This is a genomic window from Streptomyces sp. ISL-98 (genome assembly GCF_018614055.1).
Classification (GTDB): Bacteria; Actinomycetota; Actinomycetes; order Streptomycetales; family Streptomycetaceae; genus Streptomyces; species Streptomyces spiramyceticus.
In genome coordinates this window covers 1-55031 of sequence record NZ_JAGGPB010000028.1, presented here as the reverse complement: position 1 = coordinate 55031, position 55031 = coordinate 1, and the positions used below count along the sequence as shown (strand labels likewise).

Here is a 55031-nt window from a genome sequence, read left to right as displayed (position 1 = left end):
GACGTACGCCTAGACCACCGGCTTGCCCGACAGCTCCACGCCCGCCTCGCGCATCTCCTCCAGCGCCGCCGCCGTCGTCTCCGCCGAGACTCCGGCCGTCAGGTCGAGCAGCACATGCGTGGCGAAGCCCTCCCGTACCGCGTCCAGCGCGGTCGCCCGCACGCAGTGGTCCGTCGCGATGCCGACCACGTCGACCTCGGTGACGCCGCGCTCGCGCAGCCAGTCGGCGAGCGGGACGCCGTTCTCGTTGGTGCCCTCGAAGCCGCTGTACGCCGCGGTGTACGCGCCCTTGTCGAAGACGGCGGCGATGGCGCCCGAGGCCACGGCCGGCGCGAAGTTCGGGTGGAAGCCCACGCCCTCCGTACCGGCGACGCAGTGCACCGGCCAGGAGCGGACGTAGTCGGGGGTGGCCGAGAAGTGGTCGCCCGGGTCGACATGGTGGTCGCGGGTGGCGACGACGTGGCGGTAGCCGGCTGGGGCCTCGCCGATCAGGTCGGTCACGCCGGCGGCGACATCGGCACCGCCCGCCACCGCGAGGCTGCCGCCCTCACAGAAGTCGTTCTGAACGTCGACGACGATCAAGGCGCGGTGCATGGCGGGGGCCCTTCGGTGGGGGAGCGGCGGGGACGGGGTCGAGAGTGTTGAGGGTAGAGACTCCAACGGCCTTGTGGGAGGGGGCGATTGACTGATAGGGGTTCGGCCGGCCCCCTCATACGTACTCTGTCGGGATCACCGGCTCTCCCCTCGACAGCTGCACCGCGGACATGGGCAGCCCGCCGCGCGCGGCGATGTGCCGGTCGCGCACCTCGTCCAGCGGCTCCCTGGCGACCACCTCGCCGCCCTTGATCAGCTCGACCAGCAGCTGCCGGTCGGCCAGCTCCGCCGGGACCGGCCCGGTGCCGACGACCTCCGCCTCCGCGACGCCGTACGCGTCCGTCCTGCGCGCGGCCCACTTGCGGCCGCCGAGCGAGAACTTGCCGCCCAGGGACTTCTTCGCGACCGACTGGAGCGGCGCCTTCGGGTCCGCCGAGCGCGCCCTGGCGACCAGCTTGTAGACCATGGAGCAGGTGGGGTGCCCGCTGCCGGTGACCAGCTGGGTGCCCACGCCGTACGCGTCCACGGGAGCCGCCGCCAGCGAGGCGATCGCGTACTCGTCGAGGTCGCTCGTCACCACGATCTTGGTCCCGGTGGCGCCGAGTTCGTCCAGCTGCTGCCGCACCCGGTGCGCGACCAGCAGCAGGTCTCCGGAGTCGATACGGACCGCGCCGAGCTCGGTCCCCGCCACCTCGACAGCCGTACGGACCGCCGCCGCCACGTCGTACGTGTCGACCAGCAGCGTCGTACCGCTGCCGAGCGAGGCGACCTGTGCCTGGAAGGCGTCGCGCTCCTTGTCGTGCAGCAGGGTGAAGGCGTGGGCGCTGGTGCCGACGGTGGGGATGCCGTACCGGAAGCCGGCCGCCAGGTCCGAGGTCGAGGTGAACCCGCCGACGTACGCGGCGCGCGCCGAGGCGACGGCGGACAGCTCGTGCGTACGCCGGGCGCCCATCTCGATGAGCGGGCGCTCGCCGGCCGCGGCGGCCATCCGGGACGCGGCGGCAGCGATGGCCGAGTCGTGGTTCAGGATTGAAAGGATCACGGTCTCAAGCAGCACGCACTCGGCGAAGGTGCCCTCGACCCGCAGGATCGGGGAGCCCGGGAAGTAGACCTCGCCCTCCGGGTAGCCCCAGATGTCGCCCGTGAAGCGGTACGAGGCGAGCCATTCCAGGGTCGGTTCGTCGACGATGCCCTGCTCGCGCAGGAAGCCCAGCACGCCCGCGTCGAACCGGAAGTTCTCCACGGCGTCCAGCACCCGCCCCGTGCCCGCCACGACGCCGTAACGGCGCCCGTCCGGCAGCCTGCGGGTGAAGACCTCGAAGACCGAGCGCCGGTCGGCGGTGCCCGCCTTGAGCGCGGCCTGCAGCATCGTGAACTCGTACTGGTCGGTGAAGAGCGCTGTCGACGGCACATCCACCGGCAGCCCAAGGTCCGCAGTGTTCATACGGGGATGCTACCCCCAATCTCGTCAGAGTGACGATTTCTCCCGGGTCGTTTGTGCGATGGCCCCTGTGGAGTGGCAGCATGGGACGGGTGAGTGTCGCCCCCGTAGAGATCGAACGCCCAGAGTCGGCCGAGGAAACCTTCGCCGTCCCCGAACCCGACGTTCCTTGGGTGACCCTGGTCCACAACGACCCCGTCAATCTCATGAGCTACGTCGAATACGTCTTCCAGTCCTACTTCGGTTACCCCAAGGACAAGGCACACAAGCTGATGCTCGACGTCCATCACAAGGGCCGCGCGGTCGTCTCCAGCGGCAGCCGCGAGGAGATGGAGCGCGACGTGCAGGCGATGCACGGATACGGGCTCTGGGCGACCCTCACGAAGGACCGCGGCTGATGGCCGGGTACTTCGAGGAGGTCCCGGGCGGTGGCGTGGCCGTCGCCCTTGACGAGGTCGAGATCTCGATCCTGCGCAGTCTGGCCGTACAGCTCCTTGAGCTGGTCGGCCCCGGCGACCAGCCCGCCGAGGGCGAGGACCCGCTCGCCGCGCTGTTCGCGGAGGGCCCGAGTGAGGCGCCCTCCGACCCGGCGCTGGCCCGCCTCTTCCCCGACGCCTACGGCGACCCGCACGCGGATCCGGCGGAATCCGGGGTGTCCGAGGACGAGATGCACGCCCGTTCGGCCGAATTCAGGCGGTTTACGGAGAACGATCTGCGGGCCCGCAAGCGCGAGGACGCCCTCGCGGTCGTGCGCAGCCTGGACTCGATGGCCGCGTCCGGCGGGGAGGTCGGCGTACTGAAGCTGTCGGCCGACGACTGCCCGCGCTGGCTCGGCACGCTCAACGATCTGCGGCTGACCATCGGCACCCGCCTGGAGGTCACCGAAGAGGACGAGAGCGGTGAGCTCTACCGGCTGCCGGACTCCGATCCGCGCAAGCCGATGGTGATGGCGTATCTGTGGCTCGGTGCGCTCCAGGAGAGCCTCGTCGAAACGCTTATGCCCTGACCTGTCGGGACATGTCGAGCATGGTGTTCGCTCAACGGACGCTCAAATCCGGATAACGATCGCATTACCACCGCCTGTTCGTTTGCCGCCTCAGGGGCTTTTTGTCCGCTTTTTCCAGTGGTGTGTGCCACAGGAGGCGCCGCGGATCCGTGTGGATCAATGGTGCAGCCGTGATAAATCTTCTCGACCGCCCGGTGGACGCCACCCCTGTCCGCCGGGTGCGCTGTGGCCGGCCGACCGCCGGAAGCACTCCATCCACATCCGGGGGATTCCCCCAAAGGATCGTCACAGTCGATCCGAGCCCCCACGGCCGGATCGTCATGGAGAAAGGCGCGACCATGACCTCCTCTGCACAGGTCGACACGCACAAAAAAGACAACGAAGCCCCCGGCGGCCCGCCTGAAGAAGGCGGCGGCGAGGGTTATCAGCGCGGACTCGGCGCCCGCCAGATCCAGATGATCGCGATCGGCGGCGCCATCGGCACCGGGCTCTTCCTCGGTGCGGGCAAGGGCATCTCCATCGCGGGCCCCAGCCTGATCCTGGCGTACGCCATGGCCGGCCTGGTCATCTTCTTCATCATGCGGGCGCTCGGCGAGCTCCTCATGTACCGCCCGGTCTCCGGCTCCTTCTCGGAGTACGCCCGCGAGTTCGTCGGCCCCTTCGCGGGCTTCGTGACCGGCTGGACGTACTGGCTCTTCTGGGTCGTCACCGGCATCACCGAGGTGACCGCGGCGTCCGAGTACATGCAGTACTGGACCAAGAACGCGGACGGCTGGCTCAATCAGCCGCAATGGGTCTTCGCCCTGATCTTCACGGTCGTCCTCTTCCTCGCGAACCTGATCTCCGTCAAGCTCTTCGGCGAGCTCGAGTTCTGGTTCTCCATGGTCAAGGTCACCGCGATCGTCGGCATGATCCTGATCTGCGCCGGCATCCTCACCATCGGCTTCTCCGACGCCGGCGACACCGCATCGGTGACCATGCTCTGGGACCAGGGCGGCTTCTTCCCCAACGGCATCGGCCAGACCCTGATGACCCTCCAGCTGGTCATGTTCGCCTTCCTCGCCGTCGAGCTGGTCGGCGTCACCGCGGGCGAGGCCAAGGACCCGAAGACCGTCCTGCCCAAGGCCATCAACACCGTCCCGTGGCGCATCGCCGTCTTCTACGTCGGCGCGCTGATCATGATCCTGTCGGTCGTCCCGTGGACCCACTTCCAGCCGGGCGTCTCGCCGTTCGTGGCGGCCTTCGAGAAGATGGGCCTCGGCGTCGGCGCGGCCATCGTCAACTTCGTGGTTCTCACTGCCGCCCTGTCCTCCTGCAACTCGGGCATGTACTCCACCGGCCGCATGCTGCGCGACCTCGCGCTCAACGGCCAGGGCCCGAAGTTCTTCACCAAGCTGACCAAGAACGGCCTGCCCCTCGCGGGCACGTCCTTCTCCGCCGCCCTGATGCTGGTCGGCGTGTGGATCAACTACCAGTGGCCGGGCGAGGCGTTCAACTACGTCGTCTCCTTCGCGACCATCTCCGGCATGTGGGCCTGGATCATGATCCTTGTGAGCCAGATCCGCTACCGCGCCAAGGCCGACCGCGGCGAGCTGCCGCAGTCTGCCTTCAAGGCCCCCGGAGCGCCGTACACCAGCTGGTTCGCCCTGCTCTTCATCGGCATGGTCATCGTGATGATGGGCATCGACAAGGACGCGCGGATCTCGCTGTACTGCGCGCCGCTGTGGGCGCTGCTGCTCGGCATCGCGTGGCTGGTGCTGAAGAAGCGGAACGCGAGCGTCGCCTCAAAGGCCTGAGCCTGACCGCTGTCCAGCATTCGGTCCCGTCCGTACCATCCTTCGGTACGGGCGGGACCCTTTGCTTATCCTGGGGCCCATGCTGACCCTTTCCCAGGCCCTGTACGACCAGATCGTCGCGCACGCACGCGCCGACCACCCCGACGAGGCCTGCGGTGTGGTCGCGGGCCCGGCGGGCACCGACCGGCCCGAGCGGTTCATCCCGATGCTCAACGCCGCCCGCTCGCCCACGTTCTACGAGTTCGACTCGTCCGACCTGCTCAAGCTCTACCGCGACATGGACGACCGGGACGAAGAGCCCGTGATCATCTACCACTCGCACACGGCGACCGAGGCCTACCCGTCCCGTACGGACATCAGCTACGCAAATGAGCCCGGCGCCCATTACGTCCTGGTCTCCACGGCAGACACCGACGACGCCGGCCCGTTCCAGTTCCGCTCGTTCCGCATTGTGGGCGGCGTGATCACTGAGGAAGACGTCAAGGTCGTACAGGCATACTGAGCACGACCTTTGAGGCGGCAGGACCCAGGAAGCCGGTGCGAATCCGGCACGGTCCCGCCACTGTGACCAGGCAACGCCGACCGAGCGACGCCCGGAAGCCAGGAACTGACCTGCCGCCTTCCGCACCACCGACCAGGGGACGAGGAAATCCCCCGGAGGAGGCACCACCGTGTCCTGGCGACCCCGCTGTGCGTTCGTAGCCGCCCTGCTCTCCCTCACCGCCTGCACCTCAGGTGCGGGCGGTCCGGACAAGGCCGAAACCGCAGCCGAAGCCGCCCCCGGCTTCCCGTACACCGTCACCAACTGCGGTGTGAAGACGACGTACAAGGCGCCCCCCACCCGCGTCGTCACCATGAACCAGCACGTCACCGAAGTCATGCTGGAGCTCGGCCTGGCCAAGCACCTCGCCGGGACGGCGTACCTCGACGACAAGGTGCTCCCCAAGTACGAGAAGGACTACGAGGCCACCCCGGTGCTCGCCGAGGAGTACCCCTCGTACGAGAAGCTGCTCGCCGCCAACCCCGACTTCGTCTACGGCGGTTACGCGTCCGCCTTCGCCGCGGGCGACGGTCGCAGCCGCGAGGCGCTGAAGCAGTCGGGCATCAACTCCCGCCTGAACGTGGAGGGATGCACCCGGGGCAAGACCTCCATGAACGCCGTCTACCAGGAGATCCGCGAGGTCGGCCGCACCTTCGGCGTCGCCGGCCGCGCCGAGAAGTGGATCGGCGAAGCCAAGGCGGGCAACGCCGCGACCAGCAAGAAGCTGGCGGGCGTCGATCCCGTCTCCGTATTCGTCTACGACAGCGGCGACAAGAGCGCGTTCACGGTCGGCGGCGGTGGCATCGGCAATGACATGATCAACCGCGCGGGCGGCAAGAACCTCTTCAGCAACCTGTCCAAGTCCTTCGGCGACGCCTCCTGGGAGAGCGTCGTCGAGCGCAGGCCCGAGACCATCGTCATCCTCGACTACGGCTCCACCACCGTCGCCCAGAAGAAGAAGCGCCTGCTGGAGGACCCGGTCCTCGCCGACGTCCCCGCCATCAGGAACAAGCGCTTCGCCGTCCTCCCGCTCTCCGACATGGTCCTCGGTGTACGGGTCCCCGCCGCCGTCGACTCCCTCGCGGCCCAGCTCCACCCCGAGCTGAAGAAGTAGCGGTGAGCCGCAAGACCTCCGTCGCCCGGGGGCGGCTCCGCCACACCCTCGTCGTCGCCGTGCTCACCGCCCTGCTCGCGGTGGCGGCGGTCGCTGGGCTCGTGCTCGGCTCGGTCCGCATCCCCGTCGGCCAGGTCCTGGAGATCATCACCGGCGGCGCCGGCCCCGGCCCGTACCGCACGATCGTCCTCGACGTACGGCTGCCGCGCGTTCTGCTCGGCGCCGTCGTCGGCGCCGGGCTCGCCGTCATCGGCACCGTCCTCCAGGCCCTCGTACGCAACCGGCTCGCCGACCCCTTCCTCCTCGGCGTCTCCTCCGGGGCCTCGGTCGGCGCGGTCTCCGTCATCGTGCTCGGCATCGGCGCGGGCGTCGCCACCACCGTCACCATCCCGCTCGCCGCCTTCGCGGGCGCGCTCGCCTCGCTGGTCCTGGTGTACGGGCTCGCGCGCGGCGGCGGCGCCATGACCACCGGCCGTCTCATCCTCGCCGGAGTCGCCGTCTCGTACATCCTGTCCGCCCTGACCAGCCTGATCATGGTGACCTCGGCCCGCGCCGACCACCTCCAGGAAGTCCTGTACTGGACGCTCGGCGGCCTCGGCAGTGCCCGCTGGGGCCTGCTCGCACTGCCCGCGACCGTCCTGGCCGTCGGGACGGCCGCCCTCGTCACCCTCGCCCGTCCGCTCGACCTGCTGCTGGTGGGGGAGGAGGGTGCCACCGTCCTCGGGCTCGACACCGCCCGCTTCCGCGCGGCCGTGTTCGTGCTGGCCTCGCTGCTCACCGCCGTACTCGTCGCCTACAGCGGTGCGATCGGCTTCGTCGGCCTGATGGTCCCGCACGCCGCCCGCATGATGGTCGGCGCCGGACACCGCAGGCTGCTGCCCGTCGCCGCGCTCGGCGGGGCCGTCTTCCTGGTCGTGGCGGACCTGGCCGCCCGTACCGTCGCCGCGCCCCAGGACATACCCGTCGGCGTGCTCACCGCCCTGACCGGCGGCCCGTTCTTCCTGTGGATGCTGCGCCGCCGCCCCGAGGGAGCCCCCGCATGACGACCCTCACGGCGGAAGGCCTCTCGTACGGCGTCGAAGGCCGCCACCTCGTCGACGACGTCACCATCACCGCCGCCGACGGCGAGACGGTCGGCCTGGTCGGCCCCAACGGCAGCGGCAAGACGACGCTGCTCCGGTGCGTGTACGGGGCCCTGCGCCCCACCCGCGGCCGTGTCCTCCTGGACGGCGACGACCTGCACGTCATGGGCCCCAAAGCCCGGGCCCGGCGCATCGCGACCGTCCCGCAGGACGGCCAGGCCGGGTTCGAGCTGACCGTCCGCGAGATCGTCGCCATGGGCCGCTCCCCGCACAAACGGTTCTGGGAACAGGACACAGACGCCGACACGGATCTCGTACGAGCCGCCCTCGCCAGGGTCGGCATCACGGACCTCGCGGACCGGAGCTTCCCCTCCCTCTCGGGCGGCGAACGCCAGCGGGCTCTGGTGGCGCGGGCGCTGGTCCAGCGGCCGTCCCTGGTCGTACTCGACGAGCCCACGAACCACCTGGACATCCGCTACCAGCTGGAAATTCTGAGCCTCGTCCGCGACTTGGGCACCACCAACCTGCTCGCCCTGCACGACCTGAACCTCGCGGCGTACTACTGCGACCGGCTATACGTCCTGGACAGCGGCCGAGTGGTCGCCTCGGGCGCCCCGGAGGAAGTGCTCACGGCCGACCTCCTGCGTACCGTCTACGGGGTATCGGCCGAGGTCAGCACGCATCCGACGACCGGCACCCCGACCGTCGTCTACCTCCCCGTGTCCACCTGACGAACGTTTTTCGCCCACTATGTGAGATCACATACCCGGAAGCGGGTCGGGAATCTATACGATGACCGAATGGTTCCCCACGACGTGACTGAGACGACGCCGAGCACAGTGCTGCTTGTCGCGCGCCTGCACGTCGATCTGTGCCGGCTCGCCAGTGCGATCTGTACGCCCTGACTGAGCCGCGGACCCACCCCAGCACACGGCCGCACGCACCACGCAGCACCATGTAGTAGTACGCACCACCTGCACGCCCCTGCGCGGGGGACGAACTGCCGCGCCCTTCACGCACGCCGCCCTCCTGACAGGAGTCGAAAGCCATGGCCATCGAGGTCCGCATCCCGACCATCCTCCGCACCTACACCGACGGCGCCAAGGCCGTCGAGGGCAACGGCGACACGCTCGCCGACCTCTTCAACGACCTGGAAGCGCGCCACCACGGCATCCAGGAGCGACTCATCGACAAGGCGAACGGCGACCAGCTGCGCCGCTTCGTGAACGTCTACCTCAATGACGAGGACGTCCGCTTCCTGGACGGCATCTCCACGAAGCTCGCCGACGGCGACAGCGTCACGATCCTCCCGGCCGTCGCCGGCGGCATGGTCTGATGCGGTACGACTCCCCGCTGGCGGCGGTCGGGAACACCCCGCTCGTCCGCCTCCCGCGGCTGTCCCCCTCGGACGAGGTCCGCATCTGGGCCAAGCTGGAGGACCGCAACCCCACCGGCTCGATCAAGGACCGCCCCGCGCTCCACATGGTCGAACAGGCGGAGAAGGACGGCCGTTTGACGCCCGGCTGCACCATTCTGGAGCCGACCAGCGGCAACACCGGCATCTCGCTCGCGATGGCGGCCCGCCTCAAGGGCTACCGCATCGTGTGCGTCATGCCGGAGAACACTTCCCAGGAGCGCCGCGACCTGCTCACCATGTGGGGCGCGGAGATCATCTCGTCCCCGGCGGCGGGCGGCTCCAACACGGCGGTACGGGTCGCCAAGGAACTCTCGGCCGAGAACCCGTCCTGGGTGATGCTCTACCAGTACGGCAACCCGGACAATGCGGGCGCCCACTACGCCACCACGGGCCCCGAGATCCTCGCCGACCTTCCCTCCATCACGCACTTCGTGGCGGGCCTGGGCACCACCGGCACACTCATGGGCGTAGGCCGCTACCTGCGCGAAAACGTCCCCGACATCAAGATCGTCGCCGCTGAGCCGCGCTACGACGACCTGGTCTACGGCCTGCGCAACCTCGACGAGGGTTTCGTCCCCGAGCTGTACGACGCGTCGGTCCTGACCACGCGCTTCTCGGTCGGCTCGGCCGACGCGGTGACCCGCACCCGCGAACTCCTCCAGCAGGAGGGCATCTTCGCGGGCGTCTCGACGGGCGCGGCGTTGCACGCGGCGATCGGGGTGGGCCGGAAGGCGGTCAAGGCGGGGGAGACGGCGGACATCGTTTTCGTGGTCGCGGACGGCGGCTGGAAGTACCTGTCGACGGGCGTCTACACGGCGGAGACGACGGAGGCGGCCATCGAAACCCTGCAGGGCCAGCTCTGGGCGTAGGTGGGATTTCCCCCACCCCGCCCCTTCTCGGCACTCCAGCCTGTCCGGCGCTTGAGGACACTCCCGCAGACTTCGTCCGGGGGACCCCAACGGCGTCCGGGGGTCTGGGGGCTTGCCCCCAGTTTCGGGAAGGGGCGGGGAGGGGAACAGTCCCGCGCAGCCGCGCACCCGCGCCAGGCCCCGCGCCCCCGCACCGCACCCCACAGCCCACGCACCGCGCCCGCATCACTTCGCCAGGTGCCGCACCCGCCCCCAAAGCGTCGGGTCCGCAAGCCCCACCCGGCGGCGGAACTCCCACACCCCCACCTCCCGCAGCTCATCCGTCTCCAGGAAGCTCGGCCGCGCCCGCGCATCCCCCACCGCCCCCGCCGGCAGCGCGATCACGCCCGGCCGTTCTTCGCGGTGCTTGGTGGTGATCTTCGCGATGAGCGCACTGTCACCCCGTACGGACAGGACCAGGCAGGGCCGGTCCTTCGACCCCGGCCCGTCCTCGTACGGCACATCCGCCCACCAGATCTCACCCGCCCGCGGCACCCGCTCCGGCGGCTTGCGGCGCGGCCCCCGCGGCCCCTGCGGCGCCCTCTGCGCCGGCCTCCGCACCCTCGGCCGCCCCGGCGCACCGGGCGGACGCGTACGCTCCCCGGGCCGCCGCCCCCGCCTCCGCCCGTCGACAACCGCCGCGACCAGCGCGATCATCACGACGCCGACCAGCGCCCACCACCAAGACGTATCCATGCGCCCGACCGTACCGGCGCTCCGCGCTCCTCGCGCGCTCCGCCCGAACCGGTGACAGAGCCGGTGACTTCCCCCACAACGACGGGCCATCGAGGAGCGACCAGGTCTTTCGCGCCTTACGCTCGACGAACCCGCACGAACCCTCCCCGTCCCTGCCACGGAGGTTCACGCTCCATGAAGCTCACCGTCGTCGGCTGCTCAGGGTCGTTCCCGTCCGCGGAATCGGCCTGTTCGAGCTACCTCGTAGAGGCCGACGGCTTCCGGCTGCTTCTCGACATGGGCAATGGCGCCCTGGGCGAGCTGCAGCGCCACGTCGGCCTCTACGACCTCGACGCCGTCTTCCTCAGCCATCTCCACGCGGATCACTGCATCGACATGTGCGGCTACTTCGTGGCGCGCTACTACCGCCACGACGGCGGCCGCCCCCCGGCGATTCCCGTGTACGGCCCGGAGGGCACCGAGCAGCGCCTCACCACGGCGTACGCCGACACCCCCACCGAGAAGTCGATGAGCGAGGTGTTCGACTTCCACACCCTCAAGCCGGGCGCGTTCGAGATCGGCCCCTTCTCGGTCCGTACGGAGAAGGTGGCCCACCCGGTCGAGACGTACGGCATCCGCATCCAGAACGGCGGCCGGACGCTCACGTACTCCGGCGACACGGGGGCCTGCGGCGCCCTGGACGAACTGGCGGAGGGCGCCGACCTGTTGCTGTGCGAGGCGTCGTTCACGTACGGCAAGGAGGACATCCCGGACCTCCACCTCAACGGCCGCGAGGCGGGCGAGCTGGCCGAGCGCGCGGGAGCGGCCCGGCTGATCCTCACGCACATCCCGCCGTGGACGGACGCGCAGGTCAACCTGGCCGATGCGCGTGCGGTGTACGAGGGGCCGACGGAACTGGCTTTCGCGGGCGCCGAGTACGAGATCTGAGCAGCCTGAGCAGTACGAAGAGGGCCCCCGGACCGACAGCGGTCCGGGGGCCCTCTCGTAGGTACAGCCAGCGGCTTACTTCGCCTCGGCCTTCTGCAGCTCGGCGAGCTCGTCGTCGGACTCGCGGCCCGGCGTCGGAAGGTTGAACTTGGTGATCGCGAAGCGGAAGACCACGTAGTAGAGCGCCGCGAAGCAGAGACCGACCAGGGCCAGGCCCCACGGGTTGGACGCGATGCCCAGGTTCAGCAGGAAGTCCACCGCGCCGGCCGAGAAGCCGAAGCCGTCCTTCATGCCGAGAGCCCAGGTCAGCGCCATCGAGACACCGGTCAGCACCGCGTGGACGGCGTACAGCACCGGGGCGATGAACATGAAGGTGAACTCGATCGGCTCGGTCACACCCGTCACGAAAGAGGTGAGGGCGAGCGAGAACATCATGCCGCCGATGACCTTGCGGCGCTCGGGACGGGCACAGTGCACGATCGCGAGGCAGGCCGCCGGGAGGGCGAACATCATGATCGGGAAGAAGCCGGTCATGAACTGTCCGGCGCTCGGGTCGCCCTGGAGGAAGCGGGCGATGTCGCCGCTCTTGCCCTCGTACGTACCGGCCTGGAACCAGGGGAAGGAGTTCAGCAGGTGGTGCATGCCGATCGGGATGAGCGCACGGTTGGCGACACCGAAGATGCCCGCGCCCACGGCGCCGGAGCCGACCAGCCACTCACCGAAGTTGTGCAGACCCGCACCGAGGACCGGCCAGATCAAGCCGAAGACGATGCCGACGAAAAGGCCCGCGAAGGCGGAGAGGATCGGGACGAGACGACGGCCGCCGAAGAAGCCCGCCCAGTCGGGCAGCTTGGTCCGGTAGAACTTCTGGTACAGCAGGGCGACGACGATGCCCATGACCACGCCACCGAGGACACCGGCGTTGACCGGCGCCTCGTTCATGACGATCTTGCCGTCAACGACAGCGGCGACCTTCGGCAGGTTGGCGTCGGTGAAGGTGGCAAGGACGTTCTTGAAGACCAGGTAACCGGCGACGGCCGCGAGAGCGGTCGAGCCGTCCGACTTCTTGGCGAAGCCGATCGCGATGCCGACGGCGAACAGGAGCGCCATGTTGTCGAGCAGCGCACCGCCGCCCGCCGCCATGTAGCCTGCGATCTTGGTGATGAAGGTCGGGAAGGACTCCCGGCCCAGCATGTCGGGCTGGCCGAAACGAACCAGGAGCGCGGCGGCCGGCAGCACGGCGACCGGCAGCATGAGGCTGCGGCCGATGCGCTGCATGACAGCCATCGCGCCTGCGCCCTTCTTCTTGGCAGCCGCGGGGGCGGCGCTGTCCGTGGACATCAATTCCTCCAGGGGGCAAAGGCGCCGCCAGGGGGAAATGGGGGACGGCGGCATCTCCGGGTAACGCGGCGCATTCGCCACGTGGTCTACACCACTCAGTGGTGTAGACCAGTTTTAGCACGGTGAAGGACAGATAAGGAACCCCCGCTTCCATGCTCCCGTCCTATGCCTTCGTGATATCCCGCTCGATCTCCTCCTCCAATTCGTCCGGCTCCCGTCCGGGAGTCGGCAGATTGAACTTGATGATCGCGAACCGGAAGATCACGTAATAGATGACCGCGAAGCCCAGACCGATCGGAATGATCAGCCATGGTCTGGTCGCCAGGCTCCAGTTGATGACGTAGTCGATCAGTCCCGCCGAGAAGCTGAATCCGTCCTTCACGCCAAGTGCCCAGGTCACGGCCATCGAGACACCCGTGAGCACGGCGTGGATCGCGTACAGCACAGGGGCGATGAAGAGGAACGAATACTCGATCGGCTCGGTGATGCCGGTGACGAACGACGTCAGGGCGACCGAAAGCATCAGGCCACCGACCTGCTTGCGCCGCCGCGGCTTCGCGCAGTGCGTGATCGCCAGGGCCGCCGCCGGGAGGGCGAACATCATGATCGGGAAGAAGCCGGTCGTGGACCAGCCCGCGGTGGGGTCACCCGCCAGGAACATGTTGATGTCACCGTGCACCACCGTGCCGTCCGGCTTGGTGTACGTACCGAACTGGAACCAGACGGGCACGTTGAGGAACTGGTGCAGACCGACGACCAGGAGTGCGCGGTTCGCGACGCCGAAGATGCCCGAGCCCCACGCGCCGAGCCCCACCAGCCAGTCGCTGAAGTCCTCCAGGGCGTCACCGATCGGCGGCCAGATCCACAGGCAGAGCGCGGCGAAGGCGATCGCGACGAACGACATGATGATCGGCACGAGTCGGCGTCCGTTGAAGAAGCCGAGCCAGTCGACCAGCTTCACGCGGTGGTAGCGCTGCCAGAACCAGGCGGCGAGCAGGCCCACGACGATGCCGCCGAAGACCCCCGGGTTCTGGTACGTGAACGCGACGACCGCGCCGTCCGCCGTCTGACAGCCGGTCGCGACCGCCTTGGCGCCGCCCTCGCAGCCCTTGGGGAACTGGTGCAGCACGTTGTAGTAGACGAGGAAGCCGGCCACGGCCGCCAGCGCCGTCGAGCCGTCCGACTTCTTCGCCATGCCGATCGCGACACCCACGCAGAACAGCAGGGGCAGGCCGAGGCTTCCGTCGAGCAGCGCGCCACCGGCTCCGGCCATCACCTTGGCCACGTCGTTCCAGCCGAGACCGTCCTCGCCGAACACATCGGGCTGGCCGAGGCGGTTGAGGATGCCGGCCGCCGGGAGTACGGCGATGGGGAGCTGGAGGCTGCGCCCCATCTTCTGAAGCCCCTGGAAAAGCCCGCTCCACCAGCTCTTCTCCGGGGCGGCCGCGCCCGCAGCCCCGCTGGTCGAACTCATCGGCGTCCTCCCGGAGCTAGCGAGGTCTGGCGAGCGTTGCATACTGGTGTAGACCAGTTGCGGTACGGTCCGGAGCTCGGCCGGAAGACGGGGCACCGGTGATCGCCATCATTCGGTACAGGGCAGTTACTCGCCCGTGAAGTTGGGCCAACCGTGAGTTACCGTGGCAAAGCGGCCACGGTGGGCCGGGACTTCGTGCTTTGGACAACAGGGAGAAAGACATGGCCAGCAAGGCTGAGAAGATCGTCGCCGGCCTCGGCGGTATCGAGAACATCGACGAGATCGAAGGCTGCATCACCCGCCTCCGCACCGAGGTCCTCGACCCCAGCAAGGTCGACGAGGCCGCACTGAAGGCCGCAGGCGCCCACGGCGTCGTCAAGATGGGCACCGCGATCCAGGTCGTCATCGGCACCGACGCCGACCCGATCGCCGCCGACATCGAAGACATGATGTGACCCACCCGACCTGCCCCTGACTTACGCCCGACTCACGGCTCAGTCACCGCCGTCTCACCGCAGGGGGCCCGTTCCGACCACCGGAACGGGCCCCTCACGCATGCGCGGCCACCGGCTAGGCTCGACAGCATGTCTCGAATCGACGGCCGCACCCCCGAACAGCTCCGCCCGGTCACCATCGAACGCGGATGGAGCAAGCACGCCGAGGGCTCCGTCCTCATCGCCTTCGGCGACACGAAGGTCTTCTGCACCGCCTCCTTCTCCGAAGGCGTCCCGCGCTGGCGCAAGGGCAGCGGTGAAGGCTGGGTCACCTCCGAGTACTCGATGCTGCCCCGCTCCACCAACACCCGCGGCGACCGCGAATCCGTACGCGGCAAGATCGGCGGCCGTACGCACGAGATCTCGCGCCTCATCGGCCGGTCCCTCCGCGCGGTCATCGACTACAAGGCCCTCGGCGAGAACACGATCGTCCTGGACTGCGACGTGCTCCAGGCCGACGGCGGCACCCGCACCGCCGCGATCACCGGGGCATACGTCGCCCTGGCCGACGCGGTCGCCTGGGGCCAGGCCAAGAAGCTCATCAAGCCCGGCCGCAAGCCGCTCACCGGCACCGTCGCCGCCGTCAGCGTCGGCATCATCGACGGCGAACCGCTCCTCGACCTCTGCTACGAGGAGGACGTACGCGCCGAGACCGACATGAACGTCGTCTGCACCGGCGACGGCCGCTTCGTCGAAGTCCAGGGCACCGCCGAGGCCGAGCCGTTCGACCGCAAGGAACTGAACGCCCTCCTCGACCTCGCCACCGGCGGCTGCGCCGACCTCACCGCACTCCAGACCGAGGCTCTGCAGGGCTGAGCCCGGGCCGAGCAACCGCGTACGCGCCCCACGCGTCGTAACGAATACGGGCGTACGGACAAAACCGTGTGCCCGTCCGCACTGCCACCTCCGGGAGGGACCGTTCCATGGCCTCGCGCCTCCGCACCGCACTCGCCATATCCGCCACCTTGCTCACGCTCACCGCAGCGGTCGGCTGCGGCGCCGTGGACAAGGCGCTGGACTGCGTTCAGACCGCCGACTCCATCGCGAACAGCGTCGACAAGCTGACGGAGGCCGTTTCCAGTGCCGCCGACGACCCGCTGAAGGCGGAAAAGGCTCTCGACGACATCGACAAGGAACTGAACGACCTCGGCGACAAGACCGACAACGCGGATCTCGACAAGGCCGTCGACGACCTCAACAAGGCTGTGGACAACGTCCGCAAGGCCATCGAGGACGGCGACAGCACCCCCGACGTGAGCCCGGTCACCGACGCGGCCAAGGAAATCGGCAACGTCTGCACGTCGTAAATACTGGTGGCATGACGCGCCTGATCCTCGCCACCCGCAACGCCGGGAAAATCACCGAGCTCCACGCGATCCTCGCCGACGCAGGTCTCACCCATGACCTCGTCGGCGCGGACGCGTACCCCGACATCCCCGACGTCAAGGAAACCGGCGTCACCTTCGCCGAAAACGCCCTGCTCAAGGCCCACGCCATGGCACAGGCCACCGGCCTCCCGGCCGTCGCCGACGACTCGGGCCTGTGCGTGGACGTCCTGAACGGCGCCCCTGGCATCTTCTCCGCCCGCTGGTCGGGCACCCACGGCGACGACGCCGCGAACCTCAACCTGCTGCTGGCCCAGCTCGCGGACATCGACGACGCCCACCGTGGCGCCCACTTCGCCTGCGCGGCAGCCCTCGCCCTCCCCGACGGCACGGAACGCGTGGTCGAGGGCCGCCTCATGGGCACCCTGCGCCACACCCCTTCGGGCACGGGCGGCTTCGGCTACGACCCGATCCTCCAGCCGGACAGCGAGACGCGCACCTGCGCGGAGCTGTCGGCGTCCGAGAAGAACGCGATCAGCCACCGGGGCAAGGCCTTCCGTGCCCTTGTCCCGGTGGTGCGTGAACTCCTGGGCCGATAGCCGGAGTCGATGTGTGCGGCCGGAGGGACTCGAACCCTCACGGGAGTTACCCCACTGGGACCTAAACCCAGCGTGACTGCCAATTCCACCACGGCCGCCAGCCGCCCGGCCATCGTACTGGCCGGGCGGTGGTGATCAGATGGCCAGGTCCTTGATGATCTTCGCTACGTGGCCCGTCGCCTTCACGTTGTAGAGCGCGCGCTCGATCTTGCCGTCCTCGTCGACGACGAACGTCGAGCGGATCACGCCCACCACCGTCTTGCCGTACAGCTTCTTCTCGCCGTACGCGCCGTACGCCGTGAGGACTTCCTTCTCCGGGTCGCCGACCAGGGTGACCTTGAGGTCCTCCTTGTCGCGGAACTTCGCGAGCTTCTCCGGCTTGTCGGGCGAGACGCCGATGACGTCGTATCCCGCCCCGGCCAGCAGGTCCAGGTTGTCGGTGAAGTCGCAGGCCTGCTTGGTGCAGCCGGGGGTCAGGGCGGCCGGGTAGAAGTAGACGATGACCTTGCGGCCCTTGTGGGCGGCGAGGGAGATCTCGTTGCCGTCCGCGTCGGGCAGGGTGAAGGCGGGGGCGGGGTCGCCGGGCTGGAGTCGCTCGCTCATCAAGGTCTCCTCGTGCGGTGCGCGATGGGTGCGGGATATGGGAACGAAATTAGGATTACGCCCTTGAGCGTAATGGGGGTGCCGTGGGGTGTGTGACGGCCCGAGCTGACAGACTGTCGACGAAGAACTACCGGATTCGGCCCACGACCACGGAGGCAGCGCAGTGTCGGATGCCAGGACCCCTGCGCAGATCGAGGCGGACATCAAGAGCCGGCGCGACCAGCTGGCCGTCACGCTCGACGAGATCGGCGTGCGGCTGCACCCGAAGACGATCGTCGGCGACGCGAAGGCGAAAGTCGCCTCGACCGTCGACCGGACCGCGGGCCGTGCGCTGGTCGCGGCGAACCGGGCCGTGTCCGACGTCAAGGCGCAGTTCGTGTCCGAGGACGGGGCCCCGCGTCTTGAGCGGCTCGTACCGGTGGCACTGGTGGCCGTGGGGATCGTAGGACTGTTCGCGCTGTCGGCACGCCGCAGGCGGGGCTGACCCAGCGGCGTACGACGGGCCCGTGGGCAGGTAGGTTCGGGGCGTGAGCGAGAACCCCACACACGACAAGCTGCCCATCCGCATGCTGCACGACCGGGTCCTGGTCAGGTCCGACACCCCCGAGGGCGAGCGGCGCTCGGGCGGCGGCATTCTGATTCCGGCGACCGCGGCGGTCGGCAAGCGGCTGGCCTGGGCCGAGGTGGTCGCGGTCGGCCAGAACGTACGGACCGTGGTGCCGGGCGACCGGGTGCTGTACGACCCGGAGGACCGGGCGGAGGTCGAGGTACGCGGCATCGCGTACGTGCTGATGCGCGAGCGCGATTTGCATGCGGTGGCTTCCGAGCGGGTCTCTGATGACTCCACGGGCCTGTATCTGTAGCGGTACGGGATCTGTAGCGGTACGGGGCGGTAAGGGCCGGTGACCAGTGTCACCGGCCCTTACGTCTGCGCCTTGCTACCTTGGAAGCACCCCGACGAGACGCGCCGTACCGGGTTGGAATCGCAAAGACGACGCTCCCCCGTTGAATCCGTTGATTCCGCGTTTCGCTTCGGAGGTGCCGTCCGTCATGGCTTGGGTTCTGCTTGTCGTCGCTGGTCTGCTTGAGGTGGGCTGGTCGATCGGGATGAAGTACACCGACGGTTTTACGAGGCTCTGGCCCAGTGTTTTCACGGGTGCGGGGATCGTCGCGAGCATGCTGCTGCTGTCGCACGCGGCCAAGACACTGCCGATCGGTACGGCGTACGGCGTGTGGGTCGGTATCGGTGCGGCAGGCGCGGCTGTGCTGGGCATGGTGGTGCTGGGTGAGCCGGCCACCGCGGCCCGGATCTTCTTCGTGTGCTTGCTGCTGGTGGCGGTGGTGGGGCTGAAGGCGACGTCCGGGCACTAGAGGATCCGGGCCCTGCCGTTACTCGCGGCCCTGTCCGCCCCCCAGTAGCCCGTCCGTGGGCGACGACCCCGTCGTGCCGCCCATGTCCGTCTCTTCGCCCTCGGTGTCCCCCGTGCCGCCGGTGTCGGTGGTCACCCCGCCCGTGTCTGTCGTGCCTCCGGAGTCCGTCGTACCGCCCGTGTCGGTGGTCACCCCGCCCGTGCCCGTCGTGCCTCCGCTGTCCGCCGTGCCGCCGGTGCCGGTCGTCGCCCCGCCCGTGTCCGTCGCGCCGCCCACCGCCCTGTCGTCCGGGCTGCTCGGTGTCTCGCTCGTCGCGGGCGGGGTCTCCTCCGGCTCACCCGTGCCCGGCTGCTCGGACGACGGGGGAGCCACCGGCTCTTCCGCGCCCTCCGCCACCTCCAGGTCGAAGTCCCGCACCTCCTTGTCCTGGAGGGCGGTGGCCGTGAACTGGCCCCAGATCTCGGCGGGCGCCCCGCCGCCGTTGATGCGGGGCAGGCCGAGCGCTCCGTACAGCGGCTTCTGCACGCCCGTGTCCGGGTCCTGGCCCATCACCGCGACGACCGTCGCCAGGTCGGGCGTGTACCCCGCGAACCACGCCGCCTTGTCCTCCTCGGCGGTGCCCGTCTTGCCCGCGGCGGGACGGCCCGCGGACTGGGCCGCCGTGCCGGTGCCGCCGTCGACGACGCTCCGCAGGATCGCGGTCGTGGTGTCGGCGGACTCGCGGTTCACGGCCGGCTGCGCGCTCTCCATCGGCAGTCCGACGTTCTGCCCGCTCTTGGTGACCTTTTCGACGATCGAGTACGTGCCGTGCTCGCCGTGGTTGGCGAGTGTCGCGTACGCCTCCGTCATGTCGAGGACGCTGGCGGTCGCGACGCCGAGCGCGATGGACGGGTAGGCGTCGAGACTGGGGGTGTTGGAGGGGAGACCGAGGTTGACGGCCGTCTCCTTGACGTTGGACGGGCCGACGTCCTGCGCCATCTGCGCGTACACCGAGTTGACGGACTTGTCGGTGGCGGTGCGGACGGTCACGGGGCCGTACGAGGCCTGGTCCTCGTTCTCGGGGGCGTAACCCGTCGCTCCCTCCGGGCCCTGCACCATCCGCTTGTTCGTGCCGTCGTAGACCGTGTTCGGGGTGATCGGGCTGCCGTCCTGCGTGGTCGAGCCGTTCTCGACGGCCGACGTGAAGACGAACGGCTTGAAAGTGGAGCCGACTTGGTAGTCACGGCGCGTCGCGTTGTTGACGTACTGCTTCGTGTAGTCGATGCCGCCGTACATCGCGACGACCTTGCCGGTCTTCGGGTCGATGGACGCGCCGCCGACGCGCACATTGCGGTCGGCCTTTCGGTCCTTGCTGATCTTCGACATCACATTGTCGTTCACGGCCTCGGCGAAGGCGTCCTGCTTCTCCTTTTCGAGGGTGGTGGTGATGCGGTAGCCGCCGGTGGCGAGCGTGTCCTCGTCGATGATCTTGTTGCTGGTGAGGTAGTCCTCGACGGCCTGCACGATGTAGCCGCGCTGCCCGGACAGGCCGGACGCGGGCTTGGCGACCTGCGGCATGGGGAACTTCATCGCGGCGCGGTCGGCGGGGCTCAGCCACTTCTCCTTGACCATGCCGTCGAGTACGTAGTTCCAGCGAGCCATGGCCTGCGGCTTGTTCTCGGGGTGGGTGGCGACGTCGTACGCGCTGGGGGCGTTGAGGAGCGAGGCCAGGTAGGCGCCCTGCGCGGTGTCGACGTCGTCGATGTCCTTGCCGTAGTACGCCTGGGCGGCGGCCTGGATGCCGTACGCGTTGCGCCCGAAGTAGCTGGTGTTGAGGTAGCCCTCGAAGATGTCGTCCTTGCTCTCCTCGCGGTTGAGCTTGATCGCGATGAAGAACTCCTTCACCTTGCGGCTGACCGTCTGCTCCTGGCCGAGGTAGTAGTTCTTGACGTACTGCTGCGTGATGGTGGAGCCGGACTGCTTGCCCTTGCCGGTGAGAGTGTTCCAGCCTGCGCGGACCATCGCCTTGGGGTCGATGGCGGGCTCGGAGTAGAAGTCCCGGTCCTCGGCGGCGAGCACGGTGTGCTGGACGGGCTTGGGGACGTGGGCGAGGGTGGTGTTCTGGCGGTTGACCTCGCCGTCGCGGGCGAGCTGGGTGCCGTCGGCGTAGAGGTAGACGTTGCTCTGGGCGGTGGCGGCGCTGTTGGCCGGCGGGATCTTGACGAGCGTGTAACCGGCGACGAAGGCACCGCACAGCAGCAGCGCCAGCAGCAGGAGCGTGCCGAGCAGCATCCGCCAGGTGGGGATCAGACGGCGCAGGCCCGTGCGCTGCTGTCTGCCCGGCCTGTCCCTCTTGCTGGATCTGGCGGTCTTGGTGGCCTGACCGGGGACCGGGGCGGAGGGATCCCGGGGTGCCCAGCCCTGGGGCTGCTGCTGTGGGTCGTCGCTCATGTACGTGGAGACTCTCTGGCCGGGGCCAGAGGTTCGCTCTCCGGCGTAACGGTGTCGTATCGGGTGATTCAGGCAGTACCCCCATAGTGCACTCCCGCGCGGGCGACCCCTGTTAACCCCGCCCTTAAATGCCTCGCGGTGGGCGACGCCGGGGACTAGGGTCTTGCGCTTTGGTGCCGGGGCGGGGGGAGGGGGTCGGCGTGCGGTTGTACGTGGTCGTGGCGGCCGGTGGCTTCCGGCGTTATGCGACGTACCGGGTGGCGACGGCGGCGGGGGTGTTCACCAATACCGTCTTCGGTTTCATCATGGCGTACGTCTACACCGCGCTGTGGGACGAGCGCCCGCAACTCGGCGGGTACGACCTGTCGCAGGCGCTCACCTATGTGTGGCTCGGGCAGGCGCTGCTGATGACCGTCGCCATGATGGGCGGCGGCTTCGAGGACGAGCTGATCGAGCGAATCCGTACGGGTGACATCGCGATCGACCTCTACCGGCCCGCCGACCTCCAGCTCTTCTGGCTGGCCGGAGATCTCGGGAGGGCCGGCTTCCACCTGCTTGGGCGCGGCATCGTGCCGATGGCGCTCGGCGCGCTCGCCTTCGACCTCGCGCTGCCCGCCAACCCCCTCGTATGGCTGGCCTTTCTGGCCTCGGCAGCGCTCGGCGTGGTCGTCAGTTTCGCCGTCCGGTTCCTGGTGGCGCTGTCCGCGTTCTGGCTGCTCGACGGCGCGGGCGTCGCGCAGATGACCTGGCTCGCCGGGCTCTTCTTCTCCGGAATGGTGCTGCCGCTCACCCTCTTCCCCGGCGCTCTGGGCGAGCTGGCACGGGCGCTGCCCTGGTCGGCGCTGCTCCAGGTGCCGGCCGACGTCTTCCTCGGGAAGCACACGGGCTGGGGCCTGGTGCGGGTGTACGCCTTCCAGATCGGCTGGGCGGCGGCGCTGCTGACGGCGGGTCGGCTGCTCCAGTCCGTGGCGACGCGCAGGGTGGTGGTCCAGGGTGGCTGACGGACGGGTTGACCGGCCGCTCGACCGACGGGGTGACCGACTGTGGGCGGGCGTAAGGGCGTACGGGCTGATCGCCTCGATGTGGATCCGCTCGACGATGACCTACCGCGCGTCCTTCGCGATGACCACCTTCGGGAACTTCGCGGCGACCGCGCTCGATTTCGTCGCCATCATGCTGATGTTCTCGCACATCGATGCGCTGGGCGGCTACACACTGCCCGAGGTTGCCTTCCTCTACGGCACCGCGGGCGCAGCCTTCGGCCTCGCCGACCTGGTGATGGGCTCGATGGACCGGCTGGGGCGCCGCGTGCGCGACGGCACGCTGGACACCCTGCTCGTACGCCCCGTGCCGGTCCTCGCGCAGGTCGCGGCCGACCGCTTCGCGCTGCGCAGGCTGGGGCGCATCACGCAGGGGCTGCTCGTACTCGCGTACGCGCTGACCGCCCTCGACATCGCGTGGACGCCGCTGAAGGTTCTGATGCTGCCGATGATGCTGCTCAGCGGGGCGGCGATCTTCTCGGCGGTGTTCGTGGCCGGGGCGGGCTTCCAGTTCTGGGCGCAGGACGCCTCCGAGGTGCAGAACTCCTTTACGTACGGCGGCACTACGCTCCTCCAGTACCCGCCGTCGCTTTTCGCGAAGGACCTCGTGCGCGGGGTGACCTTCGTGCTGCCGCTGGCCTTCGTCAACTGGCTGCCCGCGCTGTATGTCCTTGACCGCCCGTACCCGCTGGACCTGCCGGGCTGGCTCGCCTTCATGCCGCCGGTGGTGGCGGCGGTGTGCTGTGTGCTGGCGGGGGCGGCGTGGCGGGCGGGCCTTCGTTCGTACCGGAGCACGGGGAGCTGAGATTTCCTTGACCACGGATTTCATCAAGCTGGAGGGCGTCGAGAAGGTCTTCGACGTACGCAGAAAGAAGGGCCGCCTGCGCCGCGAGAAGACGCAGGTCCGGGCGGTCGACGGGATCAGTTTCTCGGTGCCGCGCGGCGAGATGGTCGGCTACATCGGGCCGAACGGTGCCGGCAAGTCCACCACCATCAAGATGCTCACCGGCATCCTGACACCGAGCGGCGGCCGGCTGCGCGTCGCGGGCATCGACCCCTCCCGGGAGCGGACGCGGCTCGCGCAGCGCATCGGGGTGGTGTTCGGGCAGCGTACGACGCTGTGGTGGGACCTGCCGCTGCGCGACTCGTACCGGCTGATGCACCGCATGTACCGGATCCCGGACGCCCGCTTCAAGGAGAACATGGCGCGGTGCGTCGAACTCCTGGATCTGGGCGCGCTGTTGGACGTACCCGTACGGCAGCTCTCGCTCGGGCAGCGGATGCGCGGCGACATCGCGGCGGCGCTGCTGCACGACCCCGAGGTGCTGTATCTCGACGAGCCGACGATCGGCCTCGACGGGATCTCCAAGGCCAAGGTCCGCGACTTCCTGCGGGACCTGAACGCCGAGCGCGGGACCACGGTCCTGCTGACGACGCACGACCTGACCGACATCGAGCAGCTGTGCAAGCGGGTCATGGTCATCGACCACGGGCGGCTGGTGTACGACGGCGCGCTGGCCGGGCTGCACGAGGTGGGCGAGAGCGAGCGGACCCTCGTCGTCGACCTTGAGCGCGAACTGCCGCCGATCGAGGCGGCGGGCGCGCGGGTGGTCAAGGTGGAGGGGCCCAGGCAGTGGCTGGCCTTCCCGGCCTCGGTGTCGGCGGCGCCGCTGGTGGCGGCGGTCGCGGAGCGGTATCCGCTGGTGGACCTGTCGGTGCGGGAGCCGGACATCGAGGCAGTGATCGCGAAGATGTACGCGGACAGGTCAACTCTGTGACTGCGGACCCGGGTTGACTAGGCTTGCCGAATGACCAGTGGAGTTCCGGAGATGCGCGCCTCCGATGCGGAGCGCGAAAGAGTTGCCGAGGTATTGCGCGATGCGGTCGCCGAGGGGCGGCTGGACATGGAGGAGTTCGACCAGCGACTCGACGCCGTCTACAAGGCGCGTACGCACGGCGAGCTGGAGCCCCTGGTCAGCGACCTGCCGGTGCCGGGGACTGCGGTAGCGCCGGTGGCTTCCGCTGCTGCTTCCCCTGCCATGTCCGGCAAGCCGACGTCCTGGCCCGCCCGGATCGGCGGACCGGCCACGTCGAAGGGGGCCTTCGCCTTCTGGGGCGGCTTCGGCCGCAAGGGCACGTGGACGGTGGCCCGGCGGTTCACGGCGTTCGCAATGATGGGCGGCGGCGAGATCGACCTGCGCGAGGCGCGCTTCGAGGACCGCGAGATCGTGATCCGCTGCTTCGCCTTCATGGGCGGCATCCAGGTCGCCGTACCGCCGGGCCTCAATGTGAACGTCAACGGCTTCGGCTTCATGGGCGGCTTCGGCGACGTGACCGGGGAGTCGGGCGAGCCTCCGGCGCCGGACTCGCCGCGCGTGACGATCACCGGCTTCGCGGTGATGGGCGGGGTGGGCGTGGAGCGCAAGGTGACGCAGGCCGAGAAGCAGCGCCTGAAGGAAGCGCGCAGGCGGGAGAAGCTGGAGAAGAAGGCCGAGCGGAAGAAGCTCGACTGAGTGCCCCTGACGGTTCCCGCACCGCAGGAGGCCGACGACAGCCCGCCCCCTACAGCTCTGCCGCGGCGGTGCTCCTGAGGCTCGCGAGGTCGAAGGCCATGCCCATCCGGCGGTAGCCCGCGTCGCTGGGGTGCAGGTGGTCGCCGGAGTCGTACGCCGGAAGGAGCCGGTCCGGGGCGTACGGGTCGCGCAGCGCCAGGTCGAAGTCCACGACCTCGTCGAAGATGCCGCGCGTACGGATCGCCTCGTTGACGGTGTCGCGCACCGCTTCGAGCTGCGGCGTATGGGCCCGCGTGCCCTCGAACGGCATGATCGTCGCCCCGATCACGCGCAGGCCGCGCGCACGCGCCTGACGGGCCACCTGTTCGAGCCCCGCCGCGATGCGCGTGGCTTCGAGCTCGTGCGGCGGACGCAGGATGTCGTTGATGCCGAGGACGACGACGACGGCCTTGGCGCCGGAGCGTGAGAGGACGTCACGGTCGAAGCGGGAGAGCCCGCTGGGGCCCGTACCGTCGCTGAGGAGGCGGTTTCCGCTGATGCCCTGGTTGAGCACGGCGTACCGGCCGTCGAGGCGCTCGGCGAGCACGTCCGTCCAGCGGCGGTTGGCGCCCGCGGTGGAGGTGACGCCGTCGGTGATCGAGTCGCCGATGACGACGACCGCGCCCTCGGCCTTGCCGGTCAGGACGTCGACGGCGGTGAGGTAGCGCCAGTACGGGGTCTGCTCGGTGTACGGGTCGCCGAGCGTGTCCTCCGTACGGTCGCCCTCCGCGACGTACGACGTCTGGCGGGCCCGCGGGTGGTGCGTGACCGGGCCGCTGGGCGTCGGCGAGTAGGTGGTGACCAGCAGGTCGGTGTCGCGCGGCACTTCGAGGACGGCCGGGTCGCTGACGACCTGTCCGCCGGGCGGGATGACGACCGCGGTCGAGCCGCCGAAGAGGAGCCGGCGCATGGTGCCCTGCGCGGCGGTCGGGGCGCCGGGGGTGGCGGCGACGGCGACCGAGGCATGCGTGATGCGCAGGGGCCGGCCGCCGAAGAGGTTGGAGAGGGTGACGCGGGTGCTGGTGCCGCCGATGCTCGTGTGCACGACGTTACGAATCGAACGGCCGGGGAAGCCCTGCTCTGTGTTCGGCTCGGCGAAGGCGGGCGATGTGGACCAGGTGCCGATCCAGGAGCCGGAAGTGGCGGGCGCCGCCGAACGCACCGGCCTGTGGGGCTGTGCCTGCGTCTTCTCGTCGCGGCCGCCGAGCGTCGCCCCGGCGAATATGGCCCCCGAGATGAGGACCACCACCGCGGCGAGCGCGGCAAGCAGGGCATAACCGTTGCGCTTGGTCATGCTCGGTCGTATCTCCTCGGGCGCAGGGAGCCCCGAGGCTCCATTCGAACTGACTCAATGATGCGCCATTGCACCGTTAGGACAGACGTCGGGAACTCGTAGTGCGTTCCATGAGTAGGTCAGGTAGGGAAAGTGCGTACGGGACGGTGCGTAAGACGGACAGGTGGAGCGGATGAATCGCATGAAACCGGAAACTGACGGCATGTCTGATAATGAGAGGTCTGCCCGCTCAGCGACCGCGCCACCCTCCGTCTCCTCCCCTCTCACCCCCTTCGCGTACAGCGCGGCCGACGAGGAGAAGCGCCAGGGCGTACGCCGCATGAAGGCGACGGCGACCGGCCTGCTGCTCCTGGTCGCGGTCATCTACGTACTGGCCACATGGGCGGAGAACGCGGGGATCGACGGCTGGCCGGCGTACGTCGCGGCGGCCGCCGAGGCGGGGATGGTGGGCGCGCTGGCCGACTGGTTCGCCGTAACGGCCCTCTTCAAACGCCCGATGGGCCTGCCCATCCCGCACACCGCGATCATCCCCACGAAGAAGGACCAGCTGGGCACGACGCTGGGCTCTTTCGTCGGTGAGAACTTTCTCTCATCGGACGTTGTACGCACCCGCCTGCGCGCGATCGGCATCGGCAGACGGGTCGGCGCCTGGCTTTCGGAACCGGACCACGCGGACCGCGTGACGGAGGAACTCTCCACCGCCCTGCGCGGCGCCCTGACGGTCCTTCGCGACTCCGACGTCCAGGCGGTGGTGGGCGAGGCGATCACGCGCCGCGCGGACGCGGCGGAGATCGCCCCGGGCATCGGCCAGGCCCTGGACAAGGTCGTCGCCGACGGTGCACACCGCCGGGCCGTGGACCTGATCTGCTCCCGCGCCCACGACTGGCTGGTGCTGCACGGCGATTCGGTGATGGACGCGGTGCAGGGCGGGGCGCCGGGCTGGACGCCGCGCTTCGTCGACAAGAAGGTCGGCGACCGCGTCTACAAGGAACTCCTGCGCTTCATCACCGAGATGCGCGACATGCCCGGCCACCCGGCGCGCGGCGCGATCGACCGCTTCCTGCGGGACTTCGCCGCCGACCTCCGGTCGGACACGGACACGCGGGCGAAGGTGGAGCGCCTGAAGTCGGAGATCCTGGGCCGGGGCGAGGTCCAGGACGTGATCGCCTCGGCCTGGGCCGCCGTACGCACCATGATCATCTCGGCGGCGGAGGACGAGCAGAGCGAACTGCGCCTGCGGGTGAGGGCCTCGCTGCTCTCCCTGGGCAGCCGGCTGGCGACGGACGGGCGGCTGCAGGGGAAGCTGGAGGGGTGGCTGGAGGATGCGGCGGTGTACGTGGTGACGACGTACCGCAGCGAGATCACTTCGCTGATCAGCGACACGGTGGCGGGCTGGGACGCGGAGCAGACGTCGAGGAAGATCGAGGCGCACATCGGCCGGGACCTGCAGTTCATCAGGATCAACGGCACGGTGGTGGGGGCGCTGGCGGGGCTGCTGATCTACACGGTGTCGCATGTGGTGAGCGGTTAGGCCCTCCCCGCAAAGCGGCTGGGCGCGGGACCGCCTGTCGCCGGTCACGCGCCCAGCCAGTGGGGGAGTTGCTTGCTAGTACGTACGGCCCGCGCCGTATGTTCAGCCGCGCCCGACGGCAGTCGCCCGACCCGTGCCGCCGGCGGGTACGGCCGACCGGGCCAGCGCCCCCAGCGCGAGCACGTAGCAGGCCCCGCCCACCGGCATCAGGTCCAGGTTCGAAGCCATCGCAGCGGTCCCGACGACCACCAGCGCAAGCGCCCACCAGCCCACGGCCCGCGACCCGTGTCCGGCCGACGCGGCGCCACCCGCAGCGGCGGCGGCGACGAGGGCGATGAGGCCGATGAAGAGGAACTGGGGGCCGACGTCGTAGATCGCGGGCATCACACCGGGGTAGTCCTGAATCCGCTCAAAGCTCTCGCTCATCTCAGCCACGTTCGACACCTGGAACCCGACGACGAGGTCGATGACGGCCTGCGTGACGGACGCGGCGAGCCCCACCATCGCGGCACCGAGCCCCACAGCGGCGGTACGCGGCCGCGCCGACCGCACCTGCCGGTACAGCCCCACAAACACCACCCCGAACAGCAACATGCTCCCCAGGAACGCGAGGTGACCGGACGTCCACCCGGCCCCCGGCTCCTTCGAGGTGTCCACGAGCAGCCGGATGGACCCGTACGCCACGAGGAGGGCGGGGGCGGCGACGTACGAGAACCGGGTGAGTGCAGATCGCTGTGTCATGTCCCAACCATGGCCGCTGAGCTGGGACGTTGGAATCGGGGATCACCATGACGCCGCCCCTGACGCCACCCCGAGGGGCGCTGGGGGCGGGTGTCAGGGGTGGCGTCCCTGAATGCGTACGGCTGCGGATCCGGTATCGGCCACGCGGACGATCTCCCGGTTCGCCAACGAGTAGCCGCCGCAGCCTGCGATCGTCCTTCATCCCGCTACCCCGCGCCGAACTCCCCGCGCTGTACGCCCCGGATGAACCCACCCAGGAGTCCCGCCGCACAGCGAGTCGCGGCCCATCGGGCACCTTCGGGTCACGCACGGCGGTGAACGCGGCGAGGGCGGCTACCTCGACACATTGGGTTCCGCTGCCGCCGCTGTACGAGGACTTGATCCAGGCATCCGGCGGTATAGCCGGTGTTCGGCTTTGCATCGCAGCTCCCAGGGACACGTTTGATCAGCTCGGTATCAGCACGCTGAGTTCACTACGATGTACGGCGCGTATGAACTCGGCCCAAGCGACCCCTCCGACGGCTATCCGCGCCTCGGCGGGCCGTTTGGAGTCGCGCACGACGGCGCCGGTGGGGACGGCCGCGAACTCCACGCATTCGCCTCCCATGCCATTGCTGTAACTGCTCTTCTGCCACTGCACGGTTGGGGGCAGCGTCATCAGGGGTGCTCCTCCAGAACTCTTTTGATCAGCAGAACTGATCGCTGTGGACTCAAGGCAAGCGCCATGAGGTGGTCGAACGCCTTGGTGTAGAGGCTTACGTCTGTTGGGTCCTCGAGATAGACGGAGTCGGTCAGCCCCTCCCGATACACCATGTCCGGGTCCTCCTGTTCGGGGAAGCCGAGGACCGTGAAGGGGCCGGTGGTGGGGTAGGCCCCTGCGTCGAAGGGCAGTACCTGAATCGTCACGTTCCTCAACTCAGCCATTTCCAGCATACGTTCGAGCTGCCCCGCCATGACCTGACGATTTCCGACGACGTGCATGAGCGCGCTCTGGTGCACGACGGCCCAGACGTCCGGCGCGTTTTCGCCGGTCAACAGTTCCTGGCGGCGCATCCGTACGTCGACCATGCGCTGGATCTCCTCGGCTGTGTGGTCGACCCAGGCGCGACTCAGGTGTGACGCGTATTCGGGCGTCTGCAACAGGCCCGGGACAAACTCGCCTTGGTAGCTGCGGAGGACTGAAGCCGCCTGCTCGAGGCCCACGTACACGGAAAACCATGCGGGGACGGCATCCCCGTGAGCGTGCCACCAGCCCTTGGTCTTCGACTCCTTGGCCAGGGACTTGAGGAGGTCGCGCAGCTCGTCCGAGGTTCCGTAGAAGCGACACAGTGCGTCCACGTCGGACGGCTGAACCCGTCCCTGGCCCGTCTCCATCCTGTTGACCTTGGAGCTGCTCCAGTCCAGTTCCTTGCCCACCTGAGTGCAGGTCAGGTTGTTGTCCTCGCGAAGTTTCTTGAGCTCGATCGCCAACCGGCGACGGCGAGCGGTAGGGGAGCCTGCCATGTCAACTCCTTGCGCTGTAGCGGAGGTTCAATCTCAGCGGAAGCGGCGTGAATGGCCAATCACCCGTTAGGGGGAATCCCGTCGTGCACATTGCATAAAGGGACGGGCCGCTGCGATCCTCTCACTAAGAGTGACCGAAAGTCACGCAGTGCGCGACGAGGTGCGCGGGAGGCAGACGAAATGATCTACGGAAACGAGTGCGTCAGGCGGAAGCCCTGGGACTTGCCGTTCTGTGCAGAACTGGACGAGATCTCAGGCTTGCGCCGAGTGTTGCGACTGCACCTGACCTTGTGGGGGCTGCCGGAACTGGTGGAGTCGGCTCAGATCTGCGTCACGGAACTGGCGTCGAATGTCATCAGCCACGTAGGAGTCGGCACCCCCACCACGCTCGCGGTCTCGATGAGAGACACCTACCTCCGTATCGAGGTAGGGGACCCTGATACCCGAGCGCTGCCCACACTTCTCCACGCAGATCCGGATGCGGAATCGGGACGAGGGATGGCGCTTGTCGACGCACTCACCGACCGCTGGGGCGTGATCCTCCGGGCGGACTCCAAAGTGGTGTGGTGCGAACTGGCCACAGGCCTCACTTCACCGAACGGCCACGCCGGCGGGCCCCGGGTGCAGCACGCGGAGGAGTACCTGTCGCTCTACGCCACCGGGCGCCACCCGCGTCCGACCGCCCAGGGCCGACTGGGCACAGCCATCGCCGAGGAGGCCGCAATCGACCTGATCGCCGACCTCCTCCACTGGCTCCGCGCCCACGGCTGCGACCCGGACGAGGCCCTGGATCGCGCGCAGAGGCACTTCGAGGCGGAGGAGCGGTCGGAGAACGAGGCGCTCGGGTTCGTCCCATAGAGTTCCGGCTGCTGGCCGCAGGGGCTGTCAATCCTCGTTACGAATTCAGTGAGGCCGATGAGGTCGCGGCCTCGAACCCGCAGGCGTCTGTCCCCGTTCGGCCAGGACTTTCTTCGCTGAGCATCACCGATCCGCGACCAGAAATTCCGTTGTGGAACCACCGGACCTCACAGACATCCGGGCACTGCCTTGATCAGGTGCGCAGGTAGGAGTGGATCGCAGAGGCGATGGCCGTGCCGAGTGGGATGGGTACCGCGTTGCCGATCTGCCGGGCGATGTCGGTCTTCGAGCCGCACCAGCGAAAGTCGAGGGGGAAGCCCTGTATGCGAGCGGCCTCGTAGTGGGTGATCGGACGAGCGGCGGTCGGGTGGAGATAACGGCCCTTCTCGGGCTTGAAGAATTCGGTTCGGATGGTTACCGAGGGCTCGCCCAGTCGAAGCCGGCCCATGACGTCCCCGGTACCGGTGTGGTGATTGTCCCAGCTGTCGGTCGAGAGATATTTGACCGGCGTCCTCACGCCCGGAGGATTCGGGGTGTCGAAGATCTGGATTTCGCCTTCCCCGTCCATCGTGTACCACTTGCCGTGCAGGTCCTTGCGGTTTCCGCCCCGGGGAATGGCTCGGTAGCGGGCCCTTGAGAGCGGCTCCGGATTACGGCCGAAATGGAGGTCACCGGTCGTGAAGATACCCGGGAGGACGGTGTCCACCTCAGGGATGTAGTCCTTGCCGTCCGGGAGTTCAGTGCCTCGGATCACGAGCCGGGCCGATTCGTTGAACACGCTGTCGACTGCTCGCCAGTACGAGGGCCTCACGTCGATGCCATCGAGCCGCTGGGTCGGGACGCCGTTGCTGCGCTTCGGGCGTCGTACATGCGTCGTGGCCGGGTACGTCATCGCGCGACCGTTGTCGACATCACGGTGCACACCGATGACGATGGCTCGCCGACGTGCTTGGACTGCACCGTAGTCGGCGGCGTTGAGCAGATAGCGCTTGTACTTGTTCTCCTCAGTGTCGGTCGAGTCATGGCCGGGAGGATCGACGAGTCGGTATTCGGCCAGAAGGCCGCCCTTTTTCACTTCGCTGAGCAGGTTGAGGAACTCGTCCGACTTGAGAAAGCGATCGACATTCTCGATGACGAAAACCTTGGGGCGAATTTTGGCGACGATGCGAACGTATTCCTCCCACAGGCGGTTACGTTCGGAGCCCTTCTTGTGGCGGTTCAAGGCCGAGAAGCCCTGGCAGGGAGGTCCTCCGACCACCACGTCCGCGTGGAGGGCATCCTCCGTCGGCTTCCAGTCCTCAATGTCTTCGAGGTGGACGCGGGCTGCCGGAAGATTGTCGTCCAGTCGGTGGCTTCCGAAGTTCACGGCGTACGTGGCAGCTGCAGACGGGTCGTGTTCGACTGCCGCGATGCTGTGGAAGACAGGTCCGTTGTCCTCTGCCCCCTCCGGGCGGAACTCGTGAAACCCCTGGGTGAAGCCACCACAGCCGGAGAAAAGATCTAGGACGGTGATGGGCTCGGGGGTGAGGGGACGGGGCGTGCGCATGAGGCGATCTTAGCTTCGCAGGGCGGCTGCGATTGCGCGACCGACAGCGGTCGCGAGAGGCGGCGGCATAGCATGGCCGATCTGGCGATACCTGGACGTCTTGCCACCGAAGAAGCGCCACTCCTGGGGGATCGCCTGGATCAACGCGGCCTGGTCGACGGTCAGCTTGGGTTGTTCGTCCGCAGGGAAGTCCGCGCCTGGGGGTTCGTCGCCGAGGCTGTTGCCGTTCACGCCGAGCGCAGCCCATGCCTTCTTGGTGCCGGTGGGACCGAGGTCGGCGCCGCCCCGGCGGTCGGAGCCTCCGACGAGTGCGGGCGCGATGCGGTCGGCACCCTTGATCCAGCGTTCTGCGCCGGGCCATCCGTATGCGGACATGGAAGGGCCGAGGACCTGGCCGACGGTCGGGGGCGGCAGCTCGTCCGGCGCGGGCCAGGAGAATCGGGAGAAGTACGGGTCCTGCAGGGCGACCAGGAAGCCGCTGCTGCGGTTCTGCGGCACGCCGAAGCCTGCGGCATTGATGACTCGCCAACTCCAGTGGTAGCCCGCATTCCTGAGCTCGTTTTCGATCCACGACCGGTCAGCCTCGAAGCCCGGGCTCTCGACCAGGTCCGGGACGTTCTCCAAGAGCACGGCTTTCGGGTTGATGTCGCGTGCCAGACCGATCGCAGCCCTGAGAACTCCGCGCTCCTCCGTATCCTCGGCGCGACCGACAGTGGCCGAGGACTTTACGCGTGGGAGTCCACCGCTGATGAGATCGACGCCTAGAGTCTCGGGGCGCATGCTCGGGTGGAAACGTACGATGTCCATGCAGACCACGTCCCACTCAGGTCGGTTGAGGTCGATCGTGAAGCAGGCGTCGGCCTTGCTGTCGATGAGCAGTACGGGGTCGAACCCGGCACGCTCGAGTCCAAGCGCTTGCGCTCCTGCTCCGGCACAGATCTCCACCGACCTGAACCGGCGAGGATCGACCGACGCCGCCGGAGCAGACTGTGCAATCGGTGTGTTCTCCCTCGGCGAGGCGCTTGCGGACCGTTCGTCGGCAACGCCGCTTTGGGCCGTGCCCTGCTCGGTCTGCGCAGCGCCGTCCCCGGCGGGCTGGGAACTGAGCCGTTGGGCGTCGACCGACTCCTGGGCGACCGCGCGCAGTTCATGGTCCAGCGCGTGCTCCTCGACGCCGTCGAAGAGCACGAACGGGGCGAGCCGCAGCAGCCTCTTGAGGAAGTCGCGCAGGGTCTCGCGTTCGTTCAGGCCGGACAGATCGAGGTCTTTCCAGACGCGGAGGATGGCCCGGACCATGTGCGGGCTTCCGCCGAGCGCGGCTCGGCGTGCGTAGATCTGGTCGAACGCGGCCTCACCGAGGATCTTGAGGGCGCCGTACGGCTCCGGGTCGTCGGAGGAGCGCACGAGCTGGGCCCGCCACCACAGTCGGCCGAAGACGTGCCGGGTGAGGTCCGTGCCGAGGATGCGGTCCTTGGGCGGCTGCGGGTAGCGCCAGAAGGCGACGTCCGGGAGCAGGACGAGTGCGAGGAAGGCCCAGACGTCCCGTGAGGCGGCCTCGGCAGGCACCATGCCCATCTCGGCGTGCAGCAGAGCGGCGAGCCGGAGGTCGAAGTCGGCGTTGCGCGCACGGTCGGAGTCGTCAGGGAAACCGGCATGCTTGGCGAGGTCGACGACGCCTGCACGCAGTTCCTGAAGCCGAGCGGCGGAGACGCGGTCACCACCGGTGGCCACGTACACCGCCGACTCGTGGGCGATGGCCACTCGACCGGTCAGCTCGGCGATTGTCAGGTGACGGTACTCCTCGAAGACCGGTCTGGCCTGTTCGGCGAGCAATCGGGGGTAGAGGAAGCTCATCACGACACCTCGAAGATCTTGACCGCTGCCTGCAGATCCGAGGCGAACAGAGCGGGTGACTGTCGTCGGCGCAGACGGATGTCAGTAATCGACTGTCCCGGGAAGAGGTGGTCGAACTGACTCAGCAGGGTGGCGCCCAGTGAGCCGTCGGGGAAGTCTGCGTCCTCGGCGAAGTCGTCGTTGTTGAGTGCGTGCTCGATCATGATCCGGGCGGCGTCCGCGTACACCGCGGAGAGCACGATCCGATCCACTTGGCGGGGCTTGCCGGCGTTCTCGAACGCGGTGGCGGTGACCGTGTTCCGCTCATTGACGAGTAGGAGCAGGGACCCCATGGTGGCGCTCTCCAGGCCCCCGCTGATCTGCAAGTGCCAGGCTGCGTCATCGGGAAAGGACGTTCGGGAGAAGTCGATCACGGCCATGGGGAACTGCGGCGCGTCGCCCTGGAGGCGCAGCGACTCCCGATCACTCCACAGAACAGAGCCGGCCCGGCGAGGGGAGGAGGGACGGGCGTCGCTCCGGCGCTCGGCCAGGACGAGAGCGGTGTCCAGGAGGAGCAGGCCGCCCAGATCGGCACCCCGGAGTCGGACATCGAACTCCACCGTGTTCGTGCCACTTTCGGCCAGGCGCACGTGTTGCGCCGGCCCGCTGAGGTTGGACCCGGTGGCCGTCCACACGGCCGCGAGCATGAGCGCCGCGTCGGTCGGAAGGCCCGACTGCGAACGCGCCCGATCCATGTCGACACGGACAGTCCTGCGCAGGTGCAGGTCCATCTGGTAATCCCAGTCCGGCAGCGCCTCGGGCATGACGACATCGCCGTCCTCGGTCGCCAGCAACCACTCCTCGGCGGCTATGACGTCCGCGGCCGGGATGCGGTACGGAAGAACGCGCCGAGTCACGGGGTCATCACCGCCTCGACCTTGATGCCGATCTCGGTCATGGTGTCGGGGGCCGGTCGCACCAGGGCACGCCAGACAGACTCGCTGCCCGCGATCACGTATGTCTCGGTGGCATACAGGCGCCCGTCGCCGTCCTCCCAGCCGATGAGCATGGGCATGCTCGCCCCAATGGGCGGATCCGTCTCGCGCCCGCCGGTACCGGGGAGTGTGACGGCAAGGTCGATCCGAACCCGCTGCGGCCCGGGCACGGGCAGCCGGAACTCCTGGACGAGTACAGAGGTGTTGCCGCGATCGTCGTAGTAGGGGTCGCCGACGTACTGCACTCGCGGACGACGGCGCGGCATGCCGGTTCCATTGCTTCCCGGCGCATCGGTGAACGACTGCCCTTCGGCGCCGAGACCGCCCGGACCGACCGTTCCGTCGGCGGAGGGCCCTCCCGTACCGGACGGTGCCGCCTTCGGAACGGGACGGCCCGGAGCCGAACGGGTCGTGCTCTCCTCCGCGTCATCCGGCTTCGCGGCGCGTGTGGCAGTGCTGCCCGGCTTGGAGTAGGCAGTGGCTCCACCGATCCCCCAGGCTCCGCCCACCAATCCAGAGAAGAGCGAACTGGCCGCACCTAGTGCGACATTGCTGGCTCCGGGACGCGCGACGCCGCCGAGGGAGAGCAGACGCTCCTGAGCCTCGGCAATGCGTCTGAACGTCGTTTGCACGAAGGTGCTCTCGGGTCTGTCGAGCGACTGTGGGTGCCAGGCGTCGTGCGTGGGTGGTTCGGCCTTCGCGTAGATCTCGTCCATGTCTTCGTCGGCCCGGAAGACGCCGGCGTAGCCCTGGTTCACGCTGGGGGGCTTCGGCCCGGGCAGGTACGTGACGACGAGCTCTGCGGGCCGCATCAGACAGACGTGATGTACGAGATCCTCGATGTCGAGCATGCGGGACGCACGGGTCGGTTCCAGTGACGGCATGATCCGTTTCACCAGACCGAGGCGCCCCAGATACCGCTTGGGCTTCAAGCAATGCAGATCGCTGCCGTCCGGGCCGGTCATCATCTCGTAGGCGGCGACGAACATGTTGAGCGGGCGGGTCTCCCGCGGATCCGGCACGGTGTGTTGGACACCGTCACAGGTGACGGAGAAGCCCATAGCGGGTGACTTGCCAACGTTGGAGATCATCTTTGGCCAGAGGTGCCAGGTAATGCTCTCTGCCAGGTAATCGGCAGCCTCGGACGGCTCGAGCTCGTCCAGGTTCGGATCAATGACGACGACGGTCGTCCCGGTCTCCTCAGGACCGAAGGGTCTGAGGCCAAGACGCCGAGCCGTGGCCTCGGCCTCTTGGCCGACCAGGGGTTCGACGATGTCTCCCGAGGTGTTGCCCCACCAGTGCCGACCGGTGTAGCGGCGGCTTCCACAGGGCCCGGCGGCGACGTAGCTCTTCCAGAGGGTGCAGCCGATGAGCCGGGTCTCGTGACCTCCCTTGGCGGTGCGGCAGCGAGAGTGCACCAGGACGGTTCCGGACTTTGACAGCAGGTAGAAGATGCCCTTGCCGAAGCCGTAGGTGCCACCACCCAGCGCGGTTTCGCGCGGCTCGCCCATGTTGCGGATGAAGGAGACGAAGTCGTGGTCGGGGCCCACGGCGTCGTCGGCACGGGTGGGCCCTCCGAGCCCTCGGGTACCGCGGTCGGAGACGGCCAGGACCTGAATCGAGCCGCGCCTGAGCGTCTCGCGCAGCGGGAAGTTCTCCGCGCCGGCGGGCGCGCCGTCGAGCAGAATTTCCCGCCACGCGCCGGCGTGGGCCGGGCCGACCGTCCACATGTCGATGCGGTAGTCGACGGGAGTGGAAGACGGCATGAGACGGGCGTCCCAGCTGTTCTGGGCCGACTCGCGCACCAGGATGGTGAGCAGGTCGAGTTCCGGGCGTCCGAGCTGGTTGCGGATGCCCTCGGCGGCGCTCGCGCCTTCCGGAGGGTAGGGCTGGGAGAACCAGCGGGGCTCCGTCACACGGACTCCAGGATCAAGCTGTCGATCATTTCGGACACCTGGCCGGGCGACAGAGGAGCAGGGGCCTCACCGGACAGGTCGATGGTGTACTCGACGTCCAGTACCGACACCGGCACACCGGCCGCGCTGAGTTCCTGGCCCGTGAGCCCGGGGAAACCGGGGACGACCCGATACCACCTCTCCTCGCTGATCACGAAGCGCACATCGTGGTAGAGGTCGGCGTCGGACGGGCGGTATCCGGCTCCCGCAAGCAGATCGAGGAGCGCGCCCTCGTCGTCGCACAGACGAAGTGCCTCGCCGACCGCCTCCACGAACGCGGTGCCTGCACTGCTCACGGCTGTGCGGTGCAGGCGGAACCAGGCCAGGCACAGCGTCCCGCCCTCCGGCACTTCGAGCTGGTCGAGCCCGTGGATCCGCGGCCTTCGTCCTTCGCTTGCAGTGCTCGACTTCACCTCGACTGCGGTGGTCCCGGCCGAGAAGTCGTGGCGGTGCCCCTCGGGGCCGCGCCAGAGCCGGTACGCGCTCGGGTCCTGCTCGAGAAGCCGATTGAGTACGGTCAACTCGCCGAATAGCCCGGCAAGTTGATCCGGCCCCAGGCCCGTTCCCTGCGTTCGGAAGAGGGCCTTCCAACGGTCGAGAACACGGTAGAGCGCCTTGACGGGGTTCTCGGGCAGTTCGTGGGCCGCGTCCAGCACGTCCACGCACAGTTCCGTGAACAGATCGCTCAGGTCGTCGCGGAGGCAGGCGAGATCGGCGTAGGTCTGGTAGGTCTCCTCGTCCTCGAGTGCCTGCTTGCGCAACCGGAGCACGGGGCCGTCCAGGCCGGGACGAACCTTGCGGTGCGAGTGGATCGGTACCAGGACGTGGCGGTGCCCGTCGTGGTCGATGGCCACCGCCAACGGGCCACTCTCGACGACGACAGGCAACTGTGAAACCCGCAGGCGCCGGTCACCCGTGGTCTGCTCGGCCTCGAGCGCGGTCCAGCGCTCGTCGACGAGCCTGCGGAGCGCGTCGTCGTTCATGCGTCCTCGCTGTCGAGGAGGCTGTAGTCCTCTTCCTCGATCCACACGTTGGACAGGTCGGCGGATATGTACTTCTCCACCTCGCTGTCCCCGTCCCGCGGCTCAGGGAAGACCAGTCCGATGCCGATCACGTGTTCCTCGGCGTTCAGGGGCGCGCGCAGCTTCTTCGATGGGCTCGGCTCCGACACCTTGTCGATCGGGTACAGGACCAGCAGGCCGGTGTCCGGAAGTTTGGCGCGGCGGATGTCCATGATGCCCTTTTCAGGCAGCTTCGCCGTGTCCCCGTCCAGGTCCACCGCGGCGTCACGACGGCTCATCAGCGTCTTGATGTCGGCGAAGTCCGGATCGGGGTTGGTTACAGCAAGGCGGGCACGGACGTTGAGTCCGACGGTCACACCGGGAGCAAAGGTGAAGTCGTTCTCCCCTCCGAGGTTGCCGACGATTGCGACGTTCCATCGGCCCAGCGAGCCAGCCGTGGCGACTCGTTTCCGGATGTAATCGATGATCAGGTCCGCATCGTTCTCCGGGGACTTCTCGTGGAACCTGTAGGTCGACAGGAAGTCGGTCACGACGTCGTGCGGCACGTCACGGAAGACGTACCGGGCTTCAGCGGAGCGTTCCTCAATCCTGACTGCGTTCGCGGCAGAGGCGGCGACCAGGTCGCGTGCGGCTTCGATGTTCCGGCGCAGCCAGTCGGCATTGGTGTGGAAGTAGTGGGTCTGGACCCGCTTGCCGCCGTAGGACGAGGCCGCCGTAACGGCATCGCGCATCTTGGCAGCCGCGGTCACACGCAGGGCCGGATGTGTGCGCAGGCGGACGGCGAAGGTGAAGGGAGTTTCGTCCTCGGTCATGTAGACGTCGATGTCGCGGCGCATCTCGGTCTCGACTGTGGCCAAGTGCCGGAACCACTCGGCCAGCTCGTCCGTCATCCAGATCCGGGGCAGGTCGGCGTAGCCGTTCCGGAAGCCGAACCAACGCCCCATCTGCAACAGCGTGTCGTATGCCGAGACGGCGCGGACGAAATAGCTGACCGACAGGCCTTCGAGCGTCAGTCCTCGCGAAAGCGTATTTCCGCCCACGGCGATCGCCACGACCTGGCCGTTCTCGTAGTCGAGGCGGTTCTCGCTGCTCGAGTTGTCCATGATGACGCGACAACTGCTGAGGACTCCGGGCAGCTCGAGCACCAACCGCTCGAACGGCACCGTCGTCTCACCGAAGTCCTCGGCCGGGACACGGTCGGTCTCCTGCTCCCACAGGTGACGCAGCCCGGAGAGAAAGCCGGTGTCTGCCAAGGACCGCGCAGACTGCTCGCGCAGATGCTCCAGCGGCCGTTTGAAGCTGTTGTGTACAGCGGTGTTGACGCTGGTGTGGATCAGCATCGTGCTGTGCGGGTTTCCGGTACCACGTACACGCCGAGCGGCCGTGACCAGCCAGAAGTATTCGACTGCTCTGCGAAGGGTGTCGGTGATGACAGGCTCGAAGCCTTCGATGTCGGCCCTAGTCCCGGGGCGCACGCATGACACGTCGTCCTCGGGGACCGACCGGATCATGTCGTGACCGTCGTCGACCTGTTCCGGGTCCTCACCGTCGAGCGCGTAGCGCCCGAAGAGGACCTCGGTACCGAAGTGCCCTTCGGGCTTGGGAAGGTTGACGACAAAGTCCTCGGGATACAGGTCCTTTGCGCTCGGGTCGATCAGCAGGTTCGCGAAGGGCGAGGCCGTGTACCCGACGTAGGCGGACTTCGGCAGGGAGCCCATAATGTCCAGGATCAGCGGATTGATCGACTTCGTTGCCACGGTGGCCTGATCGGCTTCGTCGTCGATGATCAGCGCGGGGCAGTCCTCGAGGTAGTCGGACGCCTTCTCGAGCCATCGGGCGAGCTTGCGCAGTACCGTCGCATTCTTCTTCACCACGCACAGCACGTGCGTCTTGTTGCTCTTCCCGAAGTAGGAGGCCGGGTTCTCCTGTGGGGTGAAGTCCTTGTCGGGTCCGGTCAGTTGGGACCACATCGAAGGATTCGGCTCCACGAGCTGCTGCACCAGTCGGGCCTGGGTCTGGCGCCGGAGGCCGTTGTGGATGCCGGCCAGGACGATGAAGAGCTTGTAGCCGCGGTCGGCCGCCTTGGCCATGACCGAGGTGAAGTTGGTCGTCTTGCCGGACTGCACGTACCCGACGACGAGGCCTCGCGTGGAGAACGCCTTCTCCTTCGGATGGTTGAGCAGCGAGACGACGCGGGTGGAGGAATCGTCAAGGCTCTTGATCGACGGCTCCTGGGGCCATCCATCTTTGCGCAACAGATCTACGATCGTGGGCCAGCACTTATCCTTGGCGTGCGGACCGGTGTACCAGGTGTCGCGGTTGCCCAGAACCACTGCGTGCGGTTCCTCGAGCTCCTTGATCCGGATGGTCTGCTGCTCGTGCCGCCCACGGATGTGCTGAACGAGTTCCGGGCTGATGCCGAGTTGTTCCAGGCGTTTGACTGCCTCGGCAGGGGGAAACGCGTCCAAGAGCGCCTTAAACGTCCCGTACATGTCGTCGAATTCTTCGGTCATGAAAGTCGACCGTCTCCCGCCCTCGATCGCCCAGGCCGGTTTCCGCAGAGCCACGCCGTCTCTTCCAGATTACTCCGTGAACGACGCATGCAAACTGGGACCCGGCACACCCCTCATATGCAGTGCCTACACACTATTGGGTGACATGAGCGCTGGTGAGCGAAACAAGGTCACGATCGACTGTCACACCGCGACAGGACGTGCGACTCGTGGAGGAGCGGACCTGCGCCAGCCGATCCGACATGCGGCCTGGGACGGACCGAATGTCGCCAAGGCCTTCAGCCAGGCCCCACCGAGGGGCGCCGCTTGGACGCCACAGCGGCGGTGATCCGCCGCGCGACGTCCTCTGCCGGCGCGTGCTCCCAGAAACGCAGGACAGTCCACCCCTCCGCCTCCAAGTGCTCCGTCGTTTCCCGGTCGCGAGCCATGTTCTTGTCGAGCTTGGTGCGCCACCATTCGGCATTGGACTTCGGCTGGGTCGCGTGCTTCGGGCATCCGTGCCAGAAGCAGCCGTCGAGGAAGACCGCGACTTTGGCCGGTCCGAAGACGATATCGATCGTGCGGCGGGGCATCCCGGGCACGGGGACGTTCACGCGATAGCGCAGGCCCGCAGCGTGGAGAATCTTGCGCACAGCGATCTCGGCGGCGGTGTCGCGGGAACCCTGGCGGCTCATGCGGGCCGAAACGGCAGCGGAGGAGGGGATGGGATCGGGCACCTGAGCATTCTGCCGGCGCGGCCCTTTCAGATCACTGAAACCCCGGCAGCGCGACCGAACACGCACAGCGAAGCGCCCGCACTATCAGCGACCTCGCGGGCACGACTTGCTCGTACGCTCGGCCATCCCCCCTCCCCGCGCCAACCGGGGCGTACCGCCTGAGCAGGGCGGTCGAACTGAACCGCCCCGCCTTGTGGGCTTGCGGCGGTCGGTAGGGCCTACAACGCGATTGCCGGGTCCAGTGCCAGCCGCAGCGCGTCGGAATCAGCTTTTGTCAGGGAGCTCTCCGAATTCAGGACTCGCACCAGCCGGGTCGACCCCGGGCCGGATTTCACGCCCACCAGCATGTGGGCGATCTGCTGGCCCCCGTCGTCGGTTGCGGTCAGTCGCAGGACGGTACCCTCGCCGGCTTCCCGTTGGACTCTGTAAACGATCTGCGCCGAGTCATACCGCATCCGCATCGTTGAACAGCCGTTCCCGGCCTTGTCCACGACAGCGGCGAGGCCCTCATCCTTCACGTCTCGCGCGAAGAGGTAGGTGCCCGCAGCATTCCTGAATCCCTGGCCCTCACCGCTGGCCGAAGCCCCGTCCAGTGCCTCATACAGTGGCGTACACGCCTTCGGCGACACAGCGGACACTGCCGAATCCGCGCCCTCGATCAGCGGCTCCTGCTTCCAGCCCTCGGGCAGGACATCCTTCAGCTGCTGTGACTGCGGGGCCGCACACGCGGCGCCGAAAAGCACCATGGGCAGCCCCGCAGCAATTATCCAAGCCTTCACGCAGTCCCCAAGTACTCCGCGAGATCCGGATTCTCCCGGGCCGCGAGTTCCCGCAGCTCGGAGAATTCCACGCTCCCCGACGTCCCTGTCAGTACCCGCTCCAAGGGTGCCCCCAAGGGGAGCATCTCAGGGGACAGGCTGGGCAGAGCGTTCTCCGGATCGCGTTCCGCAGCAATCAGCCGGTAGGCGACCGCCGCGATGGCGAGATCCCTGCTCGTGCACTCGGGGGCGCTGCGGATACGCGCGATCTCACCGGCAAGCGCCAGCAGTTCACGCGCGTCCTTGGATACTTCTCGCATGCTTTAGCCACGCCTCCAGAGCGAGCGCTGCGGGCTGTAGTACGTCGGCAGCGTGAAGACGTTGCCGTGCTGCCCGAAGTGGGTTCCCTTGGCGCGGTAGTACCAGCTGCCGATGCGCTTGGCGGCCTTGTCGTTGACGTGGATCGTCCTAGCTGTGCTGTAGCTGGTGACTCCCGCGCCGTGATTCTTCCATCCGCCACTACGGTAAATCTGCAGCTGCGCCCGGGTGTTGGCGTCGTCGAGTCGGTCCGAGCAGAGAACCTGGACGTACCCCGTAACCTGAGTAGCCGTGGACCCCCACGGAGTTCCTGCGTTCCTGTTCCACTTGCAGGTGATGACGTGCTGGGCCCCCGTGTCGTCGGCCATTGCCGGAGCCGATGCGGCCCCCGCCATCACCATTGCCGCCGAAACGGCGAAGATCCCTGTACGTACGTTACGCATATTGCGTTCCCCCTACGTAGCCTTCCCCGTCGCCTGGATGGGACGGGGTGGAACGGTGTGAACGCTATGCGTGGATCGCCACCCGAACAGGCTTACGACGAGTACCGGTCACGAGGGGCTGCAGTTTGGCTGAGAATCGCATCAGGAAGCCGGGGAGGCGATGAAGCCGACCTGCTGCGGTGATCAGTTACGCGTGGAGGCTCATTGCAGGGTCGGAGTCCCGTGGCAGTTCCGGTACAGGACCGATGAGCCGCACCAGCACGGGGCGTTACGGGCCGGGGGCCAAGGGACGGCCAGGCCTCGGGCTGCCAGGGTTGTGGCGTATTGGGGGAGGAGTGAGGCGTCTGTGGGGGAGGAGCCCTCCGAGGCTGCGAAGGCCTCGTAGGAGGGGACCGTGGCCGTGACGATGCCCAGGTTTTGTGTGCCTGTGGACGACAGGTCTCGTAGGGATGACTCGATTGCCGCCAAGTGCGCTGCGTGGGACGGGTATTCCGTCGTCAGGGACGGGTACGCCGCCAGGAGTTCGGTCAGTTCCTGCTCCGGCCAGTGCAGCATCGCTACCGGGAACGGGCGGGAGAGTGCCGTGCGGTAGGTGCCCAACTCGGCGTGCAGGCGGGCGATTTCCGCCTTCAGCTCCGCCGGGTTGTCCGAGCCCAGCGCCCACAGGCGCTTCGGGTCGTGGAGTTCGTCCAGGGGGACGGTGCCGGCGTGGACGAGGTCGGCCAGGGTGTCCCACTCGTCGTGCGGCAGGCCCAGGAGGCGGCCTACGCGGTGGCGGCCGATGAGGAGTGACTGGGCGGCGTACGGGACCTCTTCCGCGGGGTCCACCAGGAGGGTCAGTGCCGTCGTGAAGCAGTCGTGCGACGCCTGGAGCTCGTCGTGGGCCTCCAGCGCCTCCGCGATGATCTCCCACGGCGCCGCCTCGCGCGGGGCCGTGGCGCGGATGCCGTCGATGATCGCGCGGGCCTCGGCCTCGTGGCCGTACTCCCACAGGTTGGCGGCCTTCAGGGCCTTTACGAGGGCGGGGTTCTCGGGGGACGCGGCCAGCAGGTTGTCGTACAGGGTCGCTGCCCGGGCTCGGTCGCCGGACAGCTCCAGGTGGGCCGCGGCCTGGAGGTACAGGGGTTCCTGGTCTTCGGGGTACTGCGCCGCGGTGCGCAGCAGTCGATCGGCTTCGGCGGTGTGGTCGGCGTGATCGGCAGGCGTATCGGAGCGCATGATGAACACCGTACTGCTGTACGGCGCGGTGGTGAGAGAGCCCGGAGCGACAGAGGTCGGAGGGGATTCGGGCCAGGCGTGACTCTGGAGAGTTGCCGGGGTACGTCTTATCGTGCCCGGCGTGCGGGAGCGGGAGCAGAGGCGGATTCCGGTTGTGGTGCAGCGCGCCTCCAGGGGGCGTGCGGCTGCGGCGCGTGGGCTGTGGGCGGGCGCCGAGGTCGCGGTGACGTTCGGAGTCGTCGTCCTGCTTCTCGTCGTACACCAGCTGTGGTGGACGAACCGCCAGGCCCGTGAAGGTGCCGAGCGCAAGGTGCAGGCGCTGGAGCGGGAGTGGGCGGTGGGGGCGGGTGACGTGGGTGGTGGCGTGCCTGATGCGCCCGTTGTGCCGGATGCCAGTCCTACGCCTGAGGCCGCCGGTGAGAGTCCCGGGGCGGCCTCCCCGCGTCGTGTCACGCCCAAGCCAGGGCCTCCCCGCTGGGATCAGGCCTACGCCATCCTCCGCATCCCCCGCCTCGGCGTGACCGCGCCCGTCGCGCAGGGCGTCAGCAAGGGCGGCGTGCTCGACAAGGGGTACGTCGGGCACTACCCGCAGACCGCGCAGCCGGGCCGGGCCGGGAACTTTGCGCTCGCCGGGCATCGCAATACGCACGGGGAGCCCTTCCGCTACATCAACCGGCTGCGCCGGGGGGACGAGATCAGGGTCGAGACCCGGGACGCCGTTTATACGTACGTCGTCGACAAGGGGCTTGCGCAGACTTCGGCGCGTGACGGCGGGGTGATCGCGAAGGTTCCGCGGAGCAACGTCCGTACGGGGGTCGGGTACAGCGAGTCCGGTTATTACTTGACGCTTACTACCTGCACGCCCGAGTACACGTCCAAGTACCGGCTGGTGGTGTGGGGGAAGCTGGCGTCCATGCGGCCGCGGTAGGCAGTCGCTCAGCGAAGGTGGGCTGCCTCTGTCTCGTGCAGGTGGATGAGGATGTCGTAGGAGCTGGTCAGGGCCGTTTCCGGGGCGTCGGGTGACCAGTACAGGCCGTACGAGCGGGTGGGGCGCGGTGTCGCCAGCCAGTCGCGGGCCGCTGGTGGTGCTGTGCGCAGGTCGAGGGCGTAGTCGGCGTGGCCGCCGGGGCGGACCTGGTCGAGCGTGTGTTCGTTGTGGCCTGCGGGCGCGGGCGGTACCTCGTACGTCTTGGGGTGCTGTGCGGTGTAGTCGGGGAGTGCGTTTATGGCGCCCTGGTTGAAGGTCAGGCCGATGCTGACGTAGCGCCTGCCCAGTCGTTCGCGCAGGTGCGCGCCGGTCGGCTCCGGGAACTGCGCCGGGTTGTCGCTGGTGTACGCGACGTGGCCGTTGTTGGAGGCGAGAAGGATCTTGCCGCCGTCGTTCGTGTGGTCGAGCCACCAGGCGGTGTTGGCCGCCATCGCCTTGTCGCGGTAGCGCATCCGCTCCGGGAACTGTTCGTCGGGGAATGCGTAGGCGGTGAAGCTCTGCGTGATCGCGGTGGCGTGTTGGAGCGTCTCGGCGTACGCCCGTTCCGTGTGGTGGTTCCGGTTCTTCGGGTGGCCCTGCTCGCGCAGCAGGGTGAGGGCTCGCCGTGCCCGGTCGGCGTCGGCCCGGCGCAGCGTGAGGTCCTTGGTCAGCTGCCGCTGCATCCACTCGCCCGCCTGGGTGCCGACGCCGGGCTTCAGGTCCGCGTGCAGTGCGGTGATACGGGGGGCCAGGTCGGGGCGGTGGGCCGTGAGGTAGGCGGCTACGCGGTCGAAGACGTCCCGGCCGGAGTAGCCGAGGTCGTTGCCGATGAAGCGGAGCGTTGGCCTGGTGGGGTGGGCGGTGTTGTAGTGGCGCATCCAGCGGATCAGGTCCAGGTACTCCTCGGTGTCCCAGAACATGTACTGGCCCTGGAATTCCTCGCTCATGATCTGCTCCGGATCGCCGGTGCCGTGCACCACGTAGTCGTCGAGGCGCAGCCCGGTGCTCCAGCTCGCTTCGAGGGCGAAGGTGGTGAAGCCCTTGGTCGCGACGAGATGCCCGAAGACGCGGTGCTTGAGCGTGAAGAACTCGTGGGCGCTGTGGCCGGCCTCGCCCAGTCCGACTACGCGGGCACCTCCGATCATGCGGCTGAGGTGGTTCAGGTCGGTCAGGGGATGGGCGTGGCGGCTCAGGGCTTGTAGGGGGGTGGGGGTGGCGTGCGTGCTTGCGGTCGCGGTCGCCGTTGTTGTCGCTGTCGTTGCCGCGATGGTGATTGCGGCTGTTCGCAGCAGGCTGCGGCGGTCAAGGGTCCTGGTTCGCTGGTGAGTTGAGGGCTTGTTCGTCGTCATGTGGTGATTCTGTTGAGGGGCCCTTGCCCGGGCGATGGGTCTGTGCCCCCAACCGGGGTGTACCTAGGGCCCCCTTGCGGAGCGCAGTAGGTCCGGGGTTTTTCTTGCATTCGGGGAACCTGCGGGGCGCGATGTTCGTCAGGAGTAGTGGAGAGAGGGGGAAGCATGATCAGTTACTCGGCGCGGCTTGTGCGCACTGTCGGTCTTGCGCTCTTCCTCCTTACCGAAGTCCTCCTCATCGACAACGGCAGCTTCTCCGCCGCCGTCGCGGTCGCCGCAACCGCCGCCGCCGGTTCCGCGCTCGCCGTCTGTGCGGTCATCTCCGCGCGCTCCGTCCCCGCCGTGCCGCGCACCCGGGTTCGTACAGCGATACGTGACCGTGAGCAGCGCACCGCGTTTCTGCCCCAGCGAGATCCCGATGCGCGTGGGCGTACGAGGCCCCGAGCGCCGGGTCGTCGTCTGACGACGACCATCGCGTAGGGGCGCGCGCCGCTTTCGGTTCCGTTCTCTGCTGCTCTCTTCTGCAGCTCGCCGCGCCCACGCGGGTCGTCATGCCGATTCTTCTGATTTCCGGCACGACGAGACCCTCGGAGGGCTCAACCACCATGTCCGTTTTCGCCAACCTGGTCGCCGACCTCGCGGACCTGCTCGAACCGTTCTTCCACACCGCGGCCATGGCGGCCGCGATCGTCCTCTTCACCGCGTGCGTACGACTCGCCATCCACCCCCTGTCGAGGGCGGCGGCCCGGGGGCAGAAAGCCCGCACCAAGCTCGCGCCGCAGATCGCCGAGCTGCGCAAGAAGCACGGCAAGAATCCGGAGCGCCTCCAGAAGGCGATCTTGGAGCTGCACGCGGCGGAGAAGGTCTCGCCGCTGTCCGGCTGCCTGCCCAGCCTCTTCCAGCTGCCCGCGTTCTTCCTCATGTACCACCTCTTCTCCAGCCGGCAGATCGGAGGGAAATCGAATGAGCTTCTCGGGCACGTGCTCTTCGCCAGCCCGCTCGGCGACCGCTGGACCGACGCGCTCGCGGACGGCGGGGTCTTCGGGGCGCAGGGACTGGTGTACGTCGCGTTGTTCGCGGTCGTGGCGGCGGTGGCCACGTTCAATTTCCGGCGTACCAAGCAGCAGATGGCGGGCATGCCTGCGCCGCAGCTGCCCGGTGCCGGAGCGGAAGGGGCGGAAGGAGCCATGGGGGCCATGGCCAAGGTGATGCCGTGGATGTCCTTCGCGACGCTCATCACGGTGGCCGTCGTGCCGCTGGCCGCCGCGTTGTACGTCGTCACCAGCACCACCTGGAGTGCGGTTGAGCGAGCCGTCCTTTACCGGGATGTTCCGGTCGCCGGGGAGCCCGTAGCTACTGCCGCGTAAAGGTCCAGTCTGTGAACGGGGTCTTGCAGACTGGACCCTGACCTTGGAGGATCAGCCAATCCTCCGATGGCAGCAGTCCATCGGCCGGGCGCCGGGCGCGACACTCGACCAGAGGAGACTGACCATGAAGCTGCTGCGTGTGGGGGCGGCGGGAGCCGAACGTCCGGCACTGCTCGACCAGGACGGGACGCTCAGGGATCTGTCGGGCCTCGTCCCGGACATCGACGGGGACCTGCTCGCCGACGAGGCCGCCCTCGGTCGGGTACGGGCTGCTGCCGCCGCCGGTGAACTGCCGGTGATCGACGGGGGTGCGGACCGGGTCGGGCCGCCGCTCGCTCGTATCGGAAAAATCGTGTGTATCGGGTTGAACTACCACGACCACGCGGCCGAGACGGGCGCGGCGATTCCGGCCGAGCCCATCATCTTCTTCAAGGCCCCGGACACGGTCGTCGGCCCCGACGACACCGTTCTCGTACCGCGCGGCAGCACCAAGACCGACTGGGAAGTCGAGCTTGCCGTCGTCATCGGGCGCACCGCCCGCTACCTGGACTCGGCGGACGAGGGCCTCGCGCATGTCGCGGGGTACGCGGTCGCGCACGACGTCTCCGAGCGAGAGTTCCAGATCGAGCGCGGCGGCACGTGGGACAAGGGCAAGAACTGCGAGACGTTCAACCCGCTGGGTCCGTGGCTCGTGACTGCGGACGAGGTGCCGGACCCGCAGGCGCTGGGTCTGAAACTCTGGGTCAACGGCGAGCTGAAGCAGAACGGCACCACCGCCGATCAGATCTTCTCGGTCGGTGAAGTGGTGCGGTACGTCAGTCAGTTCATGACGCTGTACCCGGGTGACGTGATCAACACGGGTACGCCGGCGGGGGTTGCCATGGGGCAGCCGGAGCCGAAGCCGTACCTGCGGTCGGGCGATGTGGTGGAGCTCGAGGTTGAGGGGCTGGGGCGGCAGCGGCAGGAGCTGAAGGACGCGTAGCGTCCGTCTGGCGTCGTGCCTTCCGGCTGGGGGAGGGGGGCTGGGGCTGCGCCTCAGCACCCTGCCCTCAGCCGCCTGCCCTCAGCCCCCGCCCCAGTCCCTGGCCCTCGGGCGGTGCCCTACTCCGTGAAGCGTTCCAGGGCCTCGACCACCAGTGCGTGATCTTCCGCCTGGGGCAGGCCGGAGACCGTGACCGTGCCGATTACGCCCGCTCCCTCCACCGCGATCGGGAACGCCCCGCCGTGCGCCGCGTACACATCCGGGTCCAGGCGCGAGGAGTCCTCGAACGTCGTCCCCTTGGCGCGGAAGCGCGTGCCGACCAGGTACGAGCTCTCCGCGTACCGCTCGACGACCCGCCGCTTCCGGTCGATCCACGCGTCGTTGTCGGCGCTCGACCCCGGCAGGGCGCAGTGGAAGAGCTGTTGCGCGCCCCGTCGGATGTCGATGGCGACCGGGACATTGCGCTCGGTCGCCAGCTCGACGAGCAGGCTGCCCAGCGCCCAGGCGTCCTCGTGGGTGAAGCGGGGGAGTGTCAGGCGGCGTTCCTGGGCGACCAGCTCGGCGATCGTGGGGCTCACAGGGTTCCCGGGGGTCGTGTGGCTCGTGTGACTTGTGTGGCTCATGCGGGGATCATCCCCACCGTGATGCCCGCGCGGGCCGAGCGCCGCGCCGCCTCCAGTACGTCCAGGGCCGCTGCCGCCTGTTCGGCGGTGACCGGGGGTGCGGTGCCGTCCCGCAGGGCGGTGGCGATCGCCGCGTAGAACGCCGGGTAGTCGCCCGGCAGCGTACGGACGGGGGTGCCGCCGCCCGTCAGCGGGGACTCGCCCGCGCCGACGTGGCCCCAGGCCGACTCCGGTTCCTCGCCCCAGCTCTCGTCCGCCGCAGGACGCCTGCCCTCGCGAAGGGCCGACTCCTGCGGGTCCAGGCCGTACTTCACGAAGCCCGCGCGCGAGCCGAGCACGCGAAAGCGCGGGCCGAGCTGGGCGGTGGTGGCGCTCACGTAGAGGTGGGAGCGGACACCGTTCGTGTGAGTGATCGCGATGAACGTGTCGTCGTCGGCCTCGGCGCCGGGGCGGCGTACATCGGACTCGGCGTACACCTGGGCCGCCGGGCCGAAGAGGACCAGCGCCTGGTCGACGACGTGGCTGCCCAGGTCGAACAGCAGCCCGCCGATCTCCGCCGGGTCGCCCGACTCGCGCCAGCCGCCCTTGGTCTGCGGCCGCCACCGCTCGAACCGTGACTCGAAGCGCTGTACGTCGCCGAGCTCGCCGGCGGCGATCAGCTGCTGGAGGGTGAGGAAGTCGTTGTCCCAGCGGCGGTTCTGGAAGACGGAGAGCAGCAGGCCGCGCTCGCCGGCGAGGGCGGCCAGCTCGCGCGCCTCGGCGGCGGTGCCGGCGATCGGCTTGTCCACGACGACCGGCAGGCCCGCTTCGAGGGCGGCGGTCGCGATCGGGACGTGGGTCTTGTTGGGCGAGGCGATCACGACGAGGTCGAGCTCGTCCGCGCGCTCCCACAGCTCGTCGGGCGAGGCCGCGAGGCGGACGTCGGGAAACTCCGCGCGGGCCTGCTCCTGCCGCTCCGGGTTCGAGGTGACGACCGTGTCGAGGGCGAGGCCCTCGGTGGTGGCGATGAGCGGGGCGTGGAAGACGGAGCCCGCGAGGCCGTAGCCCACGAGTCCTACGCGCAGCGGGGCGCGGGTGTCGGTGCCATGGGCGGTGCCGGTGCCAGTCATGCTCCCCACTTAAGCAACGCTGTTGCCAAAGTGCAAGCGCAGGGGACAATGGGGCCGTGAACAGGACCAGTACGGGTACGGGCGTAAACCTGCCGGCGCTGCGCAGCCACAACGCGGCGCTGGTACTCGACCTGCTGCGCACGGCGGGCGAGGGCGGCATCAGCCGGCTCGAGCTCGCCGAACGCACGGGGCTCACGCCCCAGGCGGTCAGCAAGATCACCGCCCGGCTGCGGGCGGACGGGCTGGTGGCGGAGGCGGGCCGACGCGCCTCGACGGGTGGCAAGCCGCGGACCGTACTGCGGCTGGTGCCGGATGCGGGGTACGCGGTCGGGCTGCACCTGGACCGCGATGAGCTGACGGCGGTTCTGGTGGACCTGGCCGGGTCGACGGTGGCCGCGCGGAGCGCGCCGCTGGATTTCGGGGCGGGCGCGGAGGCGGTGGTCGCGGCGGCGGTACGGGAGGTCGGGGCCGTTGTGCGGGAGGTCGCGGGTCGGGTGGGGGAGGCTGCGTCTGCTGCGCGGGAGAATGCGGCCGCTGCTCCGGTACGGGAGGCGGGGGCTTTGGTGGGGCAGGTCGCGTCGGCGGTACGGGAGGTTGCGGCTCCGGCAGGGGAGGTCGCGTCCGCTGTACGGGAGGCCTCGGCCGAGGATCGGGTACGGGAGGTTGCCGTTCCGGTACGGGAGTCCGGGGCGCCGGGTCCCGTGCCTGCCGGGCGGGTGCTCGGGGTCGGGGTGGCCGCGCCCGGGCCGTTGGACCACCGGCGCGGGGTGCTGCATCGCGTCACCGGGTTTCCGCAGTGGGACGGGTTCGCGTTGCGGGACGTACTCGGTGCGCGGCTCGGGCTGCCGGTCGTCGTCGACAAGGACACCAACGCCGCCGCCCTCGGGCTCGCCCTGCGGGCCCGGCCCTCCGGCGGGTCCTTCGCGTACCTCCATCTCGGTACCGGGCTCGGCGCCGGTCTCGTACTCGGTGGTGCGCTGTATCGCGGGGCGCGGACCGGGGCGGGGGAATTCGGGCACCAGACGTTGCAGCTCGACGGCCCCGCCTGCGACTGCGGCGGTCGCGGCTGCATCGAGGCGCTGTGCCTCGCCGCCGTCGCCCGCGGCGACATCGCCGAGGCCGCACGGGTCCTCGGCGCCGGGGCCGCCAATCTCGTCGGCCTGCTCGACATCGACCGCGTACTGCTCGGCGGTCGTGTCGTCGCCGCCCATGAAGAGGTTTTCGTACGAGGCGTGGGCGAGGTGCTCGGTGAGCTCGCGCGGCGCGAGGGCGGTGCTGCTGCTGTGCCGGTCGCTGTCGCGGGGGGAGGGCACGGGTACGGAGTCGCGGAGGGGGCCGCGCAGTTGGTGCTCGCGCCGGTCTTCGGGCATGCGGATGTGGCGTTCCCCGGGTGAGGGTCCGGTTTGGGCCGTCGGGGGGAATCTGAGGACTGTATGACCGCGTGCGGGGCGTGTCCCGCGCGGTCGGTCGCGCGCGCGTGGCAGGGTCACGGGCCATGACCGGATGACTCCGACCCACCGACCGACCGACCGACCCACCCACCGTCCGGCTGACGGACCGACCGCTCCGCGATCTGCAAAGGCTCCCCATGCGACTGCGCATTGCCCCCGCCATCGCCCTCGGAGTTGCGACAGCCACGATGTCACCGGCAGCGCTCGCGGTCGCTGCGACGCCTCTCCGCCCCGCCGTCGCCAGCGCGCCCGCGCCACCCGCCGACCAGCAGCCGACCTGCGGCGATCCCGACTCCGCCGACTTTCCCATCGGCACCCGCCTGCGCGGCGGACCGGACACCTACCACCCCGGCGGCGGCTTCAAGCACTGGTACCTCGAACTGGCCAACGTCACCGACGAGAGCTGCCACAACATCCACCCCGTCATCGTCATCGCGGACCGCGACCGTGAACTCGCCTCCTCCCAGGCCAAGTTCGAGTTCTACGACGAGGACGTGCGGCGCTGGCGCCGTGTCCCCTTCGAGAAGACCGACGAGGACGAGCACATCGGCGTATTCGCCAACGGGTTCCGCGGGTTCACCGTCGCCGCCGACAAGACCGTGACCGTGCAAGTACGGCTCACCTTCGCCTCCGGGACCCAACCTGGCGACGTCGTCACCAACGCCGCGGTCGTCCAGCGGCACGGCGACGACGGCGAGTGGGTCGGCGAGTCCAACGACTACCGGTTCGCCATCGACAAGGCGGAGGCCGATGACGCCGATGACGTGGACGAAGCAGAGAAAGGGAAGGAACCGGGCGCCGCCGATGCCGGCCGCGACCCCGACTCCACCCCAGCCCGCCCCGACGACGCCACCCCCCGTATCGGCGAGCATCGCCGCGGCTCCCTCGCCATGACCGGCCCCCGCGACCACCTGCTCCCGGTCGGAGCCACCGCGGGCGCACTCCTCCTCGGCGGCGGCGCGCTCGTCGCGGGATCCCGGCGCCTTCGGGGCCCCGGAGCGACGAACGGCCCCCGGGGCCGATGAGCGAGCAGACCCGGCCATGAGCGAGCAGCCCCGCAGCGGAACCGGTCACGGCCGCCATATCGTCCCGCTGGTGCGGATGACGGCCCGCAGCCGCGACGAGCCGCACCGGGCGGCCACCCCGCTGGAGCTGTTCTTCGATCTGTGCTTCGTCGTGGCGGTCGCCCAGGCCGGGGCGCGGCTCGTGCACGCCGTGGCCGAGGGCGACGCCGGGCACGGGATCACCGGCTATCTGTTCGTCTTCTTCGCGATCTACTGGGCCTGGGTGAACTTCACCTGGTTCGCCTCCGCGTACGACTGCGACGACGTCCCCTACCGGCTCGCCACCCTGGTGCAGATCGCCGGCGTTCTCGTCCTGGCCGCCGGAGTCCCGCGCGCCTTCGACCACGCCGACTACGGGATCGCGATCCTCGGCTACCTGATCATGCGCGTGGCGCTCACCCTCCAGTGGCTGCGGGCCGCGCACGGCGAAACCGGAGACGCCAGAAGCACCGCGTTGCGCTTCGCCGCCGGCCTTGTGGTCGTGCAGGCGGGCTGGGTGGTGCTGCTGTGGCTGCCCGACGCCGCCTGGACGTGGGGATTCCTGCTGCTGGCTGCCGCCGAGCTCGCCGTGCCGGTCTTCGCCGAGCACCGCCACCAGACCAGCTGGCATCCGCACCACATCGCCGAACGCTACGGCCTGTTCACCATCATCATGCTCGGCGAGACCATTGCCGCCGCCACCGTGGCCGTACAGTCCGCCCTCGACGCACCGGACGAATCAGCGGCCCTGGACAAGCTGCTGCCGATCGCGGCCGGCGGACTGGTCATCGTCTTCGCCGCCTTCTGGATCTACTTCGCCGTGCCCATTCACGAACATCTCGCCTCCAACCGCCAGGCGTTCGTCTGGGGCTACGGCCACTACCTGATCTTCGGCTCCGCCGCCGCGATCGGCGCCGGCATCGAAGTGGCGGTCGAAGAGGCGACGCACCATGCGCACATCTCCACGCTCGCGGCCTCCTTCGCGGTCACCGTTCCCACCGCCCTCTTCATGATCACGGTGTGGGCTGTGCACGCGCGCCATTTCAAGCGGGGCGCGGCGCAGCATCTGGTCCTGCTCGTCGGCGCGTTGCTCGTACTGCCCACCAGTTTCGCCGGGCACTGGGCCGTGCCGCTGGCCGGGCTGGTGGCCGCGTGCACCGTCGCGACAGGGATGTATCTCGTGGCTACGGCGCCCCCCGAAGCGGCACGCTGACCAGGCATCGCCCTGCCGCCACGCGACGCTCGCACCGGGCGTTCAACATCGTCTGCGACGATCCGTACGTGGACATCCGAGACGCGAACACGCACCACCAGGACCCCGGCGCCCCCATCCGGTCCGGCATCCCGGAGCACGGCCGCATTCCCAAGTACTACGCCGTCAAGGCCCATATCGCCGCCCTGATGAGTGAGTTGAGCGAGGGCGATGTGCTGCCCCCCGAGCGCGATCTCGCCGTGCGGTACGAGGTCTCCCGCGAGACGGTGCGCCAGGCGCTGCGCGAGCTTCTTCTGGAGGGGCGGCTCCGGCGCCAGGGGCGGGGCACGGTCGTTGCCGGGCCGAAGCTGGAGCAGCCGCTGGCCCTCGCCAGCTACACGGAGGGTGTACGCCGCCAGGACCGGAGGCCGGGCCGTAATCTCATCGGCCTCGACCGCTTCCCCTGCCCGGCCGCGCTGGCTGCCGACGTCGGCGCGGAGACCGGCGAACCGGTCTGGCACATGGAGCGCGTGCTGCTCGCGGACGACGAGCGGGTCGGCCTGGAGAGTACGTACGTGGCGGTGTCCCGGGTTCCGCGTCTGGACGTCGACTTCGAGCCGGACTCGTCCTTCTACGCGTACCTCCACGACCGCGTCGGGGTGTCCTTCGGCGACGCGGACGAGCGCATCGAGACGGTCCTCGCGACGCCCCGGGAGGCGCTGCTGATCGGGACGCCGCCGGCGCTTCCGATGCTGCTGATCCACCGGCTTTCGCGGGATGTGGAGGGGCGGCCGCTGGAGCGGGTGCGGACGTTGTTCCGGGGGGATCGGTTCAGCTTTACGGTGCGGTTGGGGGAGCGGGGCTAGGCCCAATACCAGTGACTTAAGGGGTTGGCTGGTAGGGTGCGGTTCCGGGAGGTGCCTGGATGCCGCGGCCTGGGCAGGTCAAGCCGG

Annotated in this window: 56 protein-coding genes, 1 tRNA gene, 2 pseudogenes and 2 riboswitches; of the genes and pseudogenes, 32 read left to right on the top strand and 27 right to left on the bottom strand. The window is 68.7% G+C overall.

Annotated features, from left to right (window positions below):
- Positions 1-9 precede the first annotated feature (9 nt).
- Positions 10-594, bottom strand: a complete 585-nt coding sequence (gene pncA / locus J7I98_RS20090) for a pyrazinamidase PncA (protein ID WP_214922152.1) — start codon at positions 592-594, stop codon at positions 10-12.
- A gap of 115 nt (positions 595-709) precedes the next feature.
- Positions 710-2038 carry a nicotinate phosphoribosyltransferase gene (locus J7I98_RS20085; RefSeq protein WP_214922150.1) on the bottom strand — a complete coding sequence of 443 codons (1329 nt, stop codon included), beginning with the start codon at positions 2036-2038 and terminating at the stop codon, positions 710-712.
- Between the two features lie 80 nt (positions 2039-2118).
- Here J7I98_RS20085 and clpS point away from each other — a divergent pair, with 80 nt between their 5' ends.
- From clpS to J7I98_RS20040, 10 genes are all read left to right on the top strand, one after another.
- Positions 2119-2433: an ATP-dependent Clp protease adapter ClpS gene (gene clpS, locus J7I98_RS20080; RefSeq protein ID WP_214922148.1), complete on the top strand. Its 315-nt coding sequence runs from the start codon at positions 2119-2121 to the stop codon at positions 2431-2433.
- The gene (locus J7I98_RS20075; protein ID WP_214922146.1) at positions 2433-3041 is read left to right on the top strand and encodes a DUF2017 domain-containing protein; all 609 of its coding nucleotides are present in this window, start codon (positions 2433-2435) and stop codon (positions 3039-3041) included. Before clpS ends, J7I98_RS20075 begins: the two co-directional genes overlap by 1 nt.
- A 338-nt stretch (positions 3042-3379) precedes the next feature.
- Complete coding sequence (locus tag J7I98_RS20070; protein ID WP_251020893.1) at positions 3380-4837, top strand: amino acid permease; 1458 nt, start codon at positions 3380-3382, stop codon at positions 4835-4837.
- Positions 4838-4916: 79 nt separating this feature from the next.
- The gene (locus tag J7I98_RS20065) at positions 4917-5339 is read left to right on the top strand and encodes a Mov34/MPN/PAD-1 family protein (protein WP_214922143.1); all 423 of its coding nucleotides are present in this window, start codon (positions 4917-4919) and stop codon (positions 5337-5339) included.
- A riboswitch (cobalamin riboswitch) is annotated at positions 5325-5468 on the top strand. It overlaps the preceding gene by 15 nt.
- 40 nt (positions 5469-5508) lie before the next feature.
- On the top strand, positions 5509-6492 hold the full coding sequence (locus J7I98_RS20060; RefSeq protein WP_214922141.1) for an ABC transporter substrate-binding protein: 984 nt from the start codon (positions 5509-5511) through the stop codon (positions 6490-6492).
- A gap of 2 nt (positions 6493-6494) precedes the next feature.
- On the top strand, positions 6495-7535 hold the full coding sequence (locus J7I98_RS20055; protein WP_214922140.1) for an iron ABC transporter permease: 1041 nt from the start codon (positions 6495-6497) through the stop codon (positions 7533-7535).
- Positions 7532-8305 (top strand): ABC transporter ATP-binding protein, encoded by a 774-nt coding sequence (locus J7I98_RS20050; RefSeq protein WP_214922139.1) that lies wholly within the window; start codon positions 7532-7534, stop codon positions 8303-8305. Before J7I98_RS20055 ends, J7I98_RS20050 begins: the two co-directional genes overlap by 4 nt.
- Before the next feature lie 69 nt (positions 8306-8374).
- Complete coding sequence (locus J7I98_RS42930) at positions 8375-8479, top strand: putative leader peptide (protein WP_374225157.1); 105 nt, start codon at positions 8375-8377, stop codon at positions 8477-8479.
- Positions 8480-8622: 143 nt separating this feature from the next.
- Positions 8623-8910, top strand: coding sequence for a MoaD/ThiS family protein (locus J7I98_RS20045; protein WP_214922138.1), 288 nt, complete (start codon positions 8623-8625; stop codon positions 8908-8910).
- Positions 8910-9860: a PLP-dependent cysteine synthase family protein gene (locus J7I98_RS20040; RefSeq protein ID WP_214922137.1), complete on the top strand. Its 951-nt coding sequence runs from the start codon at positions 8910-8912 to the stop codon at positions 9858-9860. The genes J7I98_RS20045 and J7I98_RS20040 overlap by 1 nt, the downstream gene beginning before the upstream one ends.
- A 225-nt stretch (positions 9861-10085) precedes the next feature.
- Here J7I98_RS20040 and J7I98_RS20035 read toward each other — a convergent pair whose 3' ends face one another.
- Complete coding sequence (locus J7I98_RS20035) at positions 10086-10595, bottom strand: type II toxin-antitoxin system PemK/MazF family toxin (RefSeq protein ID WP_214922136.1); 510 nt, start codon at positions 10593-10595, stop codon at positions 10086-10088.
- Positions 10596-10769: 174 nt separating this feature from the next.
- On the opposite strand from J7I98_RS20035, the gene J7I98_RS20030 reads away from it, so the two are divergent.
- Positions 10770-11522: an MBL fold metallo-hydrolase gene (locus J7I98_RS20030; protein ID WP_214922135.1), complete on the top strand. Its 753-nt coding sequence runs from the start codon at positions 10770-10772 to the stop codon at positions 11520-11522.
- A gap of 75 nt (positions 11523-11597) precedes the next feature.
- Here the strand turns inward: J7I98_RS20030 and J7I98_RS20025 are convergent, their stop codons facing one another.
- Both J7I98_RS20025 and J7I98_RS20020 read right to left on the bottom strand, forming a co-directional pair.
- On the bottom strand, positions 11598-12863 hold the full coding sequence (locus tag J7I98_RS20025; protein ID WP_214922134.1) for a PTS transporter subunit EIIC: 1266 nt from the start codon (positions 12861-12863) through the stop codon (positions 11598-11600).
- Positions 12864-13026: 163 nt separating this feature from the next.
- Positions 13027-14337 carry a PTS transporter subunit EIIC gene (locus J7I98_RS20020; protein WP_214922133.1) on the bottom strand — a complete coding sequence of 437 codons (1311 nt, stop codon included), beginning with the start codon at positions 14335-14337 and terminating at the stop codon, positions 13027-13029.
- A gap of 221 nt (positions 14338-14558) precedes the next feature.
- Between J7I98_RS20020 and J7I98_RS20015 the strand changes: the two genes are divergently transcribed.
- The 4 genes from J7I98_RS20015 (at position 14559) to rdgB (ending at position 16755) form a co-directional block, all read left to right on the top strand.
- On the top strand, positions 14559-14792 hold the full coding sequence (locus tag J7I98_RS20015; RefSeq protein ID WP_093800669.1) for a glucose PTS transporter subunit EIIB: 234 nt from the start codon (positions 14559-14561) through the stop codon (positions 14790-14792).
- A 129-nt stretch (positions 14793-14921) separates the two neighbouring features.
- Complete coding sequence (gene rph / locus J7I98_RS20010) at positions 14922-15647, top strand: ribonuclease PH (protein ID WP_214922132.1); 726 nt, start codon at positions 14922-14924, stop codon at positions 15645-15647.
- A 107-nt stretch (positions 15648-15754) separates the two neighbouring features.
- Complete coding sequence (locus J7I98_RS20005; protein ID WP_214922131.1) at positions 15755-16138, top strand: hypothetical protein; 384 nt, start codon at positions 15755-15757, stop codon at positions 16136-16138.
- Between the two features lie 11 nt (positions 16139-16149).
- Positions 16150-16755 carry an RdgB/HAM1 family non-canonical purine NTP pyrophosphatase gene (gene rdgB, locus J7I98_RS20000; protein ID WP_214922130.1) on the top strand — a complete coding sequence of 202 codons (606 nt, stop codon included), beginning with the start codon at positions 16150-16152 and terminating at the stop codon, positions 16753-16755.
- Positions 16756-16769: 14 nt separating this feature from the next.
- Here the strand turns inward: rdgB and J7I98_RS19995 are convergent.
- Positions 16770-16853: transfer RNA gene (locus tag J7I98_RS19995), tRNA-Leu, on the bottom strand.
- A gap of 37 nt (positions 16854-16890) precedes the next feature.
- Positions 16891-17358 carry a thioredoxin-dependent thiol peroxidase gene (gene bcp / locus J7I98_RS19990; RefSeq protein ID WP_214922129.1) on the bottom strand — a complete coding sequence of 156 codons (468 nt, stop codon included), beginning with the start codon at positions 17356-17358 and terminating at the stop codon, positions 16891-16893.
- Positions 17359-17521: 163 nt separating this feature from the next.
- Here bcp and J7I98_RS19985 point away from each other — a divergent pair, with 163 nt between their 5' ends.
- The 3 genes from J7I98_RS19985 to J7I98_RS19975 all read left to right on the top strand — a co-directional run bounded on the left by J7I98_RS19985 (position 17522) and on the right by J7I98_RS19975 (position 18729).
- Positions 17522-17842, top strand: a complete 321-nt coding sequence (locus tag J7I98_RS19985) for a DUF3618 domain-containing protein (RefSeq protein WP_214922128.1) — start codon at positions 17522-17524, stop codon at positions 17840-17842.
- Between the two features lie 43 nt (positions 17843-17885).
- Positions 17886-18221 (top strand): co-chaperone GroES, encoded by a 336-nt coding sequence (locus J7I98_RS19980; RefSeq protein ID WP_214922127.1) that lies wholly within the window; start codon positions 17886-17888, stop codon positions 18219-18221.
- 69 nt (positions 18222-18290) lie between these two features.
- Positions 18291-18359: riboswitch (guanidine-III (ykkC-III) riboswitch) on the top strand.
- Between the two features lie 49 nt (positions 18360-18408).
- Entirely contained in the window at positions 18409-18729 is a 321-nt protein-coding gene (locus J7I98_RS19975; protein ID WP_028811654.1) for a multidrug efflux SMR transporter, read from the top strand.
- A gap of 18 nt (positions 18730-18747) precedes the next feature.
- Here J7I98_RS19975 and J7I98_RS19970 read toward each other — a convergent pair whose 3' ends face one another.
- Positions 18748-21159 (bottom strand): transglycosylase domain-containing protein, encoded by a 2412-nt coding sequence (locus J7I98_RS19970; protein ID WP_214922126.1) that lies wholly within the window; start codon positions 21157-21159, stop codon positions 18748-18750.
- Between the two features lie 200 nt (positions 21160-21359).
- On the opposite strand from J7I98_RS19970, the gene J7I98_RS19965 reads away from it, so the two are divergent.
- From J7I98_RS19965 to J7I98_RS19950, 4 genes and pseudogenes are all read left to right on the top strand, one after another.
- The gene (locus J7I98_RS19965) at positions 21360-22160 is read left to right on the top strand and encodes an ABC-2 family transporter protein (protein ID WP_214922125.1); all 801 of its coding nucleotides are present in this window, start codon (positions 21360-21362) and stop codon (positions 22158-22160) included.
- On the top strand, positions 22153-23004 hold the full coding sequence (locus J7I98_RS19960) for an ABC transporter permease (RefSeq protein WP_308377869.1): 852 nt from the start codon (positions 22153-22155) through the stop codon (positions 23002-23004). The genes J7I98_RS19965 and J7I98_RS19960 overlap by 8 nt, the downstream gene beginning before the upstream one ends.
- 7 nt (positions 23005-23011) lie before the next feature.
- On the top strand, positions 23012-23977 hold the full coding sequence (locus tag J7I98_RS19955; protein ID WP_214922124.1) for an ATP-binding cassette domain-containing protein: 966 nt from the start codon (positions 23012-23014) through the stop codon (positions 23975-23977).
- A 51-nt stretch (positions 23978-24028) separates the two neighbouring features.
- A pseudogene (locus tag J7I98_RS19950) lies at positions 24029-24828 on the top strand (DUF1707 domain-containing protein).
- Here J7I98_RS19950 and J7I98_RS19945 read toward each other — a convergent pair.
- On the bottom strand, positions 24762-26045 hold the full coding sequence (locus J7I98_RS19945; RefSeq protein WP_214922123.1) for an SGNH/GDSL hydrolase family protein: 1284 nt from the start codon (positions 26043-26045) through the stop codon (positions 24762-24764). The pseudogene J7I98_RS19950 and the gene J7I98_RS19945 overlap by 67 nt on opposite strands.
- 202 nt (positions 26046-26247) lie before the next feature.
- On the opposite strand from J7I98_RS19945, the gene J7I98_RS19940 reads away from it, so the two are divergent.
- Positions 26248-27576 (top strand): DUF445 domain-containing protein, encoded by a 1329-nt coding sequence (locus J7I98_RS19940; protein ID WP_214922122.1) that lies wholly within the window; start codon positions 26248-26250, stop codon positions 27574-27576.
- Positions 27577-27678: 102 nt separating this feature from the next.
- Here J7I98_RS19940 and J7I98_RS41160 read toward each other — a convergent pair whose 3' ends face one another.
- The 4 genes and pseudogenes from J7I98_RS41160 to J7I98_RS19920 form a co-directional block, all read right to left on the bottom strand.
- On the bottom strand, positions 27679-28317 hold the full coding sequence (locus J7I98_RS41160) for a hypothetical protein (RefSeq protein ID WP_251020919.1): 639 nt from the start codon (positions 28315-28317) through the stop codon (positions 27679-27681).
- A gap of 265 nt (positions 28318-28582) precedes the next feature.
- A pseudogene (locus J7I98_RS41155) lies at positions 28583-28738 on the bottom strand (DUF397 domain-containing protein); the annotation flags it as partial.
- Positions 28739-28762: 24 nt separating this feature from the next.
- Positions 28763-28975, bottom strand: a complete 213-nt coding sequence (locus tag J7I98_RS19925; protein ID WP_214922119.1) for a DUF397 domain-containing protein — start codon at positions 28973-28975, stop codon at positions 28763-28765.
- A complete protein-coding gene (locus J7I98_RS19920) occupies positions 28975-29820 on the bottom strand; it encodes a helix-turn-helix transcriptional regulator (protein ID WP_214922118.1) in 846 nt (281 codons plus the stop codon). Before J7I98_RS19920 ends, J7I98_RS19925 begins: the two co-directional genes overlap by 1 nt.
- Before the next feature lie 180 nt (positions 29821-30000).
- On the opposite strand from J7I98_RS19920, the gene J7I98_RS19915 reads away from it, so the two are divergent.
- Positions 30001-30678: an ATP-binding protein gene (locus J7I98_RS19915; RefSeq protein WP_214922117.1), complete on the top strand. Its 678-nt coding sequence runs from the start codon at positions 30001-30003 to the stop codon at positions 30676-30678.
- 193 nt (positions 30679-30871) lie between these two features.
- On the opposite strand, the gene J7I98_RS19910 is transcribed toward J7I98_RS19915, so the two are convergent.
- The 11 genes from J7I98_RS19910 to J7I98_RS19860 all read right to left on the bottom strand — a co-directional run bounded on the left by J7I98_RS19910 (position 30872) and on the right by J7I98_RS19860 (position 43995).
- Positions 30872-32224, bottom strand: a complete 1353-nt coding sequence (locus J7I98_RS19910) for a DNA cytosine methyltransferase (RefSeq protein WP_214922116.1) — start codon at positions 32222-32224, stop codon at positions 30872-30874.
- A gap of 9 nt (positions 32225-32233) precedes the next feature.
- Positions 32234-34078: a DUF6339 family protein gene (locus J7I98_RS42585; protein WP_308377867.1), complete on the bottom strand. Its 1845-nt coding sequence runs from the start codon at positions 34076-34078 to the stop codon at positions 32234-32236.
- On the bottom strand, positions 34078-34974 hold the full coding sequence (locus tag J7I98_RS19900; RefSeq protein ID WP_214922115.1) for a hypothetical protein: 897 nt from the start codon (positions 34972-34974) through the stop codon (positions 34078-34080). The genes J7I98_RS42585 and J7I98_RS19900 overlap by 1 nt, the downstream gene beginning before the upstream one ends.
- Positions 34971-36968: a hypothetical protein gene (locus J7I98_RS19895; RefSeq protein ID WP_214922114.1), complete on the bottom strand. Its 1998-nt coding sequence runs from the start codon at positions 36966-36968 to the stop codon at positions 34971-34973. The genes J7I98_RS19900 and J7I98_RS19895 overlap by 4 nt, the downstream gene beginning before the upstream one ends.
- On the bottom strand, positions 36965-37990 hold the full coding sequence (locus J7I98_RS19890; RefSeq protein WP_214922113.1) for a PD-(D/E)XK motif protein: 1026 nt from the start codon (positions 37988-37990) through the stop codon (positions 36965-36967). The genes J7I98_RS19895 and J7I98_RS19890 overlap by 4 nt, the downstream gene beginning before the upstream one ends.
- A complete protein-coding gene (locus tag J7I98_RS19885; RefSeq protein ID WP_214922112.1) occupies positions 37987-40542 on the bottom strand; it encodes a Z1 domain-containing protein in 2556 nt (851 codons plus the stop codon). Before J7I98_RS19885 ends, J7I98_RS19890 begins: the two co-directional genes overlap by 4 nt.
- A 278-nt stretch (positions 40543-40820) precedes the next feature.
- The gene (locus J7I98_RS19880) at positions 40821-41216 is read right to left on the bottom strand and encodes a very short patch repair endonuclease (RefSeq protein WP_214922306.1); all 396 of its coding nucleotides are present in this window, start codon (positions 41214-41216) and stop codon (positions 40821-40823) included.
- A gap of 260 nt (positions 41217-41476) precedes the next feature.
- Positions 41477-42004, bottom strand: coding sequence for a hypothetical protein (locus J7I98_RS19875; RefSeq protein WP_214922111.1), 528 nt, complete (start codon positions 42002-42004; stop codon positions 41477-41479).
- A 29-nt stretch (positions 42005-42033) separates the two neighbouring features.
- On the bottom strand, positions 42034-42336 hold the full coding sequence (locus J7I98_RS19870; RefSeq protein WP_214922110.1) for a hypothetical protein: 303 nt from the start codon (positions 42334-42336) through the stop codon (positions 42034-42036).
- 3 nt (positions 42337-42339) lie between these two features.
- Positions 42340-42777: a hypothetical protein gene (locus tag J7I98_RS19865; RefSeq protein ID WP_214922109.1), complete on the bottom strand. Its 438-nt coding sequence runs from the start codon at positions 42775-42777 to the stop codon at positions 42340-42342.
- A gap of 201 nt (positions 42778-42978) precedes the next feature.
- Positions 42979-43995 carry an SEC-C metal-binding domain-containing protein gene (locus tag J7I98_RS19860; RefSeq protein ID WP_214922108.1) on the bottom strand — a complete coding sequence of 339 codons (1017 nt, stop codon included), beginning with the start codon at positions 43993-43995 and terminating at the stop codon, positions 42979-42981.
- 121 nt (positions 43996-44116) lie between these two features.
- Here J7I98_RS19860 and J7I98_RS19855 point away from each other — a divergent pair, with 121 nt between their 5' ends.
- On the top strand, positions 44117-44923 hold the full coding sequence (locus J7I98_RS19855; protein WP_374225155.1) for a class E sortase: 807 nt from the start codon (positions 44117-44119) through the stop codon (positions 44921-44923).
- Between the two features lie 8 nt (positions 44924-44931).
- On the opposite strand, the gene J7I98_RS19850 is transcribed toward J7I98_RS19855, so the two are convergent.
- Complete coding sequence (locus tag J7I98_RS19850) at positions 44932-46311, bottom strand: erythromycin esterase family protein (RefSeq protein WP_214922107.1); 1380 nt, start codon at positions 46309-46311, stop codon at positions 44932-44934.
- 165 nt (positions 46312-46476) lie between these two features.
- Here J7I98_RS19850 and J7I98_RS19845 point away from each other — a divergent pair, with 165 nt between their 5' ends.
- The 3 genes from J7I98_RS19845 (at position 46477) to J7I98_RS19835 (ending at position 48660) form a co-directional block, all read left to right on the top strand.
- Positions 46477-46791: a DUF6412 domain-containing protein gene (locus J7I98_RS19845; RefSeq protein WP_214922106.1), complete on the top strand. Its 315-nt coding sequence runs from the start codon at positions 46477-46479 to the stop codon at positions 46789-46791.
- A 125-nt stretch (positions 46792-46916) separates the two neighbouring features.
- Positions 46917-47678: a membrane protein insertase YidC gene (locus J7I98_RS19840; protein ID WP_214922105.1), complete on the top strand. Its 762-nt coding sequence runs from the start codon at positions 46917-46919 to the stop codon at positions 47676-47678.
- A gap of 124 nt (positions 47679-47802) precedes the next feature.
- Complete coding sequence (locus tag J7I98_RS19835) at positions 47803-48660, top strand: fumarylacetoacetate hydrolase family protein (protein WP_214922104.1); 858 nt, start codon at positions 47803-47805, stop codon at positions 48658-48660.
- Between the two features lie 119 nt (positions 48661-48779).
- Here J7I98_RS19835 and J7I98_RS19830 read toward each other — a convergent pair whose 3' ends face one another.
- Together J7I98_RS19830 and J7I98_RS19825 are read right to left on the bottom strand one after the other, a co-directional pair.
- On the bottom strand, positions 48780-49283 hold the full coding sequence (locus J7I98_RS19830; protein WP_214922103.1) for a heme-degrading domain-containing protein: 504 nt from the start codon (positions 49281-49283) through the stop codon (positions 48780-48782).
- Positions 49280-50392, bottom strand: coding sequence for a Gfo/Idh/MocA family oxidoreductase (locus J7I98_RS19825; protein ID WP_214922102.1), 1113 nt, complete (start codon positions 50390-50392; stop codon positions 49280-49282). The genes J7I98_RS19830 and J7I98_RS19825 overlap by 4 nt, the downstream gene beginning before the upstream one ends.
- A 56-nt stretch (positions 50393-50448) precedes the next feature.
- Here J7I98_RS19825 and J7I98_RS19820 point away from each other — a divergent pair, with 56 nt between their 5' ends.
- The 4 genes from J7I98_RS19820 to J7I98_RS19805 all read left to right on the top strand — a co-directional run bounded on the left by J7I98_RS19820 (position 50449) and on the right by J7I98_RS19805 (position 54944).
- A complete protein-coding gene (locus J7I98_RS19820) occupies positions 50449-51786 on the top strand; it encodes an ROK family transcriptional regulator (protein WP_214922101.1) in 1338 nt (445 codons plus the stop codon).
- A 194-nt stretch (positions 51787-51980) separates the two neighbouring features.
- The gene (locus J7I98_RS19815; RefSeq protein ID WP_214922100.1) at positions 51981-52868 is read left to right on the top strand and encodes a hypothetical protein; all 888 of its coding nucleotides are present in this window, start codon (positions 51981-51983) and stop codon (positions 52866-52868) included.
- A 16-nt stretch (positions 52869-52884) separates the two neighbouring features.
- On the top strand, positions 52885-54099 hold the full coding sequence (locus J7I98_RS19810) for a low temperature requirement protein A (protein WP_251020892.1): 1215 nt from the start codon (positions 52885-52887) through the stop codon (positions 54097-54099).
- 68 nt (positions 54100-54167) lie between these two features.
- Positions 54168-54944 (top strand): GntR family transcriptional regulator, encoded by a 777-nt coding sequence (locus J7I98_RS19805; RefSeq protein ID WP_308377866.1) that lies wholly within the window; start codon positions 54168-54170, stop codon positions 54942-54944.
- The last annotated feature ends 87 nt before the right edge of the window (positions 54945-55031 follow it).

Excerpts from the sequence above, each read along its gene's own strand:
- J7I98_RS19845 (WP_214922106.1), top strand. The coding sequence starts at position 46,477 with ATGATCAGTTACTCGGCGCGGCTTGTGCGCACTGTCGGTCTTGCGCTC.
- J7I98_RS19840 (WP_214922105.1), top strand. The coding sequence starts at position 46,917 with ATGTCCGTTTTCGCCAACCTGGTCGCCGACCTCGCGGACCTGCTCGAA.
- J7I98_RS20050 (WP_214922139.1), top strand. The coding sequence starts at position 7,532 with ATGACGACCCTCACGGCGGAAGGCCTCTCGTACGGCGTCGAAGGCCGC.
- J7I98_RS20005 (WP_214922131.1), top strand. The coding sequence starts at position 15,755 with ATGGCCTCGCGCCTCCGCACCGCACTCGCCATATCCGCCACCTTGCTC.
- J7I98_RS20085 (WP_214922150.1), bottom strand. The coding sequence starts at position 2,038 with ATGAACACTGCGGACCTTGGGCTGCCGGTGGATGTGCCGTCGACAGCG.
- J7I98_RS20045 (WP_214922138.1), top strand. The coding sequence starts at position 8,623 with ATGGCCATCGAGGTCCGCATCCCGACCATCCTCCGCACCTACACCGAC.
- J7I98_RS20040 (WP_214922137.1), top strand. The coding sequence starts at position 8,910 with ATGCGGTACGACTCCCCGCTGGCGGCGGTCGGGAACACCCCGCTCGTC.
- J7I98_RS19880 (WP_214922306.1), bottom strand. The coding sequence starts at position 41,216 with ATGAGCCGCCAGGGTTCCCGCGACACCGCCGCCGAGATCGCTGTGCGC.
- J7I98_RS20030 (WP_214922135.1), top strand. The coding sequence starts at position 10,770 with ATGAAGCTCACCGTCGTCGGCTGCTCAGGGTCGTTCCCGTCCGCGGAA.
- J7I98_RS20035 (WP_214922136.1), bottom strand. The coding sequence starts at position 10,595 with ATGGATACGTCTTGGTGGTGGGCGCTGGTCGGCGTCGTGATGATCGCG.
- J7I98_RS20075 (WP_214922146.1), top strand. The coding sequence starts at position 2,433 with ATGGCCGGGTACTTCGAGGAGGTCCCGGGCGGTGGCGTGGCCGTCGCC.
- J7I98_RS19810 (WP_251020892.1), top strand. The coding sequence starts at position 52,885 with ATGAGCGAGCAGCCCCGCAGCGGAACCGGTCACGGCCGCCATATCGTC.
- J7I98_RS41160 (WP_251020919.1), bottom strand. The coding sequence starts at position 28,317 with ATGACACAGCGATCTGCACTCACCCGGTTCTCGTACGTCGCCGCCCCC.
- J7I98_RS20025 (WP_214922134.1), bottom strand. The coding sequence starts at position 12,863 with ATGTCCACGGACAGCGCCGCCCCCGCGGCTGCCAAGAAGAAGGGCGCA.
- J7I98_RS19940 (WP_214922122.1), top strand. The coding sequence starts at position 26,248 with ATGTCTGATAATGAGAGGTCTGCCCGCTCAGCGACCGCGCCACCCTCC.
- J7I98_RS20020 (WP_214922133.1), bottom strand. The coding sequence starts at position 14,337 with ATGAGTTCGACCAGCGGGGCTGCGGGCGCGGCCGCCCCGGAGAAGAGC.
- J7I98_RS19970 (WP_214922126.1), bottom strand. The coding sequence starts at position 21,159 with ATGAGCGACGACCCACAGCAGCAGCCCCAGGGCTGGGCACCCCGGGAT.
- J7I98_RS19835 (WP_214922104.1), top strand. The coding sequence starts at position 47,803 with ATGAAGCTGCTGCGTGTGGGGGCGGCGGGAGCCGAACGTCCGGCACTG.
- J7I98_RS19830 (WP_214922103.1), bottom strand. The coding sequence starts at position 49,283 with ATGAGCCACACAAGTCACACGAGCCACACGACCCCCGGGAACCCTGTG.
- J7I98_RS19870 (WP_214922110.1), bottom strand. The coding sequence starts at position 42,336 with ATGCGAGAAGTATCCAAGGACGCGCGTGAACTGCTGGCGCTTGCCGGT.
- bcp (WP_214922129.1), bottom strand. The coding sequence starts at position 17,358 with ATGAGCGAGCGACTCCAGCCCGGCGACCCCGCCCCCGCCTTCACCCTG.
- J7I98_RS42930 (WP_374225157.1), top strand. The coding sequence starts at position 8,375 with ATGGTTCCCCACGACGTGACTGAGACGACGCCGAGCACAGTGCTGCTT.
- J7I98_RS19860 (WP_214922108.1), bottom strand. The coding sequence starts at position 43,995 with ATGCGCTCCGATACGCCTGCCGATCACGCCGACCACACCGCCGAAGCC.
- J7I98_RS20065 (WP_214922143.1), top strand. The coding sequence starts at position 4,917 with ATGCTGACCCTTTCCCAGGCCCTGTACGACCAGATCGTCGCGCACGCA.
- J7I98_RS19975 (WP_028811654.1), top strand. The coding sequence starts at position 18,409 with ATGGCTTGGGTTCTGCTTGTCGTCGCTGGTCTGCTTGAGGTGGGCTGG.
- J7I98_RS20070 (WP_251020893.1), top strand. The coding sequence starts at position 3,380 with ATGACCTCCTCTGCACAGGTCGACACGCACAAAAAAGACAACGAAGCC.
- J7I98_RS19925 (WP_214922119.1), bottom strand. The coding sequence starts at position 28,975 with ATGACGCTGCCCCCAACCGTGCAGTGGCAGAAGAGCAGTTACAGCAAT.
- J7I98_RS19850 (WP_214922107.1), bottom strand. The coding sequence starts at position 46,311 with ATGACGACGAACAAGCCCTCAACTCACCAGCGAACCAGGACCCTTGAC.
- J7I98_RS19890 (WP_214922113.1), bottom strand. The coding sequence starts at position 37,990 with ATGAACGACGACGCGCTCCGCAGGCTCGTCGACGAGCGCTGGACCGCG.
- J7I98_RS19875 (WP_214922111.1), bottom strand. The coding sequence starts at position 42,004 with ATGGTGCTTTTCGGCGCCGCGTGTGCGGCCCCGCAGTCACAGCAGCTG.
- rdgB (WP_214922130.1), top strand. The coding sequence starts at position 16,150 with ATGACGCGCCTGATCCTCGCCACCCGCAACGCCGGGAAAATCACCGAG.
- J7I98_RS19920 (WP_214922118.1), bottom strand. The coding sequence starts at position 29,820 with ATGGCAGGCTCCCCTACCGCTCGCCGTCGCCGGTTGGCGATCGAGCTC.
- J7I98_RS19945 (WP_214922123.1), bottom strand. The coding sequence starts at position 26,045 with ATGACCAAGCGCAACGGTTATGCCCTGCTTGCCGCGCTCGCCGCGGTG.
- J7I98_RS19915 (WP_214922117.1), top strand. The coding sequence starts at position 30,001 with ATGATCTACGGAAACGAGTGCGTCAGGCGGAAGCCCTGGGACTTGCCG.
- J7I98_RS19865 (WP_214922109.1), bottom strand. The coding sequence starts at position 42,777 with ATGCGTAACGTACGTACAGGGATCTTCGCCGTTTCGGCGGCAATGGTG.
- clpS (WP_214922148.1), top strand. The coding sequence starts at position 2,119 with ATGGGACGGGTGAGTGTCGCCCCCGTAGAGATCGAACGCCCAGAGTCG.
- J7I98_RS19825 (WP_214922102.1), bottom strand. The coding sequence starts at position 50,392 with ATGACTGGCACCGGCACCGCCCATGGCACCGACACCCGCGCCCCGCTG.
- pncA (WP_214922152.1), bottom strand. The coding sequence starts at position 594 with ATGCACCGCGCCTTGATCGTCGTCGACGTTCAGAACGACTTCTGTGAG.
- J7I98_RS19910 (WP_214922116.1), bottom strand. The coding sequence starts at position 32,224 with ATGCGCACGCCCCGTCCCCTCACCCCCGAGCCCATCACCGTCCTAGAT.
- J7I98_RS19885 (WP_214922112.1), bottom strand. The coding sequence starts at position 40,542 with ATGACCGAAGAATTCGACGACATGTACGGGACGTTTAAGGCGCTCTTG.
- rph (WP_214922132.1), top strand. The coding sequence starts at position 14,922 with ATGTCTCGAATCGACGGCCGCACCCCCGAACAGCTCCGCCCGGTCACC.
- J7I98_RS42585 (WP_308377867.1), bottom strand. The coding sequence starts at position 34,078 with ATGAGCTTCCTCTACCCCCGATTGCTCGCCGAACAGGCCAGACCGGTC.
- J7I98_RS20015 (WP_093800669.1), top strand. The coding sequence starts at position 14,559 with ATGGCCAGCAAGGCTGAGAAGATCGTCGCCGGCCTCGGCGGTATCGAG.
- J7I98_RS19815 (WP_214922100.1), top strand. The coding sequence starts at position 51,981 with ATGCGACTGCGCATTGCCCCCGCCATCGCCCTCGGAGTTGCGACAGCC.